53 protein-coding genes and 1 pseudogene (2 of these 54 only partly in view) are annotated in these 57671 nt (G+C 59.1%); 17 read left to right on the top strand and 37 right to left on the bottom strand.

Going from position 1 to position 57671, the window contains the following annotated elements; all coding sequences use genetic code 11:
• The 4 genes in view from ACZ9IM_RS19065 to hflK (ACZ9IM_RS19050) are tightly spaced (each overlapping or abutting the next) and all read right to left on the bottom strand, a layout consistent with a single transcriptional unit that may run on beyond the window.
• Positions 1-716, bottom strand: the start of a protein-coding gene (locus tag ACZ9IM_RS19065; protein ID WP_476224693.1) for a heavy metal translocating P-type ATPase. 1195 nt of this gene lie to the left of the window's left edge; the window shows 716 of its 1911 coding nt (coding positions 1-716); it begins with the start codon at positions 714-716; its stop codon lies beyond the left edge, outside the window.
• Complete coding sequence (gene hflK / locus ACZ9IM_RS19060; RefSeq protein ID WP_476224692.1) at positions 713-1771, bottom strand: protease modulator HflK; 1059 nt, start codon at positions 1769-1771, stop codon at positions 713-715. The genes ACZ9IM_RS19065 and hflK (ACZ9IM_RS19060) overlap by 4 nt, the downstream gene beginning before the upstream one ends.
• On the bottom strand, positions 1768-2817 hold the full coding sequence (gene hflC, locus ACZ9IM_RS19055; protein ID WP_476224691.1) for a protease modulator HflC: 1050 nt from the start codon (positions 2815-2817) through the stop codon (positions 1768-1770). Before hflC ends, hflK (ACZ9IM_RS19060) begins: the two co-directional genes overlap by 4 nt.
• A complete protein-coding gene (gene hflK / locus ACZ9IM_RS19050) occupies positions 2814-4778 on the bottom strand; it encodes a protease modulator HflK (protein WP_476224713.1) in 1965 nt (654 codons plus the stop codon). Before hflK (ACZ9IM_RS19050) ends, hflC begins: the two co-directional genes overlap by 4 nt.
• A 206-nt stretch (positions 4779-4984) precedes the next feature.
• On the opposite strand from hflK (ACZ9IM_RS19050), the gene lpdA reads away from it, so the two are divergent.
• Positions 4985-6385 (top strand): dihydrolipoyl dehydrogenase, encoded by a 1401-nt coding sequence (lpdA, locus tag ACZ9IM_RS19045; RefSeq protein ID WP_427626306.1) that lies wholly within the window; start codon positions 4985-4987, stop codon positions 6383-6385.
• A 121-nt stretch (positions 6386-6506) separates the two neighbouring features.
• On the opposite strand, the gene ACZ9IM_RS19040 is transcribed toward lpdA, so the two are convergent.
• Entirely contained in the window at positions 6507-6980 is a 474-nt protein-coding gene (locus ACZ9IM_RS19040; protein WP_427626308.1) for an Lrp/AsnC family transcriptional regulator, read from the bottom strand.
• A gap of 145 nt (positions 6981-7125) precedes the next feature.
• Between ACZ9IM_RS19040 and ACZ9IM_RS19035 the strand changes: the two genes are divergently transcribed.
• Entirely contained in the window at positions 7126-7755 is a 630-nt protein-coding gene (locus ACZ9IM_RS19035) for a LysE family translocator (protein ID WP_063342048.1), read from the top strand.
• A 3-nt stretch (positions 7756-7758) separates the two neighbouring features.
• On the opposite strand, the gene ACZ9IM_RS19030 is transcribed toward ACZ9IM_RS19035, so the two are convergent.
• From ACZ9IM_RS19030 to ACZ9IM_RS19000, 7 genes are all read right to left on the bottom strand, one after another.
• A complete protein-coding gene (locus ACZ9IM_RS19030; protein WP_476224690.1) occupies positions 7759-9891 on the bottom strand; it encodes a hypothetical protein in 2133 nt (710 codons plus the stop codon).
• Complete coding sequence (locus ACZ9IM_RS19025) at positions 9878-11074, bottom strand: DUF3142 domain-containing protein (RefSeq protein ID WP_476224712.1); 1197 nt, start codon at positions 11072-11074, stop codon at positions 9878-9880. The genes ACZ9IM_RS19030 and ACZ9IM_RS19025 overlap by 14 nt, the downstream gene beginning before the upstream one ends.
• Positions 11075-11236: 162 nt before the next feature.
• The gene (locus tag ACZ9IM_RS19020; RefSeq protein WP_476224689.1) at positions 11237-12076 is read right to left on the bottom strand and encodes a class I SAM-dependent methyltransferase; all 840 of its coding nucleotides are present in this window, start codon (positions 12074-12076) and stop codon (positions 11237-11239) included.
• Positions 12070-13224, bottom strand: coding sequence for an acyltransferase family protein (locus tag ACZ9IM_RS19015; RefSeq protein ID WP_427626316.1), 1155 nt, complete (start codon positions 13222-13224; stop codon positions 12070-12072). The genes ACZ9IM_RS19020 and ACZ9IM_RS19015 overlap by 7 nt, the downstream gene beginning before the upstream one ends.
• Positions 13221-14114, bottom strand: a complete 894-nt coding sequence (locus ACZ9IM_RS19010; protein WP_476224688.1) for a class I SAM-dependent methyltransferase — start codon at positions 14112-14114, stop codon at positions 13221-13223. The genes ACZ9IM_RS19015 and ACZ9IM_RS19010 overlap by 4 nt, the downstream gene beginning before the upstream one ends.
• Complete coding sequence (locus ACZ9IM_RS19005) at positions 14111-15415, bottom strand: glycosyltransferase (protein ID WP_476224687.1); 1305 nt, start codon at positions 15413-15415, stop codon at positions 14111-14113. Before ACZ9IM_RS19005 ends, ACZ9IM_RS19010 begins: the two co-directional genes overlap by 4 nt.
• Complete coding sequence (locus ACZ9IM_RS19000; protein ID WP_476224686.1) at positions 15409-16974, bottom strand: glycosyltransferase; 1566 nt, start codon at positions 16972-16974, stop codon at positions 15409-15411. The genes ACZ9IM_RS19005 and ACZ9IM_RS19000 overlap by 7 nt, the downstream gene beginning before the upstream one ends.
• Before the next feature lie 427 nt (positions 16975-17401).
• Between ACZ9IM_RS19000 and ACZ9IM_RS18995 the strand changes: the two genes are divergently transcribed.
• Genes ACZ9IM_RS18995 through ACZ9IM_RS18960 form a run of 8 tightly spaced genes read left to right on the top strand, consistent with a single transcriptional unit; the run spans position 17402 to position 26390 of the window.
• Positions 17402-18316 (top strand): GDP-mannose 4,6-dehydratase, encoded by a 915-nt coding sequence (locus ACZ9IM_RS18995; protein ID WP_476224685.1) that lies wholly within the window; start codon positions 17402-17404, stop codon positions 18314-18316.
• Positions 18313-19284 (top strand): GDP-mannose 4,6-dehydratase, encoded by a 972-nt coding sequence (gene gmd / locus ACZ9IM_RS18990; RefSeq protein ID WP_030132531.1) that lies wholly within the window; start codon positions 18313-18315, stop codon positions 19282-19284. Before ACZ9IM_RS18995 ends, gmd begins: the two co-directional genes overlap by 4 nt.
• Positions 19285-19287: 3 nt before the next feature.
• Entirely contained in the window at positions 19288-20730 is a 1443-nt protein-coding gene (locus ACZ9IM_RS18985; RefSeq protein ID WP_427626326.1) for a mannose-1-phosphate guanylyltransferase/mannose-6-phosphate isomerase, read from the top strand.
• On the top strand, positions 20731-21528 hold the full coding sequence (locus ACZ9IM_RS18980) for an ABC transporter permease (protein ID WP_476224684.1): 798 nt from the start codon (positions 20731-20733) through the stop codon (positions 21526-21528).
• Positions 21528-22781, top strand: coding sequence for an ABC transporter ATP-binding protein (locus ACZ9IM_RS18975; protein ID WP_427626330.1), 1254 nt, complete (start codon positions 21528-21530; stop codon positions 22779-22781). Before ACZ9IM_RS18980 ends, ACZ9IM_RS18975 begins: the two co-directional genes overlap by 1 nt.
• Positions 22778-24145: a glycosyltransferase family 4 protein gene (locus ACZ9IM_RS18970; protein WP_427626332.1), complete on the top strand. Its 1368-nt coding sequence runs from the start codon at positions 22778-22780 to the stop codon at positions 24143-24145. Before ACZ9IM_RS18975 ends, ACZ9IM_RS18970 begins: the two co-directional genes overlap by 4 nt.
• Positions 24129-25259 carry a glycosyltransferase family 4 protein gene (locus ACZ9IM_RS18965; protein ID WP_427626334.1) on the top strand — a complete coding sequence of 377 codons (1131 nt, stop codon included), beginning with the start codon at positions 24129-24131 and terminating at the stop codon, positions 25257-25259. The genes ACZ9IM_RS18970 and ACZ9IM_RS18965 overlap by 17 nt, the downstream gene beginning before the upstream one ends.
• Complete coding sequence (locus ACZ9IM_RS18960; protein ID WP_401172891.1) at positions 25260-26390, top strand: glycosyltransferase family 4 protein; 1131 nt, start codon at positions 25260-25262, stop codon at positions 26388-26390.
• 149 nt (positions 26391-26539) lie between these two features.
• Here ACZ9IM_RS18960 and ACZ9IM_RS18955 read toward each other — a convergent pair whose 3' ends face one another.
• The 4 genes and pseudogenes from ACZ9IM_RS18955 to ACZ9IM_RS18940 all read right to left on the bottom strand — a co-directional run bounded on the left by ACZ9IM_RS18955 (position 26540) and on the right by ACZ9IM_RS18940 (position 30009).
• Positions 26540-26917: a DUF6124 family protein gene (locus tag ACZ9IM_RS18955; RefSeq protein WP_476224683.1), complete on the bottom strand. Its 378-nt coding sequence runs from the start codon at positions 26915-26917 to the stop codon at positions 26540-26542.
• A 421-nt stretch (positions 26918-27338) separates the two neighbouring features.
• A pseudogene (locus ACZ9IM_RS18950) lies at positions 27339-28286 on the bottom strand (flavin-nucleotide-binding protein); the annotation flags it as partial.
• A gap of 63 nt (positions 28287-28349) precedes the next feature.
• Complete coding sequence (locus tag ACZ9IM_RS18945) at positions 28350-28976, bottom strand: glutathione S-transferase family protein (RefSeq protein ID WP_123495612.1); 627 nt, start codon at positions 28974-28976, stop codon at positions 28350-28352.
• 130 nt (positions 28977-29106) lie between these two features.
• Complete coding sequence (locus ACZ9IM_RS18940; RefSeq protein WP_476224682.1) at positions 29107-30009, bottom strand: LysR family transcriptional regulator; 903 nt, start codon at positions 30007-30009, stop codon at positions 29107-29109.
• A gap of 159 nt (positions 30010-30168) precedes the next feature.
• Between ACZ9IM_RS18940 and ACZ9IM_RS18935 the strand changes: the two genes are divergently transcribed.
• Genes ACZ9IM_RS18935 through ACZ9IM_RS18910 form a run of 6 tightly spaced genes read left to right on the top strand, consistent with a single transcriptional unit; the run spans position 30169 to position 35907 of the window.
• Positions 30169-30792 (top strand): CDP-alcohol phosphatidyltransferase family protein, encoded by a 624-nt coding sequence (locus ACZ9IM_RS18935; protein WP_476224681.1) that lies wholly within the window; start codon positions 30169-30171, stop codon positions 30790-30792.
• A gap of 39 nt (positions 30793-30831) precedes the next feature.
• A complete protein-coding gene (locus tag ACZ9IM_RS18930) occupies positions 30832-32589 on the top strand; it encodes a bifunctional alpha/beta hydrolase/class I SAM-dependent methyltransferase (RefSeq protein WP_427626344.1) in 1758 nt (585 codons plus the stop codon).
• On the top strand, positions 32586-33896 hold the full coding sequence (locus ACZ9IM_RS18925) for a phosphatase PAP2/dual specificity phosphatase family protein (RefSeq protein ID WP_476224680.1): 1311 nt from the start codon (positions 32586-32588) through the stop codon (positions 33894-33896). Before ACZ9IM_RS18930 ends, ACZ9IM_RS18925 begins: the two co-directional genes overlap by 4 nt.
• The gene (locus tag ACZ9IM_RS18920; protein WP_476224679.1) at positions 33886-34341 is read left to right on the top strand and encodes a hypothetical protein; all 456 of its coding nucleotides are present in this window, start codon (positions 33886-33888) and stop codon (positions 34339-34341) included. The genes ACZ9IM_RS18925 and ACZ9IM_RS18920 overlap by 11 nt, the downstream gene beginning before the upstream one ends.
• Before the next feature lie 11 nt (positions 34342-34352).
• Positions 34353-34973, top strand: a complete 621-nt coding sequence (locus ACZ9IM_RS18915) for a lysophospholipid acyltransferase family protein (RefSeq protein ID WP_476224678.1) — start codon at positions 34353-34355, stop codon at positions 34971-34973.
• 1 nt (position 34974) lies between these two features.
• Entirely contained in the window at positions 34975-35907 is a 933-nt protein-coding gene (locus tag ACZ9IM_RS18910; RefSeq protein WP_427626352.1) for a phosphatidate cytidylyltransferase, read from the top strand.
• A 70-nt stretch (positions 35908-35977) separates the two neighbouring features.
• Here ACZ9IM_RS18910 and glmS read toward each other — a convergent pair whose 3' ends face one another.
• From glmS to rpmH, 21 genes are all read right to left on the bottom strand, one after another.
• On the bottom strand, positions 35978-37810 hold the full coding sequence (gene glmS / locus ACZ9IM_RS18905) for a glutamine--fructose-6-phosphate transaminase (isomerizing) (protein ID WP_427626354.1): 1833 nt from the start codon (positions 37808-37810) through the stop codon (positions 35978-35980).
• Between the two features lies 1 nt (position 37811).
• Positions 37812-38588, bottom strand: a complete 777-nt coding sequence (locus tag ACZ9IM_RS18900; protein WP_030132550.1) for a DeoR/GlpR family DNA-binding transcription regulator — start codon at positions 38586-38588, stop codon at positions 37812-37814.
• 198 nt (positions 38589-38786) lie between these two features.
• Complete coding sequence (gene glmU / locus ACZ9IM_RS18895) at positions 38787-40154, bottom strand: bifunctional UDP-N-acetylglucosamine diphosphorylase/glucosamine-1-phosphate N-acetyltransferase GlmU (RefSeq protein ID WP_427626356.1); 1368 nt, start codon at positions 40152-40154, stop codon at positions 38787-38789.
• Between the two features lie 117 nt (positions 40155-40271).
• Positions 40272-40697 (bottom strand): F0F1 ATP synthase subunit epsilon, encoded by a 426-nt coding sequence (locus tag ACZ9IM_RS18890; protein WP_010465460.1) that lies wholly within the window; start codon positions 40695-40697, stop codon positions 40272-40274.
• 45 nt (positions 40698-40742) lie between these two features.
• A complete protein-coding gene (atpD, locus tag ACZ9IM_RS18885) occupies positions 40743-42122 on the bottom strand; it encodes a F0F1 ATP synthase subunit beta (protein ID WP_008007883.1) in 1380 nt (459 codons plus the stop codon).
• A gap of 27 nt (positions 42123-42149) precedes the next feature.
• The gene (gene atpG, locus ACZ9IM_RS18880) at positions 42150-43010 is read right to left on the bottom strand and encodes a F0F1 ATP synthase subunit gamma (protein ID WP_007903034.1); all 861 of its coding nucleotides are present in this window, start codon (positions 43008-43010) and stop codon (positions 42150-42152) included.
• 50 nt (positions 43011-43060) lie between these two features.
• A complete protein-coding gene (gene atpA / locus ACZ9IM_RS18875; RefSeq protein ID WP_007903032.1) occupies positions 43061-44605 on the bottom strand; it encodes a F0F1 ATP synthase subunit alpha in 1545 nt (514 codons plus the stop codon).
• Between the two features lie 21 nt (positions 44606-44626).
• On the bottom strand, positions 44627-45163 hold the full coding sequence (locus ACZ9IM_RS18870) for a F0F1 ATP synthase subunit delta (RefSeq protein ID WP_007903030.1): 537 nt from the start codon (positions 45161-45163) through the stop codon (positions 44627-44629).
• Between the two features lie 12 nt (positions 45164-45175).
• Positions 45176-45646, bottom strand: a complete 471-nt coding sequence (locus ACZ9IM_RS18865; protein WP_063342029.1) for a F0F1 ATP synthase subunit B — start codon at positions 45644-45646, stop codon at positions 45176-45178.
• A gap of 57 nt (positions 45647-45703) precedes the next feature.
• Positions 45704-45961 (bottom strand): F0F1 ATP synthase subunit C, encoded by a 258-nt coding sequence (atpE, locus tag ACZ9IM_RS18860; RefSeq protein WP_002555987.1) that lies wholly within the window; start codon positions 45959-45961, stop codon positions 45704-45706.
• A gap of 133 nt (positions 45962-46094) precedes the next feature.
• Positions 46095-46964: a F0F1 ATP synthase subunit A gene (atpB, locus tag ACZ9IM_RS18855; RefSeq protein ID WP_192345182.1), complete on the bottom strand. Its 870-nt coding sequence runs from the start codon at positions 46962-46964 to the stop codon at positions 46095-46097.
• Positions 46965-46980: 16 nt separating this feature from the next.
• Positions 46981-47388 (bottom strand): F0F1 ATP synthase subunit I, encoded by a 408-nt coding sequence (locus ACZ9IM_RS18850; RefSeq protein ID WP_007903021.1) that lies wholly within the window; start codon positions 47386-47388, stop codon positions 46981-46983.
• Positions 47389-47536: 148 nt separating this feature from the next.
• Positions 47537-48409 (bottom strand): ParB/RepB/Spo0J family partition protein, encoded by an 873-nt coding sequence (locus tag ACZ9IM_RS18845; protein WP_305424387.1) that lies wholly within the window; start codon positions 48407-48409, stop codon positions 47537-47539.
• A gap of 9 nt (positions 48410-48418) precedes the next feature.
• Positions 48419-49216 (bottom strand): ParA family protein, encoded by a 798-nt coding sequence (locus tag ACZ9IM_RS18840; protein WP_008007890.1) that lies wholly within the window; start codon positions 49214-49216, stop codon positions 48419-48421.
• A gap of 18 nt (positions 49217-49234) precedes the next feature.
• A complete protein-coding gene (gene rsmG, locus ACZ9IM_RS18835) occupies positions 49235-49879 on the bottom strand; it encodes a 16S rRNA (guanine(527)-N(7))-methyltransferase RsmG (RefSeq protein ID WP_007903014.1) in 645 nt (214 codons plus the stop codon).
• Positions 49876-51768: a tRNA uridine-5-carboxymethylaminomethyl(34) synthesis enzyme MnmG gene (gene mnmG / locus ACZ9IM_RS18830; RefSeq protein ID WP_427628220.1), complete on the bottom strand. Its 1893-nt coding sequence runs from the start codon at positions 51766-51768 to the stop codon at positions 49876-49878. The genes rsmG and mnmG overlap by 4 nt, the downstream gene beginning before the upstream one ends.
• 552 nt (positions 51769-52320) lie before the next feature.
• Entirely contained in the window at positions 52321-53691 is a 1371-nt protein-coding gene (mnmE, locus tag ACZ9IM_RS18825; RefSeq protein ID WP_008073644.1) for a tRNA uridine-5-carboxymethylaminomethyl(34) synthesis GTPase MnmE, read from the bottom strand.
• A 79-nt stretch (positions 53692-53770) separates the two neighbouring features.
• Positions 53771-55459: a membrane protein insertase YidC gene (gene yidC, locus ACZ9IM_RS18820; protein ID WP_123495588.1), complete on the bottom strand. Its 1689-nt coding sequence runs from the start codon at positions 55457-55459 to the stop codon at positions 53771-53773.
• A gap of 2 nt (positions 55460-55461) precedes the next feature.
• Positions 55462-55707, bottom strand: a complete 246-nt coding sequence (gene yidD, locus ACZ9IM_RS18815; RefSeq protein WP_052966011.1) for a membrane protein insertion efficiency factor YidD — start codon at positions 55705-55707, stop codon at positions 55462-55464.
• On the bottom strand, positions 55700-56101 hold the full coding sequence (gene rnpA / locus ACZ9IM_RS18810; RefSeq protein WP_038983561.1) for a ribonuclease P protein component: 402 nt from the start codon (positions 56099-56101) through the stop codon (positions 55700-55702). Before rnpA ends, yidD begins: the two co-directional genes overlap by 8 nt.
• 16 nt (positions 56102-56117) lie before the next feature.
• Positions 56118-56252: a 50S ribosomal protein L34 gene (gene rpmH / locus ACZ9IM_RS18805; protein WP_003213577.1), complete on the bottom strand. Its 135-nt coding sequence runs from the start codon at positions 56250-56252 to the stop codon at positions 56118-56120.
• 567 nt (positions 56253-56819) lie between these two features.
• Between rpmH and dnaA the strand changes: the two genes are divergently transcribed.
• On the top strand, positions 56820-57671 hold the 5' portion of the coding sequence (gene dnaA, locus ACZ9IM_RS18800) for a chromosomal replication initiator protein DnaA (RefSeq protein ID WP_008007897.1). The gene runs 669 nt beyond the window's last position; 852 of the gene's 1521 nt are visible here — the first part of the coding sequence; the start codon lies at positions 56820-56822; the stop codon falls past the right edge of the window.

Genomic DNA, 57671 nt, shown 5'->3' with positions numbered 1-57671 from the left:
CGTTCGGCACTTTGCATCAGCGCAATGACTTTACCCAGGGTCGATTCGTTACCGGTGCGGGTCACTTCAATGCGCAGCAGGCCATCGAGATTGATCGCCCCGCCGAATACCGACATGCCCACATCCGCCTCCATTGGCACCGACTCACCGGTGATCGAGGCGGTGTCGAGGCTTGCCTGACCGGACAACACTCGGCCATCCGCTGGCACGCGATCACCGGCACGCACCTCCACGAGGTCACCGGCCTTGAGGGTGCCGTTGTCGACTTCAACGACGGAACCGTCAGCCTGAATCTTGCGTGCATGGCTGCGGGTCAGTTTACCGAGAGCATGAATCGCTTCCTGGGAACCGATCACACTGCGCTCTTCCAGCACGTGGCCGAAGATCATGATGATCGGCAGCAACGCCGCAGTGAGTAGATCGCCTGTGGCCCAGGCACCGAGCATGGCCAGGGCGATCAGTTGATCGGTGATCCCGTGCAGGCTCGGATAACGCAGGCTGTACCACGCCGAGCGCATGACCGGCACGGCTACCAGCAAGGACGCAAAACCCAATAGCAATTGGCTGACTCCGGTCTGCTCCGGCAACAACCAGCGCCAGATCAGGCCCAGCGCAAGCAACCCAAGCGCAAGCATGGCCAGGGTCAACTGGCGCGCGGCGCTACGTTGTTCAGCCGAGGACAACATGCTCGGCGCGGCGGCGGTTTGGGCAGTCATTGCGCAGCTCCCTGAATGATCAGGCGGGAATCGTCTTTCGGATCAACCGTAGTCACCGAGCCGGCCTGCCCGAGAATCTTCGGCATCCGTTCACGGTAAATACGCAGCAGCATTTGCGGGTCGGTGCCCTGCTGTTGCGCCTTGGCCAAGCTCAGCACTGTGGCGGTGTCGGCAGAGGCTTTGGCCAGGCGTTCGCTGGCTTGGGCGTGAGCCACTTGCTGCGTGCGGTCGGCTTGTTCGTTGGCGCTCTGAGTCAGCTTTTCGGCTTCAGTGCGCGCGTTGGCCACGGCTTTGTCGGCCTGCTGGCTGGCGGTTAACACCGCGTTGAATGCGTTCACCGCCGGGCCGGGCAGACTCGATTGCACATCGACCCGCGCCACTTCAATGCCCAACCCCTGCCCGGTCGCGGTCAGTTCGGCCAAGCGCTGATTGATGCCCCGCACCAGATCGCCACGTAGACGTTCGCGACGTTCGGCGGCCTGATTGTCGGCGCCGATCAGTTCCGGTCGAGCCACCAGGATGGTGTCCAGGTCTCGCGCAGCGGTGAGTGCCAAGGCACTGCGGGTCACCAGCCGATCCAGTGCCGGCAGCACATGTTCACCCTGAAGAACGAAGGCATAGGGTTCAGTGACTTTGTAGAACACCCGCACATCCAGTTGCACCACGCCTGCATCACCGGTCAGCAGATAACCGGAGCCGGCAAGCGCATCGCTGATGGGCGTGGCGAAACTCGCCACTCGATCCGCCTGCAATGCAGCATCCGAGCGCAGCAGACTTTCCACCCGACGTTCGATCACCCGATCCGCTGCCGGCAACAAGATTACCTGCTCAAACGGGCGTGGCCATGCCAACAGCAAACCGGCATTTTGAATGCGATCCAGTGCGCCGAAGTGCAGCACCACGGCACGATTTTGCGGGTCGATTTGCCGCACATTGGAGAATGCCCACGCCAGCGCAGCCAGCACAGTCACGGCGTAAAGCGCCAGAAAAGCCAAGCGCCCGGCCTGAATCCAGGGGCTGCTCAACTCATGTGTTCCACGTGGAACTAAACTCATGGCTGCGACCCGGACTTGTTATCGAGCGTCGGCGGACCGTCAACCAACACCCGGAACGGTGCCGCATCGGTACGCAAAATAAGTTTGGTGCCCGGTGCGACGATAGTGCCCAAGGTATCGAGAGAGCGCAGCAAGTTGTAGAGCTGCGGCGAACCGGCGTAGGCACGGCCGTAAATCTGCGCGGCTTCGACGCGGGATTGGGCTTCGATGTCCGCAGCTTTCACCGTCGCATCGGCTTGCACAATTCGCGCATCACGCTCGGCCGCAGAGCGAATTTGTGCAGCTTCCCGCTTGCCGATGGCCGTGCGTTCAGTGGCGATGGTTTCACGCTCCGCGCGCATACGATCGACAGTCGCGGTGAGCGTCACCGACGGCAAGGTCAAACGCTCGATGCCGACTTGCAGCACTCGCACGCCATAAGTGGTGAGCAACTGTTGATCGATCTGCTGACGCAGCTGCGCTTCAAAATCGGCGATGCGCACTTGGTTGGCATCGGTGTTCACCAGGTTGGCCAGATCGAAACTGCTGGCGGTGGTTTCCAGCGCCGAGCCGACAAAGGTGCGGATCTGCCGCGCGGCTTCGTCCGGCTGGTTCTGTACGGCGCGCATAAAGCGTTGCACGTTGTCCGGATCACCCTGCACCTGCCAGGCCACGTAGGCTTGCACGATGATGCGCAAACCATCGCGCGTGCCCACATCCTGCAAACCGCTGGAGGTGGTGCGCAGCCGCAGATCCACCGGGATCGCCGCTTCGAACGGTGCCGGCCAGCGCCAGCCAAGACCGGGTTCCAGCAACACCCGCGATGGATTGCCGAAGCGAGTGATGACCGTGGCCTCTCCCGAACGCACTTGCACCAGGCTCGCCGCCGCAATGGCAAACGCCACCAGCAGCGCCGCCCATCCCATTCGCCGCCACGGGAAAGGGCCAGCTTCGTGTGGATCACCGTGGTGATGATGGTGATGGCCGTGGTGATGTCCGCCATGGCCGTGATCGTGGCCAACGTGGTCATCGTGATCGCGATTGTGTGTAGGCGTCGGCTGGCTCAATGGACGGCTCCTGGCTGAACGGTATTACGCGGCGGCGCAGGATCAGCCGGCAGCGTGAAGGTACGTAGGTCGATGGTCGGCGCATTACCGCTGCCGCCCAAACGATGATCGAGAACCAGCAGCTTGGCGCTGGCCAAACCTTGGGTCAGTTGACTGAGGTATTGCTCCAGCACGAAGGCCTGGCCGGCGCTGGAATAAGCCTTTCGCTCGGCGGCAAATTTCAGGTCGGCGGCCTGAGCGGTCGAGTTGATTTCATGAGCACTGGCCGTGGCTTGATCGTGAGCGATGCTGGCCTGCAATTGCGCCTGGTTGGTCGCCTCGGCCGCAGCCCCGCGCTCACGGGAAATCAATGCCTGAGCTGCAATCTGCGCCGCTTGCACGCCGTGATAAGCATTGGCCGCCCCCGCTGGCGGGTGGATGGCCTCGACCACCGTGGCGAGAATTTCCACGCCGCTGTCGAGTTTTTGCAAGTCAGCCTGCACGGCACGGCCGATCTCTTCGGCCAGCCCTACCCTGTCCTCGCCAAGCAAACCATCGAGGGTTCGCGAGGCGAAATCGTGCACCAGAATCCGGCTGGCGGTGCTGCGGATCAACGTTGGCACATCGGCGCTGTTGTACGTTGCTGCCAGCGCCGCCTGATCGCTCAGGCCGATGCGATAGACGAAGCGCACGTCCATGTTGACGATCTGTAAGCTCTGTTTGTCGGCGCGGCTACTGGCGATGACCTGGGATTTGTCATTCACATGGCTGGCGTCCCACAAGCGATTGGCAATCGCCGGTGCCGGGCCTTCGGCAGGTTCGGCCGCGACCGGTGCCGACGCTTCACCGACACTGGTGGCCAACTCGTGGACCACGCCGTTCTCGACGCTCAGCACGCGGCCCAGCGGCCATGGCAAACCGGCGTGCAAACCAGGGCCGAACACCTCCACCGGTTTGCCGAAACGCTCGTAGATACCGCGCCCTTGCAGGGGGATTTCGTGAATGCCGGTGAGCGACCAACCGACGATAGCCACCACTGCCAGCACCGGCAAAAACGCCCGGCGCATGTAGGTAAAGGCCCAGATTTGCCGCAGGTCGATACCGAAGCGGTTATGCAACTCGTGCTGCAATGCGAGCAAAGGTTGCGGCGGCCAGCGCAGCATGTCGGCGACGAAGCTTCGCGCCAGCAAGGCCGGTTCCAGCTGTTCACGACGGGGACTGAACAGCGATAACACGGCCCGCAGCAGCAACTCGACGGTGACCAGCCCCGGCAGCAAGCCGATCAGCACCGCCAGACGCACCGGCCAGACCGATGTTTCGCTGCCGAACAACAAACACAGGGCGCTGAGCACCAGGCAAATAATCGCAACCCGTGTCAGCTGCGCCAACGGCCCTGCTTCGGGCCACTGGGCGACATTTTCCTGCGCCAGTTGCCGCTCCAGCACCAGCAAACCAAAAGCCAGCAGCAACGACAGCGTGGCGCCGACACTGGCCGACAACCCCAGCGCGGCGGGCGGCAAGGTCAGATTCCAGACTTGCTCGATGCTGTACAACGTCAATAACGCCCAGCCAGCCAACCATAGCGTCGGCGCACCGATCTGCCCTAGCAAGCGCAACCAACGTTGGCTGATTCGGTCCAGCAACCGCTCGTACCAGCCTTCAGCGGCAACAACTTCCTCAGCGACAACCACCGGCACGGACAATGCTGGATTCATCGCCCGTGCGCGCCACTGCGTTACCCACCAGGCCGATTGCAGGCCGGCGACCAGCACCAGCAAACCGGCGCTCTGATTGACCAACAACACCGGCCAGAGCGACTGCGGTGCAAATAGCCCGACAAAAAACGCCAGTACCAGCCCAATCGCCGCCAAGGCTCCCAAACCAATTGCGAATTGCCGCAATCGACGCCCTTGAACGACCGCCTGCTGAAAGCGCGGCAGCGCTGCTATTTGTGCCCCATCGCCATCGAGATCGACTTGCATACCACCCCAGCCATCGCTCACATCACAATTCGTTACGATATAACGAAAGTGGTGAAATATTCGTCGTAAATCGCTCTATCTAAAAGCGCCGGACCTGTCGCCAAGCTGAAGCCTTGACCGAAATGGCTCGAAACGCACATATTACGCTCGTAATTTTTACTGAAGACTCCTTTATCGATCCCGTCCTTCAAACCAGGAGTACCACCATGAGCACCTATGACGTCGTGATTCTGGGCGCAGGCCCCGGCGGTTATAACGCAGCGATCCGCGCCGGCCAGCTGGGTCTGAAAGCAGCCTGCGTGGAAGGCCGCGCCACTCTTGGCGGGACGTGCCTGAATGTCGGCTGCATGCCATCCAAGGCGCTGCTGCATGCCTCCGAACTCTACGACGCGGCCATGGGGGCGGAATTTGCCAACCTGGGGATTGAGGTCAAACCTGTCCTCAACCTTGCTCAAATGATGAAACAGAAAGATGAAAGCGTTACCGGGCTGACCAAAGGCATCGAGTTTCTGTTTCGCAAAAACAAAGTCGACTGGATCAAGGGCTGGGGCCACATCGACGGGCCGGGCAAAGTCACGGTGACCGACAGCCAGGGTGCCAAGACCCAGCTAAGCGCCAAGGACATCGTCATCGCCACCGGTTCCGAACCCACTCCCCTGCCCGGCGTGGACATCGATAACAAACGCATTCTCGACTCCACCGGCGCACTGTCGCTGGGCGAAGTGCCGAAGCACTTGGTGGTGATCGGTGCCGGGGTGATCGGCCTGGAGCTGGGCTCGGTATGGCGCCGCCTGGGTGCTCAGGTGACGGTGGTCGAATTTCTCGATCGGATCTGCCCCGGTGTAGATGGCGAAGCGGGCAAGACCCTTCAGCGCTCATTGAGCAAGCAAGGCATCAGCTTCAAATTGAGTTCGAAAGTCACCAGCGCCACGACATCGGCGAGCGGTGTTCAGCTCAGCGTCGAGCCGGCCGCGGGTGGCACCGCCGAGTTGCTTGAAGCCGACTATGTGCTGGTGGCTATTGGTCGTCGTCCTTACACCCAAGGCCTGGGGCTGGAAAACGTCGGTCTCGCCACGGACAAACGCGGCATGCTCGCCAATAAGGGCCATCGCACCGAGGCCGCTGGCGTCTGGGTGATCGGTGATGTCACGTCTGGGCCGATGCTCGCCCACAAGGCCGAAGACGAAGCCATGGCCTGCATCGAGCAAATCGTCGGCAAGGCTGGCGAGGTCAATTACGACCTGATCCCCAGCGTGATCTACACCAAACCGGAGCTGGCCAGCGTCGGCAAGACCGAAGAACAGCTGAAAGCCGAAGGTCGCGCCTATAAGGTCGGCAAATTTCCCTTCACCGCCAACAGCCGGGCGAAGATCAATCACGAAACCGAAGGCTTCGCCAAAGTATTGGCCGATGAGCGCACCGACGAAGTCCTCGGCGTGCACCTTGTGGGCCCCAGCGTCAGTGAGATGATTGGCGAATATTGCGTAGCCATGGAGTTCAGCGCCTCGGCCGAAGACATCGCCCTGACCTGTCATCCACACCCGACTCGCTCCGAGGCATTGCGTCAGGCGGCAATGGATGTGGAGGGGATGGCGACGCAGATGTAAGCCTGGAGGTTGATGGAGACTGAACTACCGCTATCGCGAGCAGGCTCGCTCCCACATTTGATCTGTGGCGTTCACAAAACCAATGTGGGAGCGAGCCTGCTCGCGATGCAGTCGACGCGATCTAAATCGGCAAATGCCCCAACGGCAACGCCCCCGGGGTCTTCACCGTGTGAATCGCAAAGTTGCTGCGAATGTCGCTCACACCCGGCAATTTCAGCAGTCGCCCGGTGAGAAAACGGTCATAGGCGCGCAAATCCGGCACCACTACTTGCAGCAGAAAATCCGATTCCCCTGACACCAGAAACGCCGAAATCACCTCAGGCAATGCCGTCACGGCCAGGCGAAAGGCTTCGGCCTGTTCATCGTTGTGTCGTTCAACTTTGACCCCGACAAACACCGTCAGCCCAAGGCCCACTTCATCTCGATCCAGATTGGCCTGATAGCCGCGAATCACTCCCGCTTCTTCCAGCATCCGTACCCGACGCAAACAAGGCGAGGCGGACAGGCCAATCTCGTCGGCCAATTGCACGTTGCTCAGGCGACCGTCCCGTTGCAGCGCCGCGAGAATCTTGCGGTCGTAGGCGTCCAGTTTCATGGTTTGGCAGATCCCGATAGTTCGCTCATCACAAAATGGCAGGTTATGCCAAATATCGAAGCTTTAGAAGCTGACTACGCAACCACCTGCCCTGCTCTTCAGCCATAGACTGACCTCACCAAATCGACAACGAATGGGGGGCAACATGGCAGGACTCTGGCTGTTTTTCATGGCATTGGCGGTGGTGTACCTGTTGCCGGGCCCGGACATGATTCTGCTGTTGCAGACCGGCGCGCGTCAGGGCAAAGGCGCGGCGCTGGCCACGGCGTTGGGGCTGGGCATAGCGCGTGGTTGTCATGTGGCCTTGGCTGCGCTGGGTTTGGCAGCGCTGTTCAAGACGGCACCCTGGACCTTCGACGTGGTGCGCCTGGTCGGGGCCGCGTACCTGCTGTGGATCGGCATTCAGTGCCTGCGCACCACGATGCTGCCGAGCTTGAACAGTGCAGGTTCCACGACTGAAAAATCGCATTGGCGCGAGGCGATCCAGCGCGGTTTGCTGACCAATCTGCTCAACCCCAAGGCGCTGCTGTTCTGTTCGGTGCTGTTGCCGCAGTTCATCGAACCTCACGCCGGGCCAGTGCTCGCGCAATTTGCAACGCTGGGCGTGATGCTGGTCGGTGTCGGGTTGTTGTTCGACAGTGCCTACGCACTGGTCGGCGCCGCACTGGGCCGCTGGCTGCAACGCAGTCCATCGGCCCAGCGGGTGCAACAGTGGTTGTTCGGCAGCCTGCTGATCGGCTTCGCGGTGCGGCTGACCTTTGTGCAGCAGGCTTGAGGGTTATTGCGCTCTACGACGACGGCGACTGATCAGCAGCAAAGCCGCCGCCGTGATCGCCACAATAGCGCCTACTTGCACTGGCTTCTTGTAAGGCCGCAGCATCGAACGCGTAGCATCGGTAGCCTGGGTTACATAACGTTTGCTGGCGTTTTCAAAGTCGGGATCAGGGCATTGGTGACCGAAGTTTTCCGCCCAATCCACGTACGGCCCTTCTTTTACATAACGTTGATAGAAGGCACTTTCTTCTTCAAGGCTGGTGTTCCACCCCGCCGCCGCACACAACACCGCCGCAAAAGCCTGGCTGGTATGAGGCAGATTATCGGCAGCACGACTGGCCAAAGCCGTTGCGACATAACGATAGTGATAGCGCTCATCGGGTTGAGCGGCGCTGGCTTGCTGACGCACGACCTCATCTTCAGCCACTAACGGGCCGACCTTTAGCTCACGGCTCTCAAGGCTGTAATTACCACCAAATGTGGCGTAATCCGGTGCCATTTCGTAGCCGAGAATCTCCATCCCCCACTGACGCGCCGTCAAAGCGGCGTTAAACAACGCGGCGGCACGTTTGGTCGGCCACCAGGCAGCATCCGCTTCCTCACGATACAGCCCATACGCCTTGGCCTTGTTCTGCAGATCGACGTTGTCGAAGTAAGCCGGCGCTTCGTCATAACGCCCTTCACGCAACAGGCGCCGCCCGAGCAAGTTGCGCAGGTTCGCGGCTACCGGCAACGGCACATAATTGTCGCGATCCTGTTGGCTGAGAGCCGGCGGTGCAGGCACCTGAGTGTCGACGTACTGCTTGAGTTCATCGAGGGTCAGCACCCGCTCGGCAACGGTGGCCGCGTCGTACCAGTAAATGCTTTGGCTGCGATAGAGCTGGTCAAAGGCTTGCAGATAATCGCCGCGTTGCAGGGCCAGGATTGCGCTTTCGCCGTCGACCCGGCACTTGGGCTGCACCGTTTCGTAATCCCAGTCCGGGGTCCGTCGTTCACCCCAAGACTCGTTCTGCGGGAAGGCTTGGGCTGCCTTGGCGTAAGCCGCAGCGGCAGCGCCTTTGTCGCCATCACGCAACGCCAGTTTCGCCCGCAGCCACCACGCGAGGCCGCCGTCACCGGCCTGTTCGAGGAAGGCTTTGGCACTGGCGTAATCACCCTGCTGATAGTTCATCGCCGCCAGGCGATCCGCGTTATCCAGGCTGCCGCGGGTGCTGTTTTGCAGCAGCTTGATCAGTTTCTGTTCGCTTGGCGGCTGATCACCGAATGACCAGCCCAGTCGACTGATCAACGACGCCGTCACCAGTTGCTGCACCGCTTTGCCCTTGAGCAACACGGCCAGTTGATCGTCGGGCATTACCATCAGATCGGCCATCAACAACTTCAACGAGCTGTAGCCCACCGCCGAACCGTGGAGGTTCTGCGTGGCGTAGAGTTCGATGGCGCTGTCCCAATCGCCAGCGGTGCGGGCCACTCGCGCTTCTTCGCCGAGGCTGGCAACACCCAGTTCCAGCGGGTCGCTGAAGCCGTCGATACTCAGCTGACGAGTTTGCTCGAAAGCCTTTCGGGATTGAGCCAACAGGTCGGGACCTGCGCCCGCCTCTGAACTCATGGCAAACAGTGTCCGCCCCAACGAGTAAGCCGCCCAGGTACTGCGCAACGCGCGTTGATCCGCCGGCAGCGCCAGCACTTTCTGAAAATATTCAGCGGCCAAACCATGGTCACCCGCGTTGAACGCCACCGCGCCCGCCAGATAGAACATGTGTTCGGCCGGCAGGCTCGCGTCTTGCTCTTCAACCTGACGGGCATCGGTCAGATTGCGCAGCTGTTGCACCAGCGCTTGCTGCTCAGGCGTCAGACCGGCCTGTTCGGCGGTGTTGCGCTGACCCGCGTAATCCGGCGCATCGCCGTAACCGTCCCCCGGAATGTTGGTGGCAGCCGTGACATTTTTCAGTCCCGCGATGGCATGCCCGAGGCGACTGATCTCAAAGTTGAAGTTGCCTTCCGGCAGTTCCGCCAGCGACTGGCCACGGTTGTCCAGCAGGCGCATGGGGAAGTCCGGCCCGCAGGCCAACGCCGAACCCAACGGCAGGCTGAGGCTCAGGCAAAGCAGATGGCGGGGCCAGTTACGGGTGAACATTCGAACCTCCTTGATCAATATTTGCGCAGCGGGCCCAACCGATGGTGCGCTGCCCGCCGGCCGGGATTCGACCCTCGCGCAGGCGGGTGAAGGTAAGCAGATCCGGGCGCTGTTGCAATGCATAACCGGCCAATGCATCGGCGCCATCGCAGCCCTGCACCGCCAGTGTCAGGCGTTCGGGCCAGGCGCTGTCGAGGTTGCCTTGGTTGCTGACGCTGATGTCGTAGAGGCCGTCCTGCGCCGAGAGCTTCAGCCCCACGCGGCTGTCGAGCATATCGCCACGCGCCACAGCGATTAGCGTCGTCAGGCTCCAGGCCCTGCGATCATTGGCCAGCGGCAGGCGAAACCAGATCAGCCCGGCCAGATGAGCCGGTGGATCGGCGCGCAACTCGGCGCCGAGTTTGCTCAGTTGCAGCGGATCCGCCAGTAACTCCCGGCGTTTGCCGCCCCGCTCGATGGGCACTTCGCTTTCCACGACCGGCGCACCACCGTCCCCCGGCAACAGCGCCACGCCATAAGCCGGTAGCGCCAGATAAAACGGTTTCGACGTGACACGGCTCCAGGCCCTGGCCCATTGCCGGGCCTGATCCGGGTCGAACAAGCCACGCCGTGGATCGCTCACCGCGTGCACCTGCAAGACGCTGCTGTCGACGGTCGCCAGCAGCGCCGGCAATTCAGGGCTGTCGAGCCAGGCCGGCAACGCGGTGATGCTCAGTGGCAAGGAAGCGGGCAGAACGGCGCGTAAATGCGTGAGGAATTCGCGGTAGGCCGGTAGCCGAGCGTTGCCCGCATCGTGGTCGATTTCCACGCCGGAGAGGATCACCCCCTGCCCTTGCCAATCGCTGAGCATCTGCTGGATGTGCGCCGTGACCTCGTCCGGATCCAGACCCTTGAGCTGGCCGTCCAGACGAATAACCGCTATCAGCGGTCGACCGTCACGCTTGAGCAGCACCGGATCGATTCGCGCCCGGCTCCAGCCGGCCTGCGGAAACGCCTGCAAGGCCAGCACACGCAAGGTCGAGAAATCGGCACGGCTGTCGCGCAGCGCGGCGTCATGGGCCGGCGTCCATTGCCGTTGCCAGACATAGAGTTGCTGATCGAGCGGTGGTGCGTCCGGTTGCTCGCAACCGTTGAGCAACAGCAATGCGGCAAGCAAGGCCGACAGACGAATGAAAAACACAATGAGCCCTCATCCTCTGTGGCGAGGGAGCTTGCTCCCGCTCGGCTGCGCAGCAGTCGCAAATGTAGCCCATAGGGTGTGTCTGATGAAATGAAGGGGCTGCTTCGCAGCCCAACGGGAGCAAGCTCCCTCGCCACAATTGATCGAATACGAATTCCCGGCAGCCTACTCAGCCATTGGCTTGCGGGCAATGATCACCTGACTTTTCGCCACCACCGCATCCAGCGCCTGTTTAATCTGCGCCCCCCGTGGCGACGACAGAACGGCTTGCCAGGTGTCGGCCCAATGGTTGAGCAATGGATGGTCGGCGTTGCTGAAATCGACCTTGGCCTCCCAGAACAACAGCATCCACATCGACCAATAAAACCCGTACTGGCTGTGGCTGATGACGTCCAGGCCGGCGTCGCTGACCATCGCTTTGAACTGCTCTTCGCTGATGATGCGAATGTGGTTGGGCTTCTGGAAATACTCCGGCGCCGCGATGTCTTTTTGCAGGTCTTCGGAACTGGGGTGCGGAACACTGAGCAAATACAGCGCCCCGGGCTTGCCGACCCGCACCAGTTCGGCGAGGAACTGCGCCGGATCGTCGACGTGCTCGATAACTTCGGTGGACACCACCCGGGTCGCGGTCGCGTCGGCAATCGGCAGCGGATTACAGTCCGTGACGTGGCACTCGATGCCCCGCGCCGGCGTGTCGCTCAAGCGCTGACGAGTCGCTTCGACCTTGGCTGCGTCGATGTCGGCAATGATGATCTTCGCCCCGCGCATGCCGCAGAAATGCACGTTGCCCCCGTCACCGCAGCCCACATCCAGCAGCGTGTCCTCGGGGCTGACCGGGAAACCGGTGAATAGCTCACCGGTTTGCTGGTTGAACCAGCCGCTGAGCATCGCGTCATGCAGGCCGAGCATGTACGGGTCGACTTTCTCGGACACCGAGGGTGCTGGCATCAGCGGCTGCGCGGCAGCGGACGTGCCCGCCGTGAGTTTCTTCAAAAGGCTCAGCATGAGGTGGCTCCAGAGGATGGAAGGACTGATGGGGATATACGCAAGCGTTGCACCAGATGGGCACCCCGGTTGCGCATGGGCAGCTCGATGAATCGGTAGTTGAGTTCACTCAGCAGCACGATCAGGGTCATGGCGCAAAACAGCGCCAGTGCCGGCTGCATCGCCACGTCCTGCCAACCGACGGGCGCGAAACGAAACCAGCCTTCGCGCACGGCAAAGAACGCCGGAATGTGAATCAGGTAAATGCCATAGGAACGGGCGCCCAACCAGACCAGTATTTGCTTGAGCTTGCCCTTGGGCAGCAGGTAATCGCAATTGTAGGAAGCGATCCAGACCAGCAGCGCGCACAACAACGCAATCGCGGCGACCCGATAGCTCGCCAGATTGAAAGGTGTGCTCGCCAGCACGCTCAATGCAGCCCCCAAGCCGATCAGTGTCAACGGGCCTGACCAACGACGGCGCAACAATCGTGGCTCCCAGGTCAGATAGCTCGGCCTCGAGCTCCACATCGCCAGCAACACGCCCAATGCCAGGGCATCGGTCCTGATACTCATCAACAGCGCTGAACGCCAAGTGAACAGTTGCACGGCAACCAAGGCCAGCAACACCCACACCAACCGCTTGCGGCAGACGAGGATCAGTAAGGGCAGCAGCAGGTAGAACTGCTCTTCAAGGGACAGGCTCCAGTAAACGAAGCTGGCACCGTATTCGAAGCGCATGAAGCTTTCAGCGAAGCGCAAATTGGCAAACTGCAGAAAGCCCGCCAGCGTCGCCTGCAGATTGGCCTGCACCGTGCCAAAGGCACCCGAATGATTGAAAAACAGTGCACCCAATAACATCAGCAGCAGCCACAACCAGGCGGATGGCAACAGACGAAAGGCCCGGCGAATCCAGAAATCGCGGGTTTCCAGCCAGAAGGCCTGCGGTGTCTGGCAACTACGCAGCAGCGGAATCAAGCCTCGGGCGATGACAAACCCGGAGATGACAAAAAACAGGTCCACACCCCACCAGAATTGCCCGTGGGCCGTGCCCGATTCGAAACCCGGCAGCCCACCCGGAAATGGCATGGTTTGCAGGTGATGCACCAGCACGCCAAGCACAGCGATCCCGCGCAACAACTCGATGTCGAGAATCCGTCGACTGCTCATGACGCAGTCCCGGCCTTTGAATCGGTCGCCATCGGTTTACGTGCAATGATCACCTGACTCTTGGGCATGAACTGATCGAGCATCTGCTTGATCGCCAGCCCATTGGGTTGCGCCAGAAGGTCTTGCCAGGTTTTCGCCCAGCTCTCCATCAGCGGCGGATAGGGCGCTTGAATCCGGTCACGTACCGCGCCGCCCAAGTCGCGCCCGGCCGCGCGCTCGCTGGCCCAGAAGAAAATCATGCCCATCACCCAGAAAAACCCGGTGGCCTGACGATGCTCGATCACCAGGCCGGCGTCCTCCACCAGCGCGGCGAAGCGTTCCGGGGTAAAAATCTGTACGTGATTGGGCGACTGGAAATAGCTGGCCGGGGCGATGCCCTGTTGCAAATGCTCGCCCACCGGTGCCGGCACGCTCAGCAGATACTGCGCACCCGGACGGCCCATGCGCACCAACTCGGCCATGAACGGCTCGGGCTGGTCGATGTGTTCGAGCACTTCCATGCACACGACTTTGCTCGCGCAGCCATCGGCCAGCGGCAACGGCAGGCTATTGCTGACCAGCCCCAGGCTTGGCTTGTCCGTCTGCGTGTCCACTTGCCGGGCCAGGTCTCGGACCTTGTCATGTTCACTGTCAGTAAAAATCACCGACGCGCCCTGACGTACCGCAAACAGCGTCGCAACGCCCTCACCGCAACCGACATCCAGCAAAGTGTCGTCCGCCATGATCGCAAAGCCCTTGAGCAATTCGCCGCTGTCGTTCAAAAACCAGCCATCGAGGATGGCGTCGTGCAAGCCGACATCGCGCGGCGATACGCTGTCTTGCGCAACCGGTGCAGGCACAGCTTTGGGTTGCGCCACCGGACGCAGCCGCCTCATCAATGCGCGGATCATGCCTTGGGGGTTTCCACGGCAGCCGCAGCGCGGGTTTCGAATAGCCGGGCAAGGAATTCTTTCAGACGCTGTTCAGCGGTTGCCTGGCCGCAGAAGTTTTGCAGGCTGGTCACCGCGTGGGCGGACATCCTTGCATAGCGTTGCGGGTCGTCTTTGGCCACGTCATAGCTGGCCCGATAGGCCGTGCATAACGAGGCCCAGTTGGTGATGTAGCGCAGGGTGCGAAACGCCTTTCGCGGGTCGTGGGGCCAGGCCGTCAGCTCATCCGTGGAGTCGATGAGGAAAGCATTGTCGGCGTCCAGATAATCGATCATCGCCGTGGTGCGCGGCGCCACTGCCGGCTTGCCGCATGACATGAACTCCATCAGCGGCAGGCACTGGCCTTCGCCGTAGGATGTATTCACCACGTAACTCGTGGCCTGCACCAGACGTTCGTAGTCCGCATCCGCGAGGTAGCCGTAAATCAACACGATACGGCAGCGGTAGGACTGGTTTTTGTACAAGTGATGAAGGATATCGGTCAGCGCTTCTTCGGCATCGTGATGCGTCAGTTTGAGCACTAGCGTGGCGTCTTCTACCTCGCGGAAGGTCACGCAAAAGGCACTCAGCATGTCTTCCCAATTCTTGCGCCCGTCGCAGGGATTGAACACCGAGGTGTAGATCACACCATCGAGCACCAGCTCCTGTTCACCAGCGGGCGCCTGAAAGTCGATGCCCTTGCCGGCACGCAAATGCGCAGGACCAAAGGCCCGCAGATCAAGTTGACGACTGTCCGCCAGCAAGCCTTTGATCTTCAATCGCACCTGGCAGGCCTTTGGCTGACGCTGCAATTGCGCACCACGCGCGGCAAAGCGATCCCACACCGGTGCCGGTACCGCGACGATCGGATAGTCGGCGCCCATGGCTTCGCGCACGGCATTGACGGTGTAGCTGGAATGGGTGATTGCCGCACCGCTCGCGCGCAATACCGTGCGCCAGTCATTACGCGGTTCACCGGCGAACGGCTCATTGGGAATGGTGCTGAATTCCCATGCAAACACTGCCAGGGTCGGACAGGCAAAATGAACCGGCGTGCGATGCGGTGGCGAGAACGACAGGAACACGCAGTCTTCGCCACGGGACAGACAGTCGAGGTACAGGGCGTCGACTTCGGTCTGTGGATCGCTGACCTCCACTACCCGCCCCAGTCGCTCCAGCACCGGTCGATACTCTTTGAGCACGAAGTAGTAGCTGTATTCCGAACGGCCCAGGTTCTGGGCAATGGTCCGCTGGTTGGTTTCTGAATAAATGATGATCAGCATGAGGCGTTATCCGTGACGGTCGCTGCCGACACACCGTGTGGCGCCAGCCCGAAAAAGTCCGCCAAGCGTTGTTGCACTGGAGCGAAGGCGCAGTAATCGTGCATGCGCTCGACCGCGGCGTGAGACATCTGCTGATACTCCAGCGGCTGTTCCTTGGCGATCCGGTAGCTGTTTTCGTAGGTCGTTTTCAACGACCCCCAGTCCGGTCGATAACGCAGGGTCCGATAGATGATGCGGGTGTCCTGAGGCCAGATGGTCAGCTCTTCGCTGGACTTGACCACAAATGCCACGCGCTCATCGATGTAATCCTCCATGGCCGTGTGATCCGGCGCGATCACCGGTTTGCCGCTGGCCATGAACTCCATCAGCGGCAGACACAAGCCTTCGCAGCGCGAGGCGTTGACGTAATAACTCGCCGCCTCATAGAGCCGGGCATATTGCGGATCGTCCAGGTAACCGTGCATCACCACCACTCGGCAGGCGAACGGGGACAGTTGCGCCAGCAAGGTCATCAACTCGGTGTAATAGGACGACAGATCGCTCTGGGTAATCTTCAGCACCAGTGTGGCATCCGCGGTGTCACGGAAAGCCCAGCAGAATGCGCTGATCAGTTGATGCCAATTCTTGCGCCCGTCCTTGGGATTGAACACGGTGACGTAGACCACGCCGTCGACATGGGTCTGAACCTGTTCCGTAGTGTCCGGAAGGTCCACGGGTGCTGGTACATGGACCGGCACCGACTGTGGACCGGCAATGGCCGGGAAGTATTTTGCGAGCCGGGAGTGAGCCGGGTCAGACAACAGATCGCGAATCCCCTCCCAGTACCACTGGCTCAGAAAATGAGTGCGATGGACCGGCACCGGTTGCGCCTTGCCCAGGTCCAGCGTCCACAGACGCAAGTAGTGCCTGGCGATGACGAAGCGGCGCTTCAGGGTTAGCGGCGGCGGGCGCAAGGCCTCGAGTTCCGCCTGTTGCTCAGGGGTCAGCGGCGGTGGAATCAGCGAGTCGGCGGACAGCCCCAGCGTACGGGTATCGAGGATGCAGCCCTTGATGTCGAGGGTCGAACCGGCATTGACCGGCACACTGGTATGACGGCTACGGATGGCCGCGAAGTTTTCCCACAACGGCGTCGGCAAGACCAACACCGGAAAGTCTTCGCCCATGGCCCGACGGATCGCCCGGGCAGTATGACTGGAGAGCGTAATCACCCGGCCCTGGCGCGCCAGCATGCGGGTCCAGTCCTGCCGTGGATCGTTGTCCCACTGCTCATCGGGAATCGAATCGAACTCCCAGGCCACCACGCACATTGTCGGGCACTCAAGGTCGTTCGGGGTTTTCTGTGGCGGGGTGAAAGACAGGAACAGGCTGTCTTCGCCGGCGGTACGCAGTTGCCTGTAGAGAGGATCGACCTCGGCGGTGGAGGACACCACATGCACCCGCCCAAGGCTTTCGAGCACCGGGCGATAAGCCTTGAGCACGAAGTAGTAACTGTATTCGGGACGACCGAGGCTCTGGCTGATGGAACTGTCGTTGACGTCCGAGTAAAGAATAAAATTCATGGCATCCCACGATGAAGCCGCCATCCCGGCAACCTCACTCTATGACGGCGAAACCACAGATTGAGTCGGCAAGTACCTGCCCTCGTCTATAGTCTTCGTACCCGTCTACGTTCTTGTTTTAGTGGTCAGTTTCGCGGGGTTTCAAATAACCCTGCCGAACCCTGGGCGATCGTGACGAAGGGCATTCTAAACACATCCGTTAAGGGTTCGTGAACCGCTCGGCGAGAATAAATAGGCCTGCGAAAACGAGAACTGACCGGTCACGGTGGGACTTATTGAAATTGCTGCGCAATTGGCACAGATTGGCTACCAAACAACTACAACAACGACTTCGCCTGTCTTCCTACGAAGGTTTTTCTTCGGTCTGACAGACTTTCCCTAAAGCCTGCGGGAAATGGCAGAAGTTCAGAATTGAGGGGACCGCTGCTTGAAAAAGCGTCTGTTCGTAACGGGTCTGAGTGGATTCGTAGGACAACACATCCAATCTCGTCTGAAGGCTGATGCCTCGGAATGGGAACTACTGCCTGCCCCTTCCCGTTACGATCTCGTACAGCCAGAAAGCCTTGAAGGCCTGTGGCCGGAGATGCCCGACGCGGTCATTCATCTGGCCGGCCAGACCTTCGTTCCCGAAGCCTTTCGTGATCCGACACGTACGCTGAATATCAATCTGCTGGGCACCCTTAACCTGCTTCAAGCCCTCAAAGTGCGTGGCTTCGCCGGTACGTTCCTGTACGTCAGCTCCGGTGACGTCTATGGCCAGGTCAACGAAGCCGATCTGCCCATCACCGAACGCCAGCCACCCTGCCCGCGCAATCCTTATGCCGTGAGCAAACTGTCGGCGGAGTTCCTGAGCCTGCAATGGGGCCTGAGCGAAGGCTGGCCGGTGCTGGTCGCTCGCCCGTTCAACCACATCGGCACCGGGCAGAAGGACAGCTTCGTCATCGCCAGCGCGGCGCGACAGATCAGCCGAATCAAGCAAGGCCTGCAAACACCGCAACTGGAAGTCGGTGACATCGACGTCACTCGCGATTTCCTCGATGTGGGCGACGTGGTGTCGGCCTACTTCGCATTGCTGGAAAAAGGCACGTCGGGGCAGGTCTACAACATTTGCTCGGGGCGCGAGCAGAGCATTCGCAGTTTGATCGAACAGCTGGGGGATCTCGCCCAGGTCGATATGCAACTGATTCAGGATCCGGCGCGTCTTCGCCGCGCGGATCAGCGTCGCGTTTGTGGCAGCCATGCCAAGCTTGCCCAGACCACAGGATGGACGCCTGAAATCACAACACAACAATCCTTGCGGGCGATCCTGTCCGACTGGGAGAAGCGAGTACGACAAGAATGACAAAAAGTGCATTGATCACAGGGATCACCGGTCAGGACGGCGCCTATCTGGCCAAGTTGCTGCTCGACAAAGGTTATAAAGTCCATGGCCTGGTGGCGCGGCGCAGCAGCGATTCACGTTGGCGACTGCGCGAGACGGGGATCGAGGGCGATATCGTCTATCTGGATGGCGATATGGCCGATGCCTGCTCGGTGCAGCGCGCCGTAATCAAATCGGCACCGGATGAGGTTTACAACCTGGCGGCGCAAAGCTTTGTCGCCGCCTCCTGGGATCAACCAGTGACCACCGGCATCGTCGACGGCCTGGGCGTGACTCACCTGCTCGAAGCGATCCGTCAGTTCAGTCCGCACACCCGTTTCTATCAAGCGTCCACCAGCGAAATGTTTGGCTTGATTCAGGCCGAGCAGCAGGACGAAAACACGCCGTTTTATCCGCGCAGCCCTTACGGCGTGGCCAAACTCTATGGCCACTGGATCACGGTGAACTATCGCGAAAGCTTCAACCTGCACGCCAGCAGCGGAATCCTGTTCAACCACGAATCACCGCTGCGCGGCATCGAGTTCGTGACCCGTAAAGTCACCGACGCCGCCGCCCGCATCAAACAGGGCAAACAGCAGGAACTGCGCCTGGGCAACATCGACGCGAAACGGGATTGGGGCTTCGCCGGCGACTACGTCGAAGCCATGTGGCTGATGCTGCAACAGGACAAGCCTGACGATTATGTGGTCGCCACCGGCGTGACCACCACCGTGCGCGAAATGTGCCGCATCGCCTTTGATCACATTGGCCTCAACTACCGCGACTACGTGAAGATCGACCCGGCGTTTTTCCGCCCGGCCGAGGTAGAAGTGCTGCTTGGCAACCCGGCCAAGGCCCAGCGCGTACTGGGCTGGAAGCCAAAAACCGATCTGGACACCTTGATTCGCATGATGATGGATGCGGACATGAAACGCGTTGCCAAGGAGTAGGCCATGCTGATTCCTGTGATTCTCTCCGGCGGTGCCGGGACTCGTTTGTGGCCGGTGTCCCGCGAAGGCCATCCCAAGCCGTTCATGAACCTGCCCGACGGTCAGTCGCTGCTGAGCAAGACCTATCGGCGTGCGGCAGGCTTGCTCGATGGCTGGGGCGATATCGTCACGGTGACCAACCGCGACTATTACTTCCAGAGCAAGGATCACTATCAGGATGCGCGCCTGGAGCGCCATCGCGGGCATTTTCTGCTCGAGCCGACGGGCCGCAACACAGCCCCGGCCATCGCGGCGGCAGCCCTTTCGCTACAAGCCCTGCACGGCGACGAAGCGATCATGGTGGTGATGCCCGCCGACCATCTGATTCTCAACGAAGACGCCTTGAAAAGCGCGGTCGAGCACGCCGTGACGCTGGCCAAATCTGGTCATCTGGTAACGTTCGGCGTCGTGCCGACAGCCCCGGAAACCGGCTTCGGCTACATCGAAACCGGTGCCCCGCTGGACGACAAAGGCGCCGCCAAGGTGCAACGCTTCGTCGAGAAACCCGACCTGCAAACCGCCACGCATTATCTGGAGAGCGGCAACTTCCTGTGGAATTCGGGGATGTTCTGCTTCTCGATCGCCACGCTGCTGGCCGAGTTGCACCTTCACGCCCCCGCATTGCTGGAACAGGCTCGGGCCTGCATGGCGGCCAGTGCGCCGGTGGAAACCGGCGGTTGCCTGCAACAGGAACTGTCGCCAACGCACTTCGCCGACATCACCGACATCTCCATCGACTACGCCTTGATGGAGCGCTCCGACAAAGTGGTCGTGGTTCCGGCCAGTTTCGACTGGAGCGACATCGGTTCCTGGGGCGCCGTGGCAGCACTGGTGCCGGCCGATGCGCAGAACAATCGCGCCAGCGGCGAGGCGATCTTCATCGACAGCCACAACAACTTCGTCCAGAGCGAAGACCGGTTGGTCGCCGCAGTGGGTGTGGATAACCTGATCATCATCGACACCGCCGACGCGCTGCTGGTCGCCCACGCCGACCGCGCCCAGGATGTGCGCCGGGTAGCCCGGCAGCTTAAGGACAAAAAACACGAAGCCTATCGCCTGCACCGCACAGTCAGCCGACCGTGGGGCACTTACACCGTGCTCGAGGAAGGTCCGCGCTTCAAGATCAAGCGTATCGTGGTCAAACCCGGGGCCAAGTTGTCGTTGCAGATGCACCACCACCGCAACGAACACTGGGTGGTGGTCGAAGGCATGGCCAAGGTCACCAACAACGGTTCCGGTTCGCACCTGGTGGCCAAGAACGAGTCGACGTTCATTGCCGCCGGGCACAGGCACCGTCTGGAAAACCCCGGCGTGATCGACCTGGTCATCATCGAAGTGCAAAGCGGTGAATACCTGGGGGAGGACGATATCGTTCGCTTCGAAGACCAATACGGCAGGACGGTTTGAATGCTGCTTTCCCTGTATCGCTCGCTGTGGAGCTATCGAGGTTTCATCCTCGGTAGCGTCAAGCGAGAGTTTCAAGCGCGTTATCGCAATTCGCTGTTCGGTGCCCTGTGGACCGTGCTCAACCCGCTGTCGATGATCGTCGTCTACACGGTAATTTTTTCCCACGTCATGCGCGCACGCTTGCCGGGTGTGGATGACGGCATGGCCTACAGCATCTACCTCTGCGCCGGGTTGCTGACCTGGGGTCTGTTCTCGGAAATCACCCTGCGCAGCCAGAACATGTTTCTGGAAAACGCCAACCTGCTGAAGAAAATCAGCTTCCCGAGAATCTGTCTGCCGGTGATCGTGCTGTTCAATGCCGGCATCAACTTCGCGATCATCATCGGGCTGTTCCTGGGCTTTCTGCTGATCACCGGGCGCTTGCCGGGCATGGCCCTGCTGGCGTTGCTCCCACTGATCGCGCTGCAAGTGATGTTCTGCGCCGGGCTGGGGATGATCCTCGGTGTGCTGAACGTGTTCTTTCGCGACGTAGGGCAATTCTTCGGCATCTGCCTGCAATTCTGGTTCTGGCTGACCCCGATCGTGTACCCGCTGAGCATCCTGCCCGAGTGGGTCCAGCGGCTGTTGCAACTCAACCCCATGACCAACCTGATCGGCAGCTACCAGAACCTGTTCCTCTACGGCCAATGGCCGGTCTGGAGTTCGCTGCTGCCGGTCTTTGTAATCGGTGTGTTGTTCTGCGTGATCGGGCTGCGACTGTTTCGTCAGCGGGTCGGCGAAATGGTGGATGAACTCTGATGGGACATATACGCGTGACGGGCCTGGGCAAGGCCTACAAGCAATACCCCACGCGCTGGAGCCGACTGGCCGAATGGCTGATCCCGTTTTCGCCGATCCGCCATCGCCAGCACTGGGTGCTGCAAGACGTAGCGTTCGAAATTGCTCCCGGTGAAGCGGTGGGTATCGTCGGGGTCAACGGTGCCGGCAAAAGTACCTTGCTGAAGATGATCACCGGCACCACCCAACCCACCTGTGGACAAATCCAGCTCGAAGGCCGCGTCGCCGCCCTGCTGGAACTGGGCATGGGCTTTCACCCGGAGTTCACTGGTCGGCAAAACGCGGTCATGGCCGGGCAATTGCTGGGCATGCAGGTCGAAGAAATCGAAGCCCTGATGCCACAGATCGAACATTTCGCGGAAATCGGCGAAGCCATCGACCACCCGGTGCGCACCTACTCCAGCGGCATGCAGATGCGCCTGGCGTTCAGCGTGGCCACCGCGCGGCGCCCGGATATCCTGATCGTCGACGAAGCGTTGTCGGTGGGCGACGCCTACTTCCAGCACAAAAGCTTCGAACGCATCCGCAGCTTTCGCAGGGCCGGCACCACATTGCTGATCGTGTCCCACGACCGCTCGGCGATTCAGTCGATCTGCGACTCGGCGATTCTCTTGGAGAACGGCCGCATGGCCATGCATGGCAAGCCCGAAGCCGTCATGGACTACTACAACGCCCTGCTCGCCGAGCGCGAAGGCCAGACGGTGCGTCAGGAAATGCTCGCGGACGGCCAGGTGCAAACCGTTTCCGGCACCGGTGAAGCCGGGATCCTCAGCGTGCGCATGCTCGATGAGCGCGAACGTGCCATCGATGCCGCCGAAGTCGGCCAGCCGGTCGTGCTTGAGGTGCAAGTCGAAGTGCGCCAGGACATCGAACGCCTGGTGCTGGGTTTCATGATCAAGGATCGCCTGGGCCAGGCCATGTACGGCATCAATACCCATCGTCAGGACCTCGCCCTCACCGATCTGCGGGCCGGCGAGCGGCTGACCTACCGCTTTGCCTTCGTCATGGGCCTGGGCAAGGGCAACTATTCCGTGGCCCTGAGCCTGTCGCGACTGGACTCGCACCTGGACCGCAATTTCGAGTGGCGCGACTACGGCCTGGTGTTCCATGTGATCAACAACCGACACGAAGACTTCGTCGGCTGCTCGTGGCTGGCGGCGAAAACCACCATCACTCGCGCGGCCGAATCGATTGTTTCGGAGCACACGCCATGACCCGTCTACTGGTGGAGTGCACGTACGTGTTCCAGCACCCCAAGGTCAATTCGGGCATTCAGCGGGTGGTGCGCAACGTCATCAATCAGTTGCCTGAACGCGTCGATGGCGTTGAGTGCATCCCGGTGGTGATGCTCAAGGGCAAGCTCTACCGGGTGTTGAGTCTGGCCCCTTTGGACACACCGCTTTTCAATGGGCTGATGGAGTTCGGTGGGCGCCTGGAGCGATTGGCCCATCGTTTCTGGCAACTGCACCAGCGCCTCGACAAACGCTGCACCTCGCGATGGACCCGGCGCGCGCTGTACGCGGCTTACCGCCTCACGGCGCTGGCGGGTTTCAGCGTACCGCTGCGCCTGATTGATCAGATCAATCAATATCAACTGCCCAAACGTTGCTCGCCGCTGCAGCATCAACCGGGTGATCAACTCGTGTTGCTGGATTCGTCCTGGCACGCCGATTTCTTCCCATTGGCCGAACAACTCAAACGCGAAGGCGTGGGCATTGTCTCGGTCATCTACGACCTGATTCCCCTGACCCACCCGCAGTTCTACGACACGCGACTGGTGCAGATTTTCAACGAGTGGTTCGACTGGATCGCCAAAACCGCCGACGGCTACGTGGCGATTTCCGCCACGGTGCGCGATCAGGTGCGCGATGAATTGCATCGTCGCGTCGGTCCTGCCAAAGCCGACACCTTGTGGTTCGACTACTTTCACCTGGGCTCGGAGCTGGACCTGCGCGAAGAAACCGCCGCTGTCGAAACACGCCTGACCCGGCTGTTCGATACCCCCGAACCAGTGTTCCTGATGGTCAGCACCATCGAGCCGCGCAAGAACCACGACTACTTGCTGGACGCCTTCGAACTCGCCTGGGCCGCAGGCTCCACTGCCCGTCTGTGCATCGCCGGGCGCATTGGATGGAAGTGCGATGCCCTGCTCGCCCGGGTGCGCAATCACCCACTGTTGAACACACGACTGTTCATGTTTAACGACCTGAGCGACACCAGCCTTGAACACGCCTATTCCCACGCCAGTGCGTTGGTGTTTCCGTCCTACGTCGAAGGCTTCGGCCTGCCACTGGTAGAAGCCATGCAGCGCGGTTTACCGGCCATGGGCAGTGACATCCCGGTCTTCCGCGAAATAGGCGGCGAGTTCATGGCGTACTTCGATCTGGCCGAACCACAAAACCTGGCGGATCTGGTTGCCCGATTCGAGAGCAGCAAACAATTCCCGGCCGCCCGCGATGTGGCGGACTGGCGCTGGATTGGCTGGCGTGAAGCCAGTGCGCAACTGGCCGAGCGAACCCTGCGCAACCTTGTGGAAACACCCGTAGTGCAAGAGAGGCAACATGCGAATTGCCCTTAACGCCCGAATTCTCCAGGCCCCGCGCACCGGTATAGGCCATTACGTCGCCGAACTGGTGACTGCCCTGGCCGGTGAGCCCGATGTCGAGTTGTCGCTGTTCCATGGCTGGGGCTGGAGTTCTTCGCTACCCGATGCCGCCATGCCGGGCTACTCGCGACTGACGCCGTTGCTGCGGCAGATACCGGGGGCGTATCAGGCTCGACGCTGGCTGGCGCAGAAACGCTTTGATCAAGGCCGCGCCCAGGCGATCGACCTTTATCACGAACCCAGTTTGTGGCCGTTGTCGTTCGACGGCCCGACGGTCATCACCCTGCATGACCTGACACACCTGCACTATCCCGAGACACAACCCCCGGCACGCCTGCGAGAAATCGAGAGGCGACTGGCCGATGGCGTGCAACAGGCGCAGCTGATTCTCACCGACTCGCAGTACATTGCCGACGAGGCTCAAGCCTGGTTCGCACTGCCGGCCGAGCGTTTTGTAGTTGCCCCGCTGGGCGTGGCTGCACGTTTCCACCCACGCGAGCCCGAGGCCATCGATGCGATGCTCAAGGCCCACGGGGTCGAGATGCGGGATTATTTTCTCTGCGTCGGCACGCTGGAACCACGCAAGAACCTGACCCTGGCCCTGCGCGCCCACGCCCAACTTCCGGAGGTATTGCGTCAGCGCTTTCCGTTGTTGATCGTGGGCATGGCCGGCTGGCAACGCGAACAATTCAGCGATGAGCTGCGCCAGGCATTGGCCAATGGTCATGTGTGTTTGCTCGGTTATCTGCCCGACGAGCAGGTCGCGCAGCTGTTGGCAGGCGCCCGGGCGCTGATTTTCCCGTCGCGCTATGAAGGCTTCGGCCTACCGGTGCTGGAGGCCATGGCCAGCGGCACGCCGGTCATCCTGACCCGACGTTCGGCCATGCCCGAAGTCGCAGGCGTTGCGGGCAACTATATTGAACCTGACGATCCAGACGGCTTGCGCGATGCCATGCGCCGGCTGATCGACGATCAAACACATTGGCAGGCATGCCGAAAAGCCGGATTGCAGCAGGCAAGGCTATTTTCCTGGGAGCGCTGCGCGAAGATCACCGCCCGCGCCTACCGCCAGGCTATGGGAGGTTGAATGCGAGTTCTTCATTTTTTCAAGACGTACCTGCCTGACTCGGTCGGCGGGATCGAACAAGTCATCTTCCAGTTATGTGAAAGCGGCGCCCAGCATGGCATTGAAAGTCAGGTGTTGACCCTCAGTGCCGATCCGACACCGCCGGTGGTGCAACTCGGGCAGCACGAAGTCCATCGGGCCAAACTCGACATTCAGTTCGCTTCCACAGGCTTTTCTTACAGCGTCTTCAAGCAATTTCGCGAAATGGCCGCTGAGGCGGATGTGGTCAATTACCACTTCCCGTGGCCGTTCATGGATCTGGTGCATTTCTTCAGCGCCATGAACAAACCCAGCGTAGTGACCTACCACTCGGACATCATTCGTCAGAAGCACCTGCTCAAACTTTATCGGCCTTTGATGAACCGCTTCCTCGCCAGCGCTGACCGAATCGTCGCCGCCTCCCCCAACTATCTGCACACCAGTGAAGTGTTGCAGCAGTTTCAGGACAAGACCCGCGTCATCCCCTATGGCTTGAACAAGGCCGGTTATCCACAGGCCGATAACGAACGCATGGACCATTGGCGGCAAAAGCTTGGGGATAAGTTTTTCCTGTTTGTGGGCGTGATGCGCTATTACAAAGGCCTGCACATTCTGCTCGACGCCTTGAAAGACGTGGATTACCCGGTGGTGATTGTTGGCGCCGGGCCGCTGGAAGCCAAACTGCACGCCCAGGCCACAGCGTTGGGTTTGCGCAATATTCACTTTCTGGGGCGTCTTGGCGACGAAGACAAAGTCGCGCTCCTGCAACTGAGTTACGCGATCGTATTTCCTTCGCACCTGCGCTCCGAAGCGTTCGGCATCTCGCTGCTCGAAGGTGCGATGTACGGCAAACCGATGATCTCCAGCGAAATCGGCACCGGCACCAGCTACATCAACATCCACAACGAAACCGGGCTGGTGGTACCGCCGAGTCATCCACAAGCGTTCCGTGAAGCCATGCGCACACTCTGGGAAAACCCGACGCTTGCAGCCGAAATGGGCGTGAAGGCAGAGGCGCGTTATCGGCAGTTGTTCACGGCGGAAGAAATGGGTCGCAAGTGGACGACGTTGTACGAAGAACTACTGGAAGAAAAATCCCTGTCCTACGCCTAAACCTGCGGGACCGGGCTTTTGTGGTGAGGGGGCTTGCCCCCGTTTGAGTGCGCAGCACTCACAAGATCTTTGGTATATCAGAGATTTTGGGGCTACTTCGTAGCCCAACGGGGGCAAGCCCCCTCGCCACAGATCGCTTCTACAGGGGGTCAGCTGTGTGGCGCAGGTTTTGGTACGGCAACGTTATCCAGCATCCGGTTCACCGCCAGTTCTGCCAGCATGACGATCTGTTGAATCGCCATCGCCGTATACCGATGCGGCCCTTCCAGATACCCCGCAAAATCACCCGCCATCACACTGGCCTGGGCCAACGATTCGCAGGTGTGGGCCAACAGGTCTTCGTCTTTGATATCCGGCGCAACGATAAACATCGTGCTCGGCTTGCGGGCCACGGGGGCTTTGAGGGCAGAGGGGTTGAGGTAGTGATCGAGCGCGCGGTTAGCGGCTTCGTGGAGTTTTTTGGAATCGAGGGATTCGTAGGGGGAAACGTCGTCGGTTTCAGGGGGATTTGGTGTTGCTTTGAACATGGTGAAACTCCATTCGAGGACTGGAGCTCGCCAACACTGCGACCAAGCAGAAGGGTGGCGAACCGTACGCGGGTTGGTCGACCAGGGAATGGAACCCGGCAGGGCCTAAGCCCTCCCACGCACAGCTCGCCATGAAGCAAGCATAAAAGTGCGCCATTCTAAACCTGGGCGACCAAACCCGATCACTGAATTTGCAGCGACCTTCAAAGCCTATCCACCCCATTTCCGACCGACAACCGTCAAAACTTGTCGGAAACATCCCCAAAAATCACTCGGTCTGTAGGACGACCACGATCAAATGTGGGAGCGAGCCTGCTCGCGATGGCGGCGTGTCAGTCGACCTCAATGCTGAATGTGAGAAAGTCTTCGCGGGCAAGCCTCGCTCCTACAGTGGATTTTCTGGGTTACAGCTCCGGCTTGGGCTTTGCAAGCGCGCATTCGCCTGCGCCCAGGTCCCGGTCAGCAAACTGGTGGGTGACACGCCGTCAAAGCGCCAGCGCAAGGCCAGCGCCGCGGGCCGTCGCACCACGCGCTCCACCTCGAATGTCCACAACCGCTCGGCCCCTTGAAAGGCTTCGACCTGCGGGCCTTCGAGGATGATTTGCGTGCGACCGCTGAGGTGCAGCAAGTCACCCGAATCGAAATCGATGAACAGCAAACCGGCTCGAGGATTGATTAGCAGGTTGCCCAACGTATTGAAGAAAAGGTTGCCGGCGAAGTCCGGGATGGTCAGGCGATTGCCCTCTACCTGGACGAAACCGGCCTGGCCACCCCGGTGAGAAACGTCCACCGAGCGTTGGCCATCGACGTCCACATAACTGGCGACAAAGAAGGTATCGGCGCCGGCGATCATGGCTTTGGCCGCGTCATCCAGCCCGTTGAGGTGCTGCGCGACACGGGTCGCCGGATCCGCCAAGGGCACCGAGCGAAATTGGCGCAATTGAATGTATTTCGGGCAATTGCCGAAAGATTGCTGCACCGTCACCTCGAAGCCGCTCGCTGTCACAGCGCCAACTCGGCCATTGAGACGGTTGCGACGTCGCGTGTGCAGCTCAATACCGAGCAGACCGATCGCCGCTCCCTCTTGCAATTGCGCAGGGTCGTCGTGGCCAGGCAAGCTGCCAAACTGCAACAGCGCAGGCTCTGGAGAACGGGCAAAACCTGGCGCCCCTTCCAGAATGCTGGCCCAAGGGTTGCCGTCAGCATCCACCGCGCCGTACAGCATGAATGGCAGTTGCTGATAGAAGGTGCGGTGCTGATCCGGCATCTCGCTGCGAATCACCCTACGACCTAACTCCTCCATTCGCTCGGCGACACCCACGTGAGCCTGCAACTGTTTCTCGCCTGCGTGCCAAGGTGAACGTTCCATAACGACTTCTCCCCTGCGCTCATCGCGCAACAAGAACAGCCCGACTGAGGCGGGCTGTGAACATCAGGCAGTTTTTTGCAAACCGGCGACGGTGCGTGGCATGCCAACAAACCCTGGCAAGGCTTCAACCCGTGTCAGCCAGGCCCGAATGTTGGGGTAGTCATCCAGCGACACATTGCCTTCCGGGGCATGGGCGATGTAGCTGTACGCGGCGATGTCGGCGATGGTCGGCTCACCACCGGCCAGATAGGGCGTTGCGCCCAGTTCCTGATCGATCACTTTGAGCCAGCTGTGGGCGTAAGCGATTACTTCCTGCGCGTTGTAAGGCGCACCAAACACAGTGATCAGCCTTGCCCTGCCAGGGCCAAAGGCAATCGGCCCGGCGGCGACCGATAACCAGCGCTGAACCTTGGCCGCACCGACCGGGTCGGTTGGCAGCCAGCGACCGTTGCCGTATTTCAGCGCAAGGTAGACCAGAATCGCATTGGAATCAGCCAGCACCACGCCTTGATCATCAATCACCGGCACCTGCCCAAACGGGTTGAGCGCCAGAAAATCCGCTTGCTTGTGGGCGCCCTTGGCCAAATCGACGAAGATCAGCTCGGTCGGCAGTTGCAACAAAGACAGCATCAGCTCTACACGGTGAGCATGGCCAGAGCGGGGGAAGTTGTAGAGTTTGATTGCTTGCATGGTCGACTCCGCTGGGTGGTGGCGCCGTCCAGGAAGATCAGCGCCGATAGGGGGCCATCTTCCATCCGCAACCAAAACAACAGAATAACCAGCAAACGCAATCCATTATTTCAGCCAGTGCAATAACCCTTCAGCCATGCAGGGCCGGGTGTTCACGCAGTACGTTCACCGCGAAGTCCACAAAACTACGGACCCGCACCGGGGCTTTGCGCCCACCCTGGTAGACCACATGAATGGGCAATGGCGGCAGTTCGAAGTCAGCCAGAACGATTTCCAGCTCACCGACGGCGACCTTGCTCGCCACTTGATACGACAGCACTCGGGTCAGTCCCAGCCCCATGGCGGCGGCCGTGATAGCTGCCTGATTGGCGGTGACCACAAGGCGCGGTTCCAGACGAATGCTGATCGGCTCTCCCGCATCAATGAACGGCCAGCTTCTGTGCTGACCGATGGACGATGTGGCGATGATCGGGGCTGTGCTCAAATCTGCAGGATGCCGGGGCCGACCATGGTCAGTCAGGTATCCAGGGGACGCGCAGATCACCCGCCGCACTTCGCCCACGCGAATTGCATGTTGATTGCTGTCAGGCAACTCACCGATGCGCACAGCCACATCGATGCCCTCCTCGACCATGCTCACCACCCGGTCGACCAGTAGAGCGTTGATGCTGACTTCAGGAAATTGAGACAAGTAACCGACCATGACCGGCGTAACGAACAAATCACCGAACAACACCGGCGCCGTGATCGTCAGTTGCCCACGGGGTTGGGCGTGGCTCCCGGCCGCCGAATCCTCCGCTTCCTGCACCTCGGTGAGAATTCTCCGACAATCCTCCAGATAACGCTGACCCGCCTCGCTCAAATGCACGCTGCGGGTGGTACGTGTCAGCAATTGGGTGCCAATGCGCTTCTCCAGTGCTGCCACGGCGCGGGTGACACTGGCCGCCGACATCCCCAAACGCCGCGCCGCCGCCGAGAAGCCTTGTTCCTGGGCGACGGTGGCGAAGACTTGCATTTCCTGGAAGCGGTCCATGGATTAACTCCTGAGCACTGAAAAACGCGAGGCCGACAGTTCCCGATTGGACCTGGATATCGCTAGAAGAGGATGAGCCGTGCAGTTTTACTGGCATTCTGATTATTGTGACGTATAACCCTGAACGTTCACGCTTTCAATTGCTGAGACCGTATCCAGATGCCCTCCATCTACCAACTTAAACCTGCCTTCCAGAATCTGTTGCGACCGCTGGTTCAGCGATTGTTCGATAACGGCACCACCGCCAATCAAATCACCGTGCTGGCCGGCGTCATTTCGGTCGTGATGGGCGTCGCGATTGCCTGTTTCGCCAATCACCTGTGGGTATTTCTGCTAATTCCCGTGTGGATGATCCTGCGGATGGCGCTGAACGCCATCGACGGCATGCTGGCCCGGGAATTCGGCCAGCAGTCGCGCCTCGGCGCCTACCTTAATGAACTGTGCGATATCGTTGCCGACAGCGCGCTGATCCTGCCTTTCGCCCTGATTCCCGACGTGAGTGTGTTGATTGTGCTGTTGGTCACGCTGCTGGCATTGTTCAGCGAGTACAGTGGCGTCCTCGGGCCGATGGTCGGCGCATCGCGGCGTTATGACGGCCCGATGGGCAAGAGCGATCGCGCGTTTGTACTCGGCGTCTTGGCCACCGGCATTGCCATCGGCTGGATCAACGCGTTGTGGATTAACGTTGTGTTTGCGGTGGTCGCCGTCCTGCTGGCTTACACCTTGGTCAACCGGGTCCGTCTGGGCCTGAAAGAAGTGCAGGAAAACGCCCCCTCGGCATAAGGCCTCAGCGTAAGGCTCCCCAAGCATAAGGAAAGTGCAATGCGTGAAACTCAGAATCAGACCTTCACTACCCACGACGGCGTCGAGTTGTTCTACCGTCATTGGCCGGCCACGGCTCGTAATCCGGGTGAGCCGCGCAAGGCTGTGCTGCTGTTTCATCGCGGCCATGAACACTCGGGGCGTATCGCCCACCTGGTGGATGAACTGGACCTGCCAGCGTTCGACTTCTTTGCCTGGGACGCCCGCGGCCATGGTCAGTCGCCGGGTGCTCGCGGCGACAGCCCGAGTTTCGCCACCAGCGTGCGTGACGTGCAGACCTTTTGCGATCACCTGAACGCGACCCATCAGATCGACGAAGAGAACATGGCCGTGATCGCCCAGAGCGTCGGCGCGGTGATTGCCTCGACCTGGGTCCACGACTATGCGCCGCGCATCCGCTCGCTGGTGCTCGCGTCGCCCGCATTCAAGGTCAAGCTCTACGTCCCTTTCGCCCGTCCGGGCCTGGCGCTGATGCGCAAGTTTCGCGGCAACTTTTTCGTCAACAGCTACGTCAAGGCCAAGTTCCTTAGCCACGATCCGGAACGCGTCGCCTCCTACGACAGCGATCCGCTGATCACCAAGGCGATTTCGGTGAATGTGCTGCTCGGCTTGTATGAAGCCGCCGACCGTGTGGTGGCCGATGCGCAGGCGATTCAAGTGCCGACCCAACTGCTGATTTCCGGCTCGGATTTTGTGGTCCATCGCAAACCCCAGGAGCAGTTTTTCGAACGCCTGGGCAGCCTGAAAAAGGAAAAACACATCCTCCCGGGCTTCTTCCACGACACGCTTGGGGAACGTGATCGCGCCGTGGCCGTAGCCAGCGCCAAACGCTTTATCCTGCAAAACTTTGAATACCCGCTGGACCGGGCCTCGTTGCTTGATGCCGATAAGATCGGCCTGACCTGCGCCGAATCCGAATCCCTCGCCGCCCCGCTGCCGCACAACTCGTTGCGTGACCTGTACTGGCGCATGACCCGCGCCAGCATGCGCCTGGGCAGCCGGCTGTCTGACGGGGTGAAGCTGGGCTTCGACACCGGTTTCGACTCCGGCAGCACCCTGGACTACGTGTACCGCAACCAGCCCACCGGCAAGGGCGGGCTTGGGCGGATGATTGATCAGAACTACCTGAATTCCATCGGCTGGCGCGGCATTCGCCAGCGCAAACTCAACGTCGAAGAGTTGCTGCGCCTGACCATGGCCAAGCTGCGCGAAGAAGGCCGACCGGTGCGCATCGTCGACATCGCCGCCGGTCACGGCCGCTACATTCTCGAAGCCTTGCAAGGCGTCAGCCCGCTACCGGAATCGATACTGTTGCGCGATTACAGCGACATCAATGTACGTGACGGTGGTGCGCTGATTCGCGATAAGGGCCTTGGAGACATCGCGCAGTTCGTGAAAGGCGACGCGTTCGACCGCGCCGACCTGGCGGCACTGGACCCCAAGCCGACACTGGCAGTGGTGTCCGGGTTGTATGAACTGTTTGCCGACAATGCACTGGTCGGCGGCTCTCTGGCGGGCCTGGCCGAGGCCGTGGAGCCCGGTGGCTATCTGGTCTACACCGGTCAACCCTGGCACCCGCAGCTGGAACTGATCGCCCGCGCCCTCACCAGTCACCGTCAAGGCCAGGCGTGGGTGATGCGTCGGCGCAGCCAGGCGGAAATGGATCAACTGGTGGAAGCAGCGGGTTTTCGTAAAATCACCCAGCGAGTGGATGAATGGGGGATCTTCACCGTGTCCCTCGCGCAACGGGTGCAATGATGGGGGCAGCCCCGAGAGAGCCGGGTTTGCTGAAGCCCGCCGTGCTCTGGTTGCTGGTGTTGGCACCGCTGTTTTTCGCCAGCTACGGCTTTGCCACGTGGGTCACGGCCCAGCGCAGCGATGTCGCCACCTTCGTTTTCGATTGGGAAACCGCCATGCCCTTCTGGGCCTGGACCATCGTCCCCTACTGGACGATAGATCTGCTGTACGGTTTTTCGCTGCTGCTGCCCAATAGTCGCCATGAACTCAAGCGCCACGCCTTGCGCCTGCTGAGTGCTCAAGTGATCTCTATCAGTTGTTTCCTGTTATGGCCGCTGCGCTTCACCTTTGAACGGCCTGAACTGGACGGGATATTCGGCTGGTTGTTCGCGGTGCTGGCCGGGTTCGACAAGCCGTTCAATCAGGCGCCATCGCTGCACATCGCCCTGCTGGTGATTTTGTGGGTGATGTACCAACGGCACTCTCAAGGGCTGTGGCGCTGGCTGGTGCACGGCTGGTTCGCATTGATCGGGATTTCGGTGCTGACCACTTATCAACATCACTTTATCGACTTACCCACAGGCGCCCTCGCCGGCTGGCTGTGCGTGTGGTTGTGGCCACTGGATCGGCCCAGCCCCTTGAGTAGCCTGCGGTTGGCCAAGGACCCGAAACGCTGGCGCCTGGCCCTGCGTTATGGCGTCGGCGCGGCGATATTCGCCATTCCAGCCTTTGGCCTGGGCGGCGGATGGCTGTGGCTAATCTGGCCCGCCGTGGCATTGCTGTTGGTGGCGCTCAACTACACGCTGCTGGACGCCGCCGGGTTTCAGAAACGCGCTGACGGCCGCCTTAGCCCGGCCGCCCGTTGGTTATTTGCGCCTTACGTAGCAGCGGCGTGGATCAACTCACGGCTTTGGACCCGCAAACATCCACAGCCCAATGAGGTTGTGGATAACGTTTGGCTCGGCAGGCTTCCCGACGCTGATCAGTTGGCGCCGTTCAAAGCTGTGGTTGATCTATGCGCTGAGCTGCCGCTCAACCCGAGAGGCCGCGCCTATCAAAACGTTCCGATACTCGACCTGACCACACCCAGCGCTGAGCAATGTCTCGCCGCCGCTCAGGCCATTGAACATCTGCGCCAGCAAGGTCCCTTGCTGGTCTGCTGCGCTTTGGGCTATTCACGCAGCGCCACCGCTATCGCGGCCTGGTTGCTGCACAGCGGTCGAGTGGCCACTGTCGATGCCGCCGTGGCGATGATCCAGGCCGCGCGCCCGCAAGTGGTACTGCATCCGGCCCATCGCCAAGCCCTGGAGAGCGCCTATGCCGATTGATTTGGAACTGCACGTGGTCGCCAGCCTGCTGCGCCGGGGCCGCACCCTCGACCAGTTATCCACAGGGCTGACCTTGCTGGGTGTGTTGTTCGGCCTGCTGCAACTGCTGCTGATCACCCCGACTACGCCGTTCTTGATCCTCAGCGCCTGGCTGATCATCCTCGGGTTATGGCAAAAATACTGGGCGCTGCGCGTGGCCTTCGACGCTGACCTGTTTACCCTGATGGCCCGCGACGCTGACGCTTTGTCAGACCGCACTCAAGCCCTCGATCAGGCCCTGCAAAACCTCGGCCTGCAACCGGCCAACCGTGCCGGCCGGCCCTGGACCGAACGTCAGCGCGGGGGGCTTAAACTGCTGCGCAAACAGGCTGTCCTGCTGGCCGCCCAAGTGCTGCCACCCTTGGCTGTCATTCTGGCCAGTCCTTGGCTGCCCTACACTGGATAAGGAAATCGTTAATGTTCGAACCTGTGGTCGCCTTCCTCATCACCTCCATGGCCCGAACCGTTACTGGCGCCCGCAGCCTGTGGATGGGTTGCGCGCCGGATCCCGTGCAGCGCATTTATTTTGCCAACCACAGCAGCCACGGCGATTTCGTGCTGCTCTGGGCCTCGCTTCCTTCCGCCCTGCGCAAACTTACGCGACCGGTGGCTGGCAGCGACTACTGGAACAAGAGCGCCTTACGCCGTTACATCATCAGCCGGGTGTTCAACGGCGTGCTGATCGACCGCGAGCGCAAGAACCCTGTGGATAACCCGTTGCAGCCCATGCTCGACGCCCTGGAGAAGGGTGATTCGTTAATCATCTTTCCCGAAGGCACGCGCAATCTGGAAGAGGGTTTGCTGCCGTTCAAAAGCGGCCTGTATCACTTGGCAAAACGTTACCCACAGGCCCAGGTGATTCCGGTGTGGATCGCCAACCTCAACCGGGTCATGCCCAAGGGCCGTGTGCTGCCACTGCCGCTGTTGTGTACCACCAGTTTCGGCGCGCCCCTGCAACTGACTGAAGGCGAGAGCAAAGAGCAGTTCCTTTCACGCAGCCGCGACGCACTGCTGGCCCTCGCCCCGGAGCATTCCTGACATGGATAGACAAACCCTGATGCTGTTCGGCGGGATCGGCATGATCCTGGTGCTGGCTTCACTGATTGGCCTGATCCTCAAACTGCGCACCCGGGGCACGCCCAATGCAGTCATCGAGAACCTCAACGCCCGCATCAACGCCTGGTGGGTGATGGTGGTGGTGATCGGCGTCGCTTTTTGGCTGGGCACCGGCGCGGTGATCCTGCTGTTTTACGCAGTATCGTTCTATGCGCTACGCGAATTCCTCACCCTTACGCCCACCCGACGCAGCGACTACCCGGCGCTGGTGGCAGCGTTTTACCTAGCATTGCCGCTGCAATATCTGCTGATCTATTCCGATTGGTACGGACTGTTCTCGATCTTTATTCCGGTGTACGTGTTTTTGCTGCTGCCGATCCTTGCGTCTCTCGGCGGCGACAGCACGCACTTCCTCGAGCGAGCGTCGAAAGTCCAATGGGGCTTGATGATCGCGGTGTTCTGCGTGTCGTTCGTCCCCGCCCTGCTGACACTGGACATCGTCGGTTATGAAGGCCGAAACCTGCTGCTGATCGCGTATCTGGTGATCGTGGTGCAGCTGTCGGACGTGCTGCAGTACGTTTGCGGCAAGTTGTTCGGTAAACACAAAATCGCGCCCACTCTGTCGCCGTCGAAAACCGTTGAAGGCTTTGTCGGCGGCGTTCTGTTGTCCTCGCTGATTGGCGCAGCCTTGTGGTGGACTACGCCGTTCAGCCCGTGGCAGTCGTTCTTGATTGCGCTGCTGATCAACCTGCTGGGGTTTGCCGGCGGCATCGTGATGTCGGCAATCAAGCGTGATCGAGGCGTGAAGGATTGGGGACACATGATCGAAGGCCACGGCGGGATGCTGGATCGACTGGATTCAGTGTGTTTTGCGGCACCGATCTTCTTTCATCTTGTGCGGTATTGGTGGACTTGAAATAGCTGACCCTCAAAAAAAAGACCGCAGCCAAAGCTGCGGTCTTTTCATTTCATGGCTTGTGGATAACTTATTCCACAGTCACCGACTTCGCCAGGTTACGCGGCTGGTCAACGTCAGTGCCTTTCAATACGGCCACATAGTACGAAAGCAGCTGCAGCGGAATGGTGTAGAGGATCGGCGACAGGATGTCATGGATGTGCGGCATATGGACGACATGAGTGCCTTCGCCATTGGTCATGCCGGCCTGTTCGTCGGCGAAGACGATCAGTTCACCGCCACGGGCGCGGACTTCCTGGAGGTTGGATTTCAACTTCTCCAGCAGTTCGTTGTTCGGCGCCACAGTGACGACGGGCATGTCGTTATCCACAAGTGCCAACGGGCCATGTTTCAGTTCGCCCGCCGGGTAGGCTTCTGCGTGGATGTAAGAGATTTCCTTGAGCTTGAGGGCCCCTTCCATCGCCACCGGGAATTGCGCGCCGCGACCGAGGAACAGTGTGTGGTTCTTCTCGGCGAACAGCTCGGCGATTTTCTCCACAGTGCTGTCCATGGCCAGGGCTTCGCCCAAACGGGTCGGCAGGCGACGCAGTTCTTCGACCAGTGTGGCTTCGACACCTTCGGCCAACGTACCGCGAACCTGACCCAGAGACAGGGTCAGCAACAGCAGGCCAACCAGTTGAGTGGTGAAGGCTTTGGTCGAGGCCACGCCGATTTCGCGACCGGCCTGAGTCAGCAGCGTCAGGTCCGATTCACGCACCAGGGAGCTGATGCCGACGTTGCAGATTGCCAGGCTGGCGAGAAAACCGAGCTCCTTGGCATTGCGCAGCGCGGCCAAGGTGTCGGCGGTTTCACCTGACTGGGAGATGCTCACGAACAGAGTGTCGGGCTGCACCACTACCTTGCGATAGCGGAATTCGCTGGCGACTTCGACCTGGCATGGGATGCCAGCCAGTTCTTCGAGCCAGTAACGGGCAACCATGCCGGCGTGATAGCTGGTGCCGCAGGCGACGATCTGTACATTGCGCACCTTGGCGAACAGCTCGGCCGCTTGGGGACCGAATGCCTCGACCAGCACCTGGTTCTGACTCAGGCGACCTTCGAGGGTGCGCTGTACTACGACCGGTTGCTCGTGAATTTCCTTGAGCATGTAATGGCGGAATTCGCCCTTGTCAGCCGCTTCGGCCCCGTCACGGTACTGAACGCTTTCACGCTCGACGAGTGCGCCGTTGATGTCCCAGATCTGCACGCTGTCGCGGCGAATTTCGGCGATATCGCCTTCTTCCAGGTACATGAAACGGTCAGTGACCTGACGTAGCGCCAATTGGTCCGAAGCCAGGAAATTCTCCCCCATACCCAGACCGATCACCAATGGGCTGCCACTGCGGGCCGCCACCAGGCGATCCGGTTGCCGGGCACTGATCACCGCCAGACCGTAAGCACCGTGCAGTTCTTTGACAGTCGCTTTCAAAGCCGCAGCCAGGTCGGGCTGCTCATTGAGTTTTTCGTTCAGCAAATGCGCGATGACTTCAGTGTCAGTGTCCGACGTGAACACGTGGCCCAGCGCCTTGAGTTGCTCGCGCAGGGCTTCATGGTTCTCGATGATGCCGTTGTGCACCACCGCCAGATCGCCCGAAAAATGCGGGTGCGCGTTGCGTTCGCACGGCGCGCCGTGGGTCGCCCAGCGGGTGTGGGCAATGCCCAGACGGCCGACCAGAGGCTCTTCGATCAGCGCCTGCTCCAGTTCGCTGACCTTGCCCGGACGACGCGTGCGCAAGAGTTTTTCATCGTTGGTGTACACCGCCACACCGGCGCTGTCATAACCACGGTATTCCAGACGCTTGAGGCCTTCGAGCAGGATGGCGGTAACGTTACGTTCTGCGACTGCACCGACAATTCCACACATGCTAGTTCTCCTGACTGACGGCGGCGCAAATCAAATTAATGCCGCGGGCCTGAATCTGATCGCGTGCCGCAAGTGGCAGACGATCATCGGTAATGAGGGTATGGACGCTGCTCCATGGCAGCTCCAGATTGGGAATTTTTCGGCCGATCTTGTCGGCCTCGACCATCACGATCACTTCGCGTGCAACCTCCGCCATGACACGGCTCAAGCCCAGCAATTCATTGAAGGTGGTGGTCCCGCGTACCAGATCGATGCCATCGGCACCGATAAATAGCTGATCAAAGTCATATGAGCGTAGTACTTGCTCGGCCACCTGACCCTGGAAGGACTCGGAATGCGGGTCCCAGGTCCCGCCGGTCATCAACAGCACCGGCTCATGCTCGAGTTCGCTCAAAGCGTTGGCGACATGCAGGGAGTTGGTCATCACCACCAGACCCGGTTGCTGACCGAGTTCCGGGATCATCGCGGCGGTGGTGCTGCCGCTGTCGATGATGATTCGCGCATGCTCGCGGATCCGCGTGACGGCGGCGCGGGCAATCGCCTGCTTGTATTTCGAAACCGGTTGGCCGAGGTCGGCGACCAGTTCCTGAGGCATGGTGACCGCCCCGCCATAACGACGCAGCAACAGACCGTTGCTTTCGAGCGCCGCCAAGTCCTTGCGAATCGTAACTTCCGAGGTTTCGAAGCGCTTGGCCAACTCGTCCACACTGACTTCTCCCTGCTCATTAAGCAAGGCGAGGATGTTGTGGCGGCGTTGTGGTGTGTTGCGCTTCGACATGACTGGTAAGTTTCGATTCGAAAGATAACGTAAGCAATCAAAACCTATTAGCGAAACTTCGTCAAGTCAGCGTCAGAAAAAAGATGTGTGGATAACCCATAAAAAAGATCGCAGCCTTCGGAAGCTCCTACAGGATGAACACGTATTCCTTGTAGGAGCTGCCGAAGGCTGCGATCTTTTGATCTTGCTGTGGATAACTCAGCTCTTCTTGATCTTCTCCGGCCGCTTCCAGCCATCGATGTTCTTCTGCCGAGCCCGACCCACAGCCAACTGGGCCTTATCCACATTCTGGGTAATGGTCGAACCGGCCGCCGTCGTCGCACCCGCTGAGATATCCACAGGCGCCACCAACGAGTTGTTGGAACCGATGAATACATCTTCGCCCAACACGGTTTTCCACTTGTTGGCGCCATCGTAGTTACAGGTGATGGTGCCTGCGCCGATGTTGGTACGCGCACCGATCTCGGCATCGCCCAGATACGTCAAGTGACCGGCCTTGGCGCCCTCGCCCATATGGGCGTTCTTCAGCTCAACGAAGTTACCCACATGCGCGCGAGCTTCCAGCACCGTGCCGGGACGCAAACGAGCGAACGGGCCGGCATCGCTGCCTTCGCCGAGTATTGCGCCTTCGATATGGCTGTTGGCTTTGATCTGCACGCCTTTGCGCAGGGTGCTGTCCTTGATCACGCAGTTCGGGCCAATCACCACGTCGTCCTCGATGACCACTTTGCCTTCGAGGATTACGTTGATATCGATCAGTACATCCCGACCGACGGTGACCTCACCACGTACATCGAAACGTGCCGGGTCGCGCAGGGTCACGCCCTGAGCCATCAAACGACGAGCGGCGCGCAGCTGATAGTGACGCTCAAGCTCGGCCAGTTGCTTGCGATCGTTGGCGCCCTGCACTTCCATAGCGTCATGGGGGTGTTCGGTAGCCACCACCAGACCATCACTGACCGCCATGGCGATCACGTCGGTCAGGTAGTACTCGCCTTGGGCATTATTGTTGGACAGCCGGCTCATCCAGTCGCCCAAGCGCTCAAAAGGAACTGCCAGGATGCCTGTATTACCTTCAGTAATGGCGCGTTCGGCGTCGTTGGCGTCTTTCTGCTCGACGATGGCGGTAACCTTGCCGGCGGCATCGCGGACGATGCGGCCGTAACCCGTCGGGTCATCCAGCTCGACAGTCAACAGGCCCAATTGCTGCGGTGCAGCCAGCTTGAGCAACCGTTGCAGGGTTTCGACTTCGATCAAGGGTACGTCGCCGTAAAGAATCAGCACCGTATCGGACTCGATGAACGGCACAGCCTGGGCCACCGCATGTCCGGTACCCAGCTGTTGATCCTGCAGGACGAAATTCAGGTCATCGGCCGCCAGACGCTCGCGCACCGCTTCGGCACCATGTCCGATCACCACATGGATGCGTTGTGGAGCTAGTTGCCGAGCCGTGTGGATAACATGGCCAAGCATTGAGTTACCGGCAACAGGATGCAGGACTTTAGGCAAGGCCGAACGCATGCGCGTGCCTTGGCCGGCAGCGAGGATAACAATTTCAAGAGACATGACAGGCTACTAATCCTGGGGGGTCAGCGGCTGCGACCGGGTGATGAAAGTCGGAAAAGAAAAAAGGGTAGCCGAGGCTACCCTTTTTAATCAATCGCGCAATAAGTCGATGGCCTATTAGTGGCCGAACTTCTTGCGGATCTGCTGGACGGTGCGCAGCTGAGCTGCAGCCTCGGCCAGACGTGCGGCAGCAGAACCGTAATCGAATTCCGCGCCTCGCTCATGCAAGGCCTTCTCGGCAGCCTTAACGGCTTCCTGAGCGGAGGCTTCGTCCAGGTCGGCAGCACGTTGCACGGTGTCGGCAAGAACCTTGACCATGTTCGGCTGAACCTCGAGGAAACCGCCGGAGATGTAATACACCTCCTCTTCCCCGCCCTGCTTGATCAAGCGGATAGGACCCGGCTTGAGATTAGTGATCAGCGGCGCGTGACCCAAGGCGATACCAAGATCACCCAGTGCACCGTGCGCAACCACCATCTCGACCAGGCCGGAAAAGATTTCCCCTTCCGCGCTGACGATATCGCAATGGACTGTCATAGCCATCTGATTGCCTCAACCTAAATTAGCGCCCGTTACCGGGCGCCGGGATTACAGTTTCTTGGCTTTCTCGATCGCTTCTTCGATGCCGCCGACCATGTAGAACGCTTGTTCTGGCAGGTGGTCGTAGTCACCGTTGAGGATGCCTTTGAAGCCAGCAATGGTGTCTTTCAGGGAAACGTATTTACCCGATGCACCGGTGAAGACTTCAGCCACGAAGAACGGCTGCGACAAGAAACGCTGGATCTTACGAGCACGGTTTACCAACTGCTTGTCGGCTTCCGACAGCTCGTCCATACCCAGGATCGCAATGATGTCCTTCAGTTCTTTGTAACGCTGCAGAACATACTGTACGCCGCGAGCGGTGTCGTAGTGGTCCTGGCCGATTACGTTCGGGTCCAGCTGGCGCGAAGTCGAGTCGAGTGGATCGACCGCCGGGTAGATACCCAGGGAAGCGATGTCACGGGACAGAACGACGGTGGCGTCCAAGTGGGCGAAGGTGGTCGCTGGCGACGGGTCAGTCAAGTCATCCGCCGGTACGTATACCGCCTGGATCGAGGTGATCGAACCGTTTTTGGTCGAAGTGATACGCTCTTGCAGAGTACCCATCTCTTCGGCCAGGGTCGGCTGGTAACCTACTGCGGAAGGCATACGGCCCAGCAGTGCGGATACTTCAGTACCGGCCAGGGTGTAACGATAGATGTTGTCGACGAACAGCAGAACGTCGTTACCTTCGTCACGGAACTTCTCGGCCATGGTCAGGCCGGTCAATGCTACGCGCAGACGGTTACCCGGCGGCTCGTTCATCTGACCGTAAACCAGTGCCACTTTGTCCAGAACGTTGGAATCCTTCATCTCGTGGTAGAAGTCGTTACCCTCACGAGTACGCTCACCCACACCGGCGAACACGGAATAACCGCTGTGCTCGATGGCGATGTTACGGATCAGTTCCATCATGTTTACGGTTTTGCCTACACCGGCACCACCGAACAGACCGACTTTACCACCCTTGGCGAACGGGCAAACCAGGTCGATAACCTTGATGCCGGTTTCCAGCAGGTCGTTGCCGCCCGCTTGTTCAGCGAAGGTTGGCGCAGGACGGTGAATGCCCCAGCGCTCTTCGGTGTCGATCGGGCCAGCTTCGTCGATCGGGTTACCCAGAACGTCCATGATCCGGCCCAGGGTCGCTTTACCGACTGGTACGGAGATGGCTGCGCCAGAGTCATTGACTTCCAGACCGCGCTTCAAGCCCTCGGTGGAACCCATCGCAATGGTACGAACCACGCCGTCGCCCAGCTGTTGCTGAACTTCCAGGGTGGTTTCGGCCGCGCTCACTACTTTCAGCGCGTTGTAGATGCTCGGTACGCTGTCGCGTGGAAATTCCACGTCGATAACGGCGCCGATGATTTGAACGATACGTCCGCTACTCATAGCTGGATCCTCTGAATATTTGAACCGTTAAACCGCGGCAGCGCCGCCGACGATTTCCGAGATCTCTTGGGTGATCGCAGCCTGACGCGCCTTGTTGTAGACCAGCTGCAAATCGCTGATCAAATCACCGGCGTTGTCGGTAGCGTTCTTCATCGCGATCATCCGCGCAGCTTGTTCAGCCGCGTTGTTCTCGACCACCGCCTGGTAGACCTGCGACTCCACGTAACGGACCATCAAGCCGTCAAGCAGCTCTTTGGCGTCCGGTTCGTACAGATAATCCCAGTGGTGCTTGAGTTCTTGATCCGGGGTTGCCACCAGTGGAATCAACTGCTCCACGGTAGGCGATTGCGTCATGGTGTTGATGAACTTGTTGGATACCACGGACAGGCGGTCAATACGGCCGTCCAGGTAGGCATCCAGCATCACCTTGACGCTGCCGATCAGATCATTGATCGACGGCTCTTCACCCAGGTGGCTGATAGCTGCAACGACGTTACCGCCGAAGTTGCGGAAGAAAGCCGCACCTTTGCTACCAACTACACACAGATCAATCTCGACGCCGTTTTCGCGGTTTACCGCCATGTCCTTGACCAGGGCCTTGAACAGGTTGGTGTTCAAGCCACCACACAGACCACGGTCACTGCTCACCACAACGTAACCGACGCGCTTTACTTCACGGTCGATCATGAATGGGTGGCGATATTCCGGGTTGGCGTTGGCCAGATGGCCAATAACCTGGCGGATGCGCTCCGCGTAAGGACGGCTAGCAGCCATGCGCATTTGTGCCTTGCGCATTTTGCTGACCGCCACTTTTTCCATGGCGCTGGTAATCTTTTGCGTGCTTTTGATGCTCGCAATCTTACTGCGAATCTCTTTTGCGCCTGCCATGTAACACCTATCAGGTTAGCAAGCGGGAGCCTTGCGGCTCCCGCTGCGGCTTACCAGGTTTGGGTGGCCTTGAACTTCTCGATACCGGCTTTCATGCCAGCGTCGATTTCGTCATTGAAGTCACCCTTCACGTTGATCTTCGCCATCAATTCGGCGTGATCGCGGTTGAAGAAAGCAATCAGCGCTTGTTCAAAGCTGCCGATCTTGGCGATTTCGACGTCAGTCAGGAACCCACGCTCAGCGGCATACAGCGACAGCGCCATGTCAGCGATCGACATTGGTGCGTATTGCTTCTGCTTCATCAGCTCGGTAACGCGCTGACCATGCTCAAGTTGCTTACGGGTCGCTTCGTCCAGGTCAGAAGCGAACTGGGCGAATGCCGCCAGTTCACGGTACTGAGCCAGAGCGGTACGGATACCACCGGAGAGCTTCTTGATGATCTTGGTCTGAGCAGCACCACCCACACGGGATACCGAAACACCGGCGTTCACTGCAGGACGGATCCCGGAGTTGAACATGGCCGATTCCAGGAAGATCTGACCGTCGGTGATGGAAATCACGTTGGTCGGAACGAACGCGGAAACGTCGCCAGCCTGGGTTTCGATGATCGGCAGTGCGGTCAGGGAACCGGTTTTGCCGGTCACTGCGCCGTTGGTGAACTTCTCTACGTACTCTTCCGAAACGCGGGATGCGCGCTCCAGCAGACGGGAGTGGAGATAGAACACGTCGCCTGGGTAAGCTTCACGGCCTGGTGGACGGCGCAGCAGCAGGGAAATCTGGCGGTAAGCCACTGCTTGCTTGGACAGATCGTCATAAACGATCAGCGCGTCTTCACCGCGGTCGCGGAAGAATTCACCCATGGTGCAACCGGAGTACGGAGCCAGGAACTGCAGTGCTGCAGATTCCGAAGCGCTCGCCGCCACGACGATGGTGTTAGCCAGTGCGCCGTTTTCTTCCAGCTTGCGAACAACGTTGGCGATGGTCGATTGCTTCTGACCGATTGCTACGTAGACGCAGAAAATGCCGCTGTCTTTCTGGTTGATGATCGCGTCGATCGCCAGAGCGGTTTTACCGATCTGACGGTCACCGATGATCAGCTCACGCTGGCCACGGCCGACAGGGATCATGGCATCGACAGCCTTGTAGCCAGTCTGTACAGGCTGGTCTACCGACTTACGCCAGATCACGCCTGGAGCAACTTTCTCGACCGCATCGGTCTCGGTGTTGTTCAGCGGACCTTTGCCGTCAACTGGGTTACCCAGTGCGTCGACTACGCGACCCAGCAGTTCCTTACCAACTGGAACTTCGAGGATGCGGCCGGTGCACTTGGCGCTCATGCCTTCAGCCAGAGACTGGTAGGAGCCCAATACAACGGCACCTACAGAGTCTTGCTCAAGGTTGAGAGCCATACCGAAGACGCCGCCCGGAAACTCGATCATCTCGCCGTACATGACGTCGGCCAGACCGTGAATCCGCACGATACCGTCAGATACGCTGACGACAGTGCCTTCGTTACGGGCTTGAGAGGTCACATCGAGCTTGTCGATGCGGCCCTTGATAATTTCACTTATTTCGGAAGGATTGAGTTGCTGCATTGCTCTGCTGCCCCTTCAAACTCAAGATTTCAATGCTTCGGCAAGGTTCGCGAGTTTGCCGCGAACCGAGCCATCGATAACCAGGTCGCCGGCGCGGATGACAATGCCCCCAATCAGGGATTTGTCTTCCTCGACTTGCAGGCGCACTTCCCGGTTGAGTCGTGCACTGAGAACCTTGGCGAGTTTGTCTTGCTGTTCTTGGTTCAATGCAAAAGCACTGGTCACTTCAACGTCTACCGACTTCTCTTGTTCAGCCTTGTACAGGTCGAACAGAGCGGATATCTCCGGCAAAAGCGGGAGACGGTCGTTTTCGGCAACGACGTTAATGAAGTTCTGTGCCTTGGCATCAAACTTGTCGCCGCACACGTCAATAAACGTGGCGGCCTTGTTTGCGCTCGTCAGTCGCGGGGCCTTGAGCACGCGCTGCATGGTGTCGTCTTGCGACACTGCTGCAGCCAGGCCGAGCATGGCTGACCAAGAGGCCAGTTGCTGGTGGGCCTGGGCGTGCTCGAAGGCTGCCTTAGCGTAAGGTCGGGCCAACGTGGTCAATTCTGCCATGATCGCCCTCGCTTAAATTTCAGCAGCCAGTTTGTTTACCAGCTCCGCGTGCGCGTTTTGATCGATTGTGGCACCCAAGATCTTCTCGGCGCCGCCGACAGCCAGTGCACCCAGTTGGGCACGCAGCGCGTCTTTGACACTGTTCAGTTCCTGCTCGATCTCGGCCTGAGCCTGAACCTTCACACGGTCAGCGTCGATACGGGCTTTTTCAACAGCCTCGTCAACGATCTGATTACCGCGTTTCTTGGCTTGCTCAATGATTTCAGCTGCCTGAGCTTTCGCTTCGCGCAGTTGCTGACCCACTTTCTCATGGGCCAACTCCAGGTCGCGAGCTGCTCGGCTGGCAGCGTCCAGTCCATCCGCGATCTTCTTCTGACGTTCGTGCAAAGCCGCGATGACCGGAGGCCACACGAACTTCATGCAAAACAGTACAAAAATGAAGAACGCAACGGACTGGCCAATCAGGGTTGCATTAATGTTCACGCCAACACCTCGCTCGTTCGTTGCACATCACACCAATCAACTCGAAGGTTCGAGTGATTAGCCAGCGAGTTGACCAACGAATGGGTTCGCGAAGGTGAAGAACAAAGCGATACCAACACCGATCATGGTTACGGCGTCGAGCAGACCGGCAACGATGAACATTTTGACTTGCAGCATTGGAACCATTTCTGGCTGACGCGCTGCGCCTTCCAGGAACTTGCCGCCCAACAGGCCGAAACCAATTGCGGTACCCAGTGCGCCCAGGCCGATCAACAGTGCAACAGCGATAGCGGTTAGACCAACTACAGTTTCCATCTTTCCTCCCGACTTTTACGTCGTATGGTTTAGGTTTTTTAGATTTTAAAGCGGTAAAACAAATCGTTTCATAGCCCTGTTCGGGCACCCACCCGTTTTACCGGGTGGGACATCAGACTAGTCGAGACTGGTCTTAATGGTTCTCTTCGTGCGCCATCGACAGGTAGACGATGGTCAGCATCATGAAGATAAACGCCTGCAGGGTGATGATCAGGATGTGGAACACAGCCCACGCCCACTGCAGAACTACGCCCAGGCCGCTAAGCCAGAGCAGACCGCTGCCGAACATCACAGCAATCAGAATGAAGACCAGCTCGCCGGCGTACATGTTGCCGAACAGACGCAGTGCCAGAGAGATTGGCTTGGCCACCAGCGTCACGAACTCCAGCAGGAAGTTCACCGGAATCAGCAGGGCTTGAACGAAGATGTTCTTGCTGCCGAACGGGTGCAGGGTCAGTTCGCCAATGAAACCGCTGATGCCCTTGACCTTGATGCTGTAGAAAATGATCAACGCGAATACCGACAGGGACATACCCAGGGTCGCATTCGGGTCAGTGGTAGGAACGGCACGGAAGACCAGGTGCGGGTCGCCGGTAATGATGGCAGCCAGCTTCGGAATCCAGTCAACCGGTACCAGGTCGACGGCGTTCATCAGAAACACCCAGACAAAAATCGTCAGGGCCAATGGCGCGATCAATGGATTACGACCGTGGAAAGTATCTTTCACGCTGCCGTCGACGAACTCGATCAGAACCTCGACGAAGTTCTGCAGGCCGCCAGGTTGACCGGAAGTCGCCTTCTTTGCCGCCATGCGGAAAAGAAGAACGAAAATCAGACCCAACGCGACCGACCAGCCGAGAGTATCGACGTGGAAAGCCCAGAAGCCCATTTCTTTGGCTTCTGCTGCGGTATGGGCAAAACCCCACCCGCCAGTTGGGTGCTGACCGAAGGTCAGGTTCTGCAAGTGGTGCTGGATATAGCCCGAAGCGGTTGTCTCTGCCATGGTTGCCTCAAACGCCCTAAGGTCTCGAAAGTCTTGTTCTCATTAGCAGGGGAGCGAACCAGCTAACCAGTTGGGTCAGCACGAAGACGCCGAATACTGCTAACGGCGCCAGTGGCTTCACACCTGCAAACGTCAATGCAAACAGCACTGCCGTCAAAATCAGTTTGCCCGCCTCGCCGGCATAAAAAGACCGGACGATGGCTTGAGCTGCTCGGGCGCCGGAAAACCGAAATGCCCTGTGAGCGAAATAAATATTGGGGAGCAAGGCTATCAGGCCTCCGCAGAGCCCTGAGTACCCGGCAACGACTCCATGCCATTGCCAGAGCGCCAAAGCGGCAATCAGCAAAACGACAAATTGAGCCATTAACACCGGAAAAACTGCCAGGCGATGGAACGGCAAGCGGTCTGGCGTGCGGTTTTCCATCTCTTTTGCTCCCCAATGGTCGGCTGCCAGAATTCAATAACTTGGCATAATTTGTGCCGACAAAATGCGCGCAGAGTATAGGGGCGGTTCTGCCCCTATTCAACTGTCAGGTAGTGATTTCCGACTTCACGCTACATGAGGAATTGTTTCAGCGGATGTGTGCGAGCACACCTTGAAGCTCATCAAGAGAGTTGTAGCCGATCACTAGCTGCCCCTTACCCTTCTTTCCGTGGCGGATCTGCACCGCAGAGCCTAGGCGCTCGGCCAGACGCTGCTCGAGCCGGGCGATATCCGGGTCCGGTTTTGCAGGTTCCACAGGCTCCGGTTTGCCACTCAACCACTGGCGAACCAGTGCTTCAGTCTGGCGCACAGTCAGCCCCCGTGCGACAACGTGTCGCGCCCCTTCAACTTGTTGATTTTCCGGTAAACCGAGCAAGGCACGGGCATGACCCATTTCCAGGTCGCCGTGAGACAGCATGGTTTTGATGACTTCCGGCAGCGCAATCAGACGCAACAGATTGGCCACGGTGACGCGGGATTTACCCACAGCCTCGGCAACTTGTTGCTGAGTCAGCTGGAATTCCTGCTGCAAACGCTGCAAGGCCACCGCTTCTTCGATCGGATTGAGGTCTTCACGCTGGATGTTCTCGATCAGCGCCATGGCGATGGCGGTTTCATCCGGCACATCGCGAACCATCGCCGGGATGGTTTCCTGGCCAGCCTGCTGGCTGGCACGCCAGCGGCGTTCGCCGGCGATGATTTCGAAGCGCCCGCTGCCGATCGGGCGCACCACGATCGGCTGCATCACGCCCTGGGCCCTGATCGACTGCGCCAGCTCTTCCAGCGCCTGAGGATCCATGTCCCGACGCGGCTGGTACTTGCCACGCTGGATCAGGTCCAGGGGCAGGTGCTGCAGCTCACGCTGGTCGGCTTGTACCGCTTGCTCTTCCAGAGAGCTGACAGTCGGACCACTCAGCAGTGCATCCAGTCCACGTCCGAGACCTCGTTTCTTGACGGCCATGGGGATTCCTTAAGTTGCCTGAGCAGCGGCGATGCGTGAGTTTTTGCGCTGACGGCGAACCATCTCGCCAGCCAATGCCAGATAGGCAATCGCGCCCCGCGATGATTTGTCGTACGCCAGCGCCGGCATGCCATAGCTTGGCGCTTCGGCCAGGCGGATGTTGCGTGGAATGACGGTGTCGTAGAGCTGATCGCCGAAGTGTTCCTTGAGCTGCGCCGATACGTCGTTCATCAGGCTCAGGCGCGGGTCGTACATGGTCCGCAAAAGGCCTTCGACTTTCAGGTTAGGGTTCAGCAGTTCGGCAATGCGCTTGATGTTATCCACAAGGTCGCTCAACCCTTCGAGCGCGAAGTACTCGCACTGCATGGGGATAATCACCCCGTCGGCGGCAACCAGCGCATTGAGCGTCAACATCGACAGCGACGGCGGGCAGTCGATCAAAATGTAATCGTAGTTTTCACGGATCGGCGCCAACGCACTGCGTAGACGGCTTTCCTTCATCTGCATTTCCAGCAGAACGACTTCGGCCGCGGTCAGGTCGCGGTTGGCCGGCAGCAATTGATAACCGCCATGCTCGGAATAGTGCATGGCCTGGGCCAGATCGCATTCGCCGATCAGCAGGTCGTAGACCGAGTTTTCCAGGCCGTGTTTATCCACACCGCTACCCATGGTGGCGTTGCCTTGTGGATCGAGATCGATCAACAGCACCCGACGCTTGGTAGCGACCAGGGAAGCTGCGAGGTTGATGCAGGTGGTGGTCTTGCCCACACCACCCTTTTGGTTCGCTATCGCGAATACCTTAGCCATTCTTGCTTGTGTTCCCAATCATGCCGTGCGGCGCAGTATCAGCAGATGGCGTTGGCCTTGGCAACCGGGTACGGCCAGGGCGTGTTCGCTATCGAGGTGGAAGTCTGCCGGCAATGCTACCAGCTCATCGGCGGGATGAACGCCCTTCATTGCCAGCCAACGTGTTTCGGCGTCGCCCAAATGGCGAGTCCAGTTGCTGAAGTTCTCCATGCTGCTGAACGCACGGGAAATGATCCCGTTGAATGGCAGTTCAGGCTGGAAGGCTTCGACGCGACTGTGGATAACTTGCAGGTTATCCAGTTTGAGTTCGAGTTTGACCTGGGTCAGGAAGCGGGTTTTCTTGCCGTTGCTGTCCAGGCAGGTCACTTGCGACTCGGGAAACAGGATCGCCAGGGGAATCCCTGGCATGCCGCCGCCACTGCCCACATCCAGCCAGCGGCCGTTTTCGATGAAGGACATAACGCTCAGGCTGTCGAGCAAATGCCGTGAAACCATTTCGTCCGGATCACGCACGGCCGTGAGGTTGTAGGCCTTGTTCCATTTTATCAACAGGGCCAGATAACCCAGCAGCTGTGCATGCTGGGCGTCCGTCAGGTTTACACCGAGCTGGCGAGCACCTGTGGATAACTCTTCGGCGTGTTGCGAGGTGACCAACGAACTCAAGCGCTTTGCTCCAACTGACGGCCCGCGCCGCGTTTTTTCAAATGAATCATCAACAGCGAAATCGCTGCCGGGGTCACGCCCGGAATACGCGACGCCTGGCCCAGGGTCTCTGGACGGGTCGCGCCGAGCTTGCTCTGGATCTCTTTCGAGAGACCGGAGATGTTCGTGTAATCGATATCCACAGGCAGTTTGGTGTCTTCGCTGGCCCGCAGACGCGCGATTTCATCCTGTTGACGATCGATGTAACCGGCGTATTTGGTCTTGATTTCGACCTGTTCGGCGACCTGTGGATCTTCTGCGCCCCCACCGGTCACGGCGACCAGACCAGCGTAGTCGATTTCCGGACGGCTCAGCAGGTTGAGCAAATTGTATTCGTGGGTCAGCGGCGTACCGAACTTCTCGGAAATTGCATCGCCCTGCTCGGTGCCCGGGCGAACCCAGGTACTTTTCAGGCGTTGCTCTTCCAGATCGATGCTTTCGCGTTTTTTGCAGAACGCGGCCCAACGCACGTCATCCACCAGACCCAACTCGCGACCTTTTTCGGTCAAGCGCAGGTCGGCGTTGTCTTCGCGCAGGATCAAACGGTATTCGGCGCGGGACGTGAACATCCGATACGGTTCCTGGGTACCCAGGGTAATCAGGTCGTCGACCAAAACGCCGATGTACGCCTCGTCGCGACGCGGGCACCAGGCATCTTTGCCCTGAGCGCGCAGTGCGGCGTTGGCTCCGGCCAGCAAACCTTGGGCGCCGGCTTCTTCGTAACCGGTGGTGCCGTTGATTTGCCCGGCGAAGAACAGACCGCCGATCACTTTGGTTTCCAGGCTGTACTTCAGGTCACGCGGGTCGAAGTAGTCGTACTCGATGGCGTAGCCCGGACGAACGATGTGCGCGTTTTCCATGCCGCGGATCGATTGCACGATCTGCAATTGCACATCGAACGGCAGGGAAGTGGATATCCCGTTCGGGTACAGCTCGTGGGTGGTCAGACCTTCCGGCTCGATGAAGACCTGGTGGCTTTCCTTGTCGGCAAAGCGGTGGATTTTGTCTTCAATCGATGGGCAATAACGCGGGCCGATGCCTTCGATCACGCCGGAATACATCGGCGAACGATCAAGGTTCGCAGCAATGATTTCGTGGGTACGGGCGTTGGTGTGGGTAATCCAGCAGCTGACCTGTTTCGGATGCTGCTCTTTGGAGCCCATGAACGACATCACCGGAATCGGCGTATCCCCCGCTTGCTCGGTCATCACCGAGAAATCCACAGAGCGACCGTCGATACGCGGCGGTGTACCGGTTTTCAGGCGACCGACACGCAATGGCAGTTCACGCAGACGATGAGCGAGGGCAATCGACGGCGGGTCACCGGCGCGACCTCCGGAATAATTCTGCATGCCGATGTGGATAAGTCCACCGAGGAAGGTGCCGGTGGTCAACACCACGGAATCTGCAAAGAAACGCAGACCCATTTGGGTGACAACACCGCGCACTTGTTCCTGCTCGACGATCAGGTCGTCAGCAGCTTGTTGAAATATCCACAGGTTCGGCTGGTTTTCCAAAGCTTCGCGGACAGCGGCCTTGTACAGAACCCGATCTGCCTGAGCGCGGGTTGCACGCACGGCTGGGCCTTTGCGGCTGTTCAATACGCGAAACTGAATACCACCTTTATCGGTAGCCATGGCCATCGCGCCGCCCAGGGCATCGATTTCTTTAACCAAATGGCTTTTGCCGATACCGCCAATGGCTGGGTTGCAACTCATGGCACCGAGGGTTTCCACGTTATGCGTCAGCAACAGGGTTTTTGCCCCCATACGTGCTGACGCCAGTGCTGCCTCGGTACCGGCATGACCGCCGCCGATGACGATCACTTCAAAACGGGAAGGGAAATCCACCACGCACCTCGTGCCTGCTTCAGTCAGGTAATCCGGAAATAGTTTGAGCTCAGGTTTTTGGACCTGGTCGGCAAGTATAGGGACTTCGCCCTTCCTAAAGAACCCTTTGCACAAAATTTAACCAGCTGTGGAGAAGTCGGGGTTATAGAAATTAAAAAGAGAGAAATTTATTAAATCTTTGTTTTTATGTTTATTTCTACTGAGCCACCTTTCTGTGGATAGATTGGTACAGCCCTTTATTTTCAATGTGTACAGAGATTCAAAACCCTGTGGTCATGTGCCAAGGAGGCCCTTGGATAACCGGTTTAAGCCTGTGGATGAAAGGGATGGTTATCCACAGAGGTGATTATCTTCAGTTTTCAGGCCCTGTTATCAACTGCCCTTAGCGGCACTTATTCACAGGGCTTAATCCACAGAAAAGCCGCCGAATGAGCAAATCCCGGGCAAGGGGAATCCGCTCAAGCGAAGAATCTGCTCGGCACTGGGGAAAAATTTCAGGAAAGGAGAGAACAGACAGGCCCGAATGGCCTGTCTGTGAACGGCTGAAGGGACTTATTTACCGATACAGAAGCTGGAAAAGATCCTTCCCAGCAGATCATCAGAGCTGAATGCTCCGGTGATTTCGCCCAAAGACTGCTGCGCCTGTCGCAAATCTTCGGCCAGCAACTCACCAGCCCCCGCTAATGTCAGTTGCGCACGGCCATGCTCGAGGGATGCACTCGCATGACGCAGTGCCTCCAGATGACGTCTGCGAGCACTGAAGCTGCTTTCGGACGTCTGCTCGTAACCCATGCAGGCCTTGAGGTGCTCACGCAGCAACTCCAGGCCTTCGCCGGCAGATCTCGCACTGAGGCTGATCGTAACGTGGCCATCGTTGCTGACTTCCAGGGCAATCGCTTCCCCCGTCAGGTCAGCCTTGTTGCGGATCAGCGTAACTTTCGCCGGGTCCGGGCGGGTTTCGAGGAATTCAGGCCACAAGGCAAAGGGATCAAGAGCCTCGGGAGCTGTGGCATCGACCACCAGCAACACCCGATCTGCCTCGCCGATGGCTTTCAATGCCCGTTCGACGCCAATTTTTTCCACCTGATCATCGGTATCGCGCAGGCCAGCAGTGTCGACCACGTGCAACGGCATGCCATCGATGTGGATATGTTCGCGAAGAATGTCCCGGGTAGTACCGGCAATCTCGGTCACGATCGCAGCTTCACGTCCGGCCAAGGCGTTCAGAAGGCTGGACTTGCCGGCATTCGGCCGTCCGGCGATCACCACGGTCATGCCGTCGCGCAGCAATGCCCCTTGCCCGGCTTCACGCAGTACTGTGGATAATTCGTCGCGCACTTTGTCGAGCATGCTCAGGACATGGCCGTCGGCGAGGAAGTCGATTTCTTCTTCGGGGAAGTCGATGGCTGCTTCGACGTAAATACGCAGGCCTATCAGTTGCTCAGTGAGGTTATGCACACGCTGGGAAAACGCACCCTGCAACGAACGCAGGGCGTTTCGTGCTGCCTGTGCAGAACTTGCCTCGATCAAGTCGGCAATGGCTTCGGCCTGAGCCAGATCGAGCTTGTCGTTGAGGAAGGCGCGCTCGCTGAATTCCCCCGGCCGGGCCAGACGACAGCCCAGTTCCAAACAACGTTTGAGCAGCATATCCAGAACGATCGGCCCGCCGTGGCCCTGCAGCTCAAGCACATCTTCGCCGGTGAACGAGTTCGGTCCAGGGAAATAAAGCGCGATGCCTTCGTCCAGCACCTCTTCGTTTGCACTGAGGAACGGGCCGTAATGGGCAAACCGCGGTTTCAATTCACGGCCGCTGATGGCTTTGGCCGCCAGACTCGCCAGCGGCCCGGAAATACGGACGATGCCCACCCCGCCGCGACCTTGAGCGGTGGCGACGGCAGCGATGGTTTCACGAGGAACGCTCATAAAGCGGTATCCAGACAAAAGTGACAGATAGCAAAACGCCCCACTAGGGGGCGTTTTGAGTGGTTATCCACAGAGTAAGTTACGCCTCGGCTTTTTTGGTAGCCGCTTCGATCTTACGCGTGATGTACCACTGTTGGGCAATCGACAATACGTTGTTCACTACCCAGTACAGTACCAGACCCGCCGGGAACCACAGGAAGAAGAAGGTGAAGATGATTGGCATCATTTTCATGACCTTCGCCTGCATCGGATCCGGAGGAGTCGGGTTCAACTGCTGCTGGATGAACATGGTTGCACCCATGATGATCGGCAGAATGAAGAACGGATCCTTGATCGACAGGTCAGTAATCCACAGCATGAACGGTGCCTGGCGCATTTCCACGCTTTCCAGCAGAACCCAGTACAGCGAAAGGAAAACCGGCATCTGCACCAGGATTGGCAAGCAGCCACCCAGCGGATTGATCTTCTCTTTCTTGTACAGCTCCATCATGGCTTGCGACATTTTCTGCCGGTCGTCGCCATGTTGCTCTTTCAGCGCAGCCAGTTTCGGTGCCACTGCACGCATGCGCGCCATGGATTTGTAGCTGGCAGCCGACAGTGGGAAGAAAATCCCCTTGATCAGCATGGTCAGGAAGATGATCGACCAGCCCCAGTTACCGACCAGCGCGTGGATATGTTGCAGCAACCAGAAGATTGGCTGGGCAATGAACCACAGAATGCCGTAGTCGACGGTCAGTTCCAGACCTGGGGACAACTCTTTCAGGACAGCCTGGCTTTTCGGGCCTGCGTACAGAACGGCGCTGGTTTCGGCTTTTGCACCTGGCGCGACGGTCATTGCCGGAGCGGTGTAGCCGATGATGTAGTTGCCTTTGCTGTCTTTACGGGTCTGGACGATGTTGTTTTCGCCCTTGACCGGAATCCACGCAGTCACGAAGTAGTGCTGCAACCAGGCAACCCAACCACCAGTGACGGTTTCTTTCAGCTGAGCCTTGTCCATGTCGCTCATCGACACTTTCTTGTACGGCTCGTTACTTGTCCACAGGGCGGCGCCCAGGTAAGTCGCGGTGCCGGTGGCGGTGCTGGAAGATGGATCGGAGCTGGCATCACGCTTCAATTGCGCGAACATTGCACCGGACCAGGGCTGAGCGCTCTGGTTGTCGATCAGGTAGGAAACGGTTACGTCATACAGGCCACGTTTCAGCGTGAAACGCTTGATGTAGTTGACACCGTCCTTGCTGAACTTCAGGTCTGCGACCAATTGGTCTTGACCGTCAGCCAGTTGATAAATCTTCTTCTCGGAGGAGTAAACCGGACGACCGGCAGGACTTGCGTCCGGACCGTTGGTGCCGATCAGGCCACTCTGAGCCAGATAAGTCCGCTCGTTGCCGTTATCAAACAGCTGGAATGGAATTTCCGGATGATCCTGGCGACGTGGATACAGCGGCAACGTCAACTGGGCAACATCGCCACCTTGTGGGTCGATTGCCAGGTTGAGCACATCCGTTTTGATCTGGATGAGGTCTTTGCTTGCAGCTACTGGTGTTTCAGCAGGTGCAGTTGCACTGGTATCGCTTGTGGCGCGTGGAATGTCGTCACTGACAGAAGCATTATTGCCAGTCGCCGTATCCGGTAGGCCCGGTGCGGTAGTACTGGAAGCAACATTCTGAGTCGGCAGGGCAGCCTGGCCATAGTCCTGGTTCCATTTAAGGACCATAACGTAGGACACGATTGCCAGGGCGACGATCAGGATCGTGCGTTTGATATCCATGATTACTCGGCCATCGAAGAAGAACGGGAGGTAGGGATAGATGGAACCGGGTCATAACCACCGGGATTCCACGGATGACAGCGACCTAAACGACGAAAGGTCAGCCAGCCACCGCGCAGAAGGCCATGATTTTCTATGGCTTCATACGCGTAGCAGGAACAACTGGGGTAGAAACGACAGTGACTGGCCATCAGGGGACTGATGGCATAGCGATAAAACTGGATCGGAACGAGTGCCAGTTTACGCATCGGGACTGTCTACCCCTACAGTTTCGGTTTTGACTGCTGGTACCGGCTTGCTGCGTGCCAGACGTTTCCAGAGCTTGTCGAAATGCTGAATCAATTCGGGGCTTTCTACGTCACCCAAACCTTTGCGCGCGACGATAACAATGTCCCAACCGACCAGTAAATCCTGGTTCAGGCGAAACGATTCGCGCATCAGACGTTTGAGGCGATTGCGCTCGACGGAGAGCTTTACGCTCTTTTTCCCGATAACCAGCCCGAGACGGGGGTGATCAAGATCGTTATTGCGCGCAAGGAGCAGGAGATTTTTCCCCGGAACCTTGCCGGTAGGGGAGTCAAAGACTGCCTTGAAATGCCGGGGAGTAAGCAGACGCTTTTCCCGACTGAAGTCCTGACTCACCTCCAGTGCCGGATTATCAAACTGCCAGACGCGCACGACCTTTGGCGCGACGACGCGACAGGACGGCACGACCGTTCTTGGTAGCCATGCGAGCACGGAAACCGTGGGTACGAGCGCGTTTGATAGTGCTTGGTTGGAAAGTACGTTTCATTGTCGTGTTACCTGGTTCGTCCACAACGGGCCGGAATGGCCCCCGTTTTAAGAGACCGGGGATTCTAGAGAAAGCAAGCCTCTAGGTCAATTTCCAACCAGCGTTTCCTTATAAATAGATCTCCAGACGATTTGCTCGACGAAGGTCGTTCGCTAGATATAGAAATAAAGAAGGGAATTATTTAAAGCTTTTCTGTAAAGCTTATAAAAGCTAGAGGCACGTTCGTCTGTGGATAACTGCCTTTAGCCCTTCTAAACCGCGATGTACAGAGAATGACAACTACGGTGGAAAACGGTGGTCAGCCTGTGCTGCGCTGTCGGATAAGCTGTGTGTGGAAAGGCTAGTTATCCACAAGCAGCTTATCCACCGAGTTTCGCCCCCACTTGTCCAGTGCCCTCATGGGCGGTTATCCACAGAGCTTATGCACATACCGTTGGTCTTCTTTTCGAGGGTTAACGCATTGATAAATCATGCCCTGTGCGCAACCTGCATGTGGATAAGTGGACGACTGGTCGCTACAATGACTGCTTGTTTTTGCCTCACCGGCTTTCAACTTAGGGGATATCCGTGTCAGTGGAACTTTGGCAGCAGTGCGTAGAGCTTTTGCGCGATGAGCTGCCTGCCCAACAATTCAACACTTGGATCCGTCCACTACAGGTCGAAGCCGAAGGCGACGAGCTGCGTGTCTACGCGCCGAATCGTTTTGTTCTCGATTGGGTCAATGAAAAGTACCTGGGTCGCGTCCTTGAACTGCTCGATGAGCATGGCAATGGCCTGGCGCCGGCGCTCTCCTTATTAATAGGCAGCAAACGCAGTTCGGCACCGCGTGCGGCACCTAATGCTCCATTGGCCGCCGCGGCGTCTCAGGCTCAGGCCGCTCAAGCGCCTGTCAGCGCTCCAGCGCCAGCCCCGGCAGCTGCATCGACCAAACGTGCGACACAAAAGGTTGCTGAAGTCAGTGAAGAGCCGTCCCGCGACAGCTTCGATCCAATGGCCGGTGCCAGTTCGCAACAAGCCCCGGTTCGCTCCGAACAGCGTACGGTGCAGGTCGAAGGCGCACTCAAGCACACCAGCTACCTGAACCGCACCTTCACCTTCGAGAACTTCGTCGAAGGCAAGTCCAACCAACTGGCCCGGGCTGCGGCCTGGCAGGTGGCGGACAACCCCAAGCACGGCTATAACCCGCTCTTCCTTTATGGCGGTGTCGGCTTGGGTAAAACCCACTTGATGCACGCTGTGGGTAACCACCTGTTAAAGAAGAATCCGAATGCCAAGGTTGTGTACCTGCATTCCGAGCGTTTCGTTGCGGACATGGTCAAGGCCTTGCAGCTGAATGCGATCAACGAGTTCAAGCGCTTCTACCGCTCGGTGGATGCGTTGCTGATCGATGACATTCAGTTCTTCGCCCGCAAGGAACGC

It is taken from the genome of Pseudomonas sp. TE12508 (assembly GCF_056279485.1).
Note: the sequence above shows the minus strand (reverse complement) of the source record. Positions and strands in the feature narration are given on the sequence as shown.

Bases quoted from the DNA above. Each gene is read 5' to 3' on its own strand.
- ACZ9IM_RS19040 (WP_427626308.1), bottom strand. From the start codon at position 6,980: ATGAAACTGGACGCCTACGACCGCAAGATTCTCGCGGCGCTGCAACGG.
- ACZ9IM_RS18845 (WP_305424387.1), bottom strand. From the start codon at position 48,409: ATGGCCGTCAAGAAACGAGGTCTCGGACGTGGACTGGATGCACTGCTG.
- ACZ9IM_RS19015 (WP_427626316.1), bottom strand. From the start codon at position 13,224: ATGAGCAGTCGACGGATTCTCGACATCGAGTTGTTGCGCGGGATCGCT.
- ACZ9IM_RS19030 (WP_476224690.1), bottom strand. From the start codon at position 9,891: ATGTTCACCCGTAACTGGCCCCGCCATCTGCTTTGCCTGAGCCTCAGC.
- ACZ9IM_RS18945 (WP_123495612.1), bottom strand. From the start codon at position 28,976: ATGCAAGCAATCAAACTCTACAACTTCCCCCGCTCTGGCCATGCTCAC.
- hflK (WP_476224692.1), bottom strand. From the start codon at position 1,771: ATGAGTTTAGTTCCACGTGGAACACATGAGTTGAGCAGCCCCTGGATT.
- yidD (WP_052966011.1), bottom strand. From the start codon at position 55,707: ATGCGTAAACTGGCACTCGTTCCGATCCAGTTTTATCGCTATGCCATC.
- ACZ9IM_RS18900 (WP_030132550.1), bottom strand. From the start codon at position 38,588: ATGTCGAAGCGCAACACACCACAACGCCGCCACAACATCCTCGCCTTG.
- ACZ9IM_RS18915 (WP_476224678.1), top strand. From the start codon at position 34,353: ATGTTCGAACCTGTGGTCGCCTTCCTCATCACCTCCATGGCCCGAACC.
- ACZ9IM_RS18930 (WP_427626344.1), top strand. From the start codon at position 30,832: ATGCGTGAAACTCAGAATCAGACCTTCACTACCCACGACGGCGTCGAG.
- atpB (WP_192345182.1), bottom strand. From the start codon at position 46,964: ATGGCAGAGACAACCGCTTCGGGCTATATCCAGCACCACTTGCAGAAC.
- ACZ9IM_RS19020 (WP_476224689.1), bottom strand. From the start codon at position 12,076: ATGCTGAGCCTTTTGAAGAAACTCACGGCGGGCACGTCCGCTGCCGCG.
- ACZ9IM_RS18940 (WP_476224682.1), bottom strand. From the start codon at position 30,009: ATGGACCGCTTCCAGGAAATGCAAGTCTTCGCCACCGTCGCCCAGGAA.
- lpdA (WP_427626306.1), top strand. From the start codon at position 4,985: ATGAGCACCTATGACGTCGTGATTCTGGGCGCAGGCCCCGGCGGTTAT.
- ACZ9IM_RS18925 (WP_476224680.1), top strand. From the start codon at position 32,586: ATGATGGGGGCAGCCCCGAGAGAGCCGGGTTTGCTGAAGCCCGCCGTG.
- ACZ9IM_RS19005 (WP_476224687.1), bottom strand. From the start codon at position 15,415: ATGCTGATCATCATTTATTCAGAAACCAACCAGCGGACCATTGCCCAG.
- mnmE (WP_008073644.1), bottom strand. From the start codon at position 53,691: ATGAGCGTTCCTCGTGAAACCATCGCTGCCGTCGCCACCGCTCAAGGT.
- yidC (WP_123495588.1), bottom strand. From the start codon at position 55,459: ATGGATATCAAACGCACGATCCTGATCGTCGCCCTGGCAATCGTGTCC.
- ACZ9IM_RS18910 (WP_427626352.1), top strand. From the start codon at position 34,975: ATGGATAGACAAACCCTGATGCTGTTCGGCGGGATCGGCATGATCCTG.
- atpD (WP_008007883.1), bottom strand. From the start codon at position 42,122: ATGAGTAGCGGACGTATCGTTCAAATCATCGGCGCCGTTATCGACGTG.
- atpA (WP_007903032.1), bottom strand. From the start codon at position 44,605: ATGCAGCAACTCAATCCTTCCGAAATAAGTGAAATTATCAAGGGCCGC.
- ACZ9IM_RS18975 (WP_427626330.1), top strand. From the start codon at position 21,528: ATGGGACATATACGCGTGACGGGCCTGGGCAAGGCCTACAAGCAATAC.
- ACZ9IM_RS18850 (WP_007903021.1), bottom strand. From the start codon at position 47,388: ATGGAAAACCGCACGCCAGACCGCTTGCCGTTCCATCGCCTGGCAGTT.
- ACZ9IM_RS18935 (WP_476224681.1), top strand. From the start codon at position 30,169: ATGCCCTCCATCTACCAACTTAAACCTGCCTTCCAGAATCTGTTGCGA.
- gmd (WP_030132531.1), top strand. From the start codon at position 18,313: ATGACAAAAAGTGCATTGATCACAGGGATCACCGGTCAGGACGGCGCC.
- glmS (WP_427626354.1), bottom strand. From the start codon at position 37,810: ATGTGTGGAATTGTCGGTGCAGTCGCAGAACGTAACGTTACCGCCATC.
- ACZ9IM_RS18965 (WP_427626334.1), top strand. From the start codon at position 24,129: ATGCGAATTGCCCTTAACGCCCGAATTCTCCAGGCCCCGCGCACCGGT.
- rpmH (WP_003213577.1), bottom strand. From the start codon at position 56,252: ATGAAACGTACTTTCCAACCAAGCACTATCAAACGCGCTCGTACCCAC.
- ACZ9IM_RS19010 (WP_476224688.1), bottom strand. From the start codon at position 14,114: ATGATCCGCGCATTGATGAGGCGGCTGCGTCCGGTGGCGCAACCCAAA.
- ACZ9IM_RS18955 (WP_476224683.1), bottom strand. From the start codon at position 26,917: ATGTTCAAAGCAACACCAAATCCCCCTGAAACCGACGACGTTTCCCCC.
- ACZ9IM_RS18960 (WP_401172891.1), top strand. From the start codon at position 25,260: ATGCGAGTTCTTCATTTTTTCAAGACGTACCTGCCTGACTCGGTCGGC.
- ACZ9IM_RS19035 (WP_063342048.1), top strand. From the start codon at position 7,126: ATGGCAGGACTCTGGCTGTTTTTCATGGCATTGGCGGTGGTGTACCTG.
- hflK (WP_476224713.1), bottom strand. From the start codon at position 4,778: ATGCAAGTCGATCTCGATGGCGATGGGGCACAAATAGCAGCGCTGCCG.
- atpE (WP_002555987.1), bottom strand. From the start codon at position 45,961: ATGGAAACTGTAGTTGGTCTAACCGCTATCGCTGTTGCACTGTTGATC.
- ACZ9IM_RS19000 (WP_476224686.1), bottom strand. From the start codon at position 16,974: ATGAATTTTATTCTTTACTCGGACGTCAACGACAGTTCCATCAGCCAG.
- ACZ9IM_RS18980 (WP_476224684.1), top strand. From the start codon at position 20,731: ATGCTGCTTTCCCTGTATCGCTCGCTGTGGAGCTATCGAGGTTTCATC.
- ACZ9IM_RS18970 (WP_427626332.1), top strand. From the start codon at position 22,778: ATGACCCGTCTACTGGTGGAGTGCACGTACGTGTTCCAGCACCCCAAG.
- ACZ9IM_RS18870 (WP_007903030.1), bottom strand. From the start codon at position 45,163: ATGGCAGAATTGACCACGTTGGCCCGACCTTACGCTAAGGCAGCCTTC.
- glmU (WP_427626356.1), bottom strand. From the start codon at position 40,154: ATGTCTCTTGAAATTGTTATCCTCGCTGCCGGCCAAGGCACGCGCATG.
- ACZ9IM_RS18985 (WP_427626326.1), top strand. From the start codon at position 19,288: ATGCTGATTCCTGTGATTCTCTCCGGCGGTGCCGGGACTCGTTTGTGG.
- ACZ9IM_RS18920 (WP_476224679.1), top strand. From the start codon at position 33,886: ATGCCGATTGATTTGGAACTGCACGTGGTCGCCAGCCTGCTGCGCCGG.
- ACZ9IM_RS18890 (WP_010465460.1), bottom strand. From the start codon at position 40,697: ATGGCTATGACAGTCCATTGCGATATCGTCAGCGCGGAAGGGGAAATC.
- atpG (WP_007903034.1), bottom strand. From the start codon at position 43,010: ATGGCAGGCGCAAAAGAGATTCGCAGTAAGATTGCGAGCATCAAAAGC.
- ACZ9IM_RS18840 (WP_008007890.1), bottom strand. From the start codon at position 49,216: ATGGCTAAGGTATTCGCGATAGCGAACCAAAAGGGTGGTGTGGGCAAG.